The sequence below is a fragment of the Catenovulum sp. 2E275 genome (assembly GCF_025515275.1).
Classification (GTDB): Bacteria; Pseudomonadota; Gammaproteobacteria; order Enterobacterales; family Alteromonadaceae; genus Catenovulum.
In genome coordinates this window covers 1-51,896 of record NZ_JAOPFU010000032.1, presented here as the reverse complement: position 1 = coordinate 51,896, position 51,896 = coordinate 1, and the positions used below count along the sequence as shown (strand labels likewise).

48 protein-coding genes, 3 tRNA genes and 1 pseudogene are annotated in these 51,896 nt (G+C 38.8%); 35 read left to right on the top strand and 17 right to left on the bottom strand.

Translation table 11 applies throughout. The features are described 5' to 3' along the window. Positions 1-253 precede the first annotated feature (253 nt). Complete coding sequence (locus N7931_RS14100; RefSeq protein ID WP_262794927.1) at positions 254-460, bottom strand: hypothetical protein; 207 nt, start codon at positions 458-460, stop codon at positions 254-256. A 176-nt stretch (positions 461-636) separates the two neighbouring features. Continuing rightward, positions 637-1,428 (bottom strand): tRNA cyclic N6-threonylcarbamoyladenosine(37) synthase TcdA, encoded by a 792-nt coding sequence (gene tcdA, locus N7931_RS14095; protein ID WP_262794926.1) that lies wholly within the window; start codon positions 1,426-1,428, stop codon positions 637-639. 143 nt (positions 1,429-1,571) lie between these two features. Here tcdA and N7931_RS14090 point away from each other — a divergent pair, with 143 nt between their 5' ends. The 5 genes from N7931_RS14090 to greA all read left to right on the top strand — a co-directional run bounded on the left by N7931_RS14090 (position 1,572) and on the right by greA (position 8,305). Continuing rightward, positions 1,572-2,174 (top strand): flavin reductase family protein, encoded by a 603-nt coding sequence (locus N7931_RS14090; RefSeq protein WP_262794925.1) that lies wholly within the window; start codon positions 1,572-1,574, stop codon positions 2,172-2,174. Positions 2,175-2,269: 95 nt separating this feature from the next. Continuing rightward, positions 2,270-3,073, top strand: coding sequence for a 4-hydroxy-tetrahydrodipicolinate reductase (gene dapB, locus N7931_RS14085; protein ID WP_262794923.1), 804 nt, complete (start codon positions 2,270-2,272; stop codon positions 3,071-3,073). 388 nt (positions 3,074-3,461) lie between these two features. Continuing rightward, the gene (gene carA, locus N7931_RS14080) at positions 3,462-4,586 is read left to right on the top strand and encodes a glutamine-hydrolyzing carbamoyl-phosphate synthase small subunit (RefSeq protein ID WP_262794922.1); all 1,125 of its coding nucleotides are present in this window, start codon (positions 3,462-3,464) and stop codon (positions 4,584-4,586) included. Positions 4,587-4,610: 24 nt separating this feature from the next. Further along, positions 4,611-7,832, top strand: a complete 3,222-nt coding sequence (carB, locus tag N7931_RS14075; protein ID WP_262794921.1) for a carbamoyl-phosphate synthase large subunit — start codon at positions 4,611-4,613, stop codon at positions 7,830-7,832. Then, positions 7,829-8,305 carry a transcription elongation factor GreA gene (greA, locus tag N7931_RS14070; protein ID WP_262794920.1) on the top strand — a complete coding sequence of 159 codons (477 nt, stop codon included), beginning with the start codon at positions 7,829-7,831 and terminating at the stop codon, positions 8,303-8,305. The genes carB and greA overlap by 4 nt, the downstream gene beginning before the upstream one ends. Before the next feature lie 80 nt (positions 8,306-8,385). On the opposite strand, the gene yhbY is transcribed toward greA, so the two are convergent. Continuing rightward, the gene (gene yhbY, locus N7931_RS14065; protein WP_262794918.1) at positions 8,386-8,682 is read right to left on the bottom strand and encodes a ribosome assembly RNA-binding protein YhbY; all 297 of its coding nucleotides are present in this window, start codon (positions 8,680-8,682) and stop codon (positions 8,386-8,388) included. 85 nt (positions 8,683-8,767) lie between these two features. Between yhbY and rlmE the strand changes: the two genes are divergently transcribed. The 15 genes from rlmE to pnp all read left to right on the top strand — a co-directional run bounded on the left by rlmE (position 8,768) and on the right by pnp (position 24,257). Beyond that, a complete protein-coding gene (gene rlmE, locus N7931_RS14060) occupies positions 8,768-9,397 on the top strand; it encodes a 23S rRNA (uridine(2552)-2'-O)-methyltransferase RlmE (RefSeq protein WP_262794932.1) in 630 nt (209 codons plus the stop codon). A 20-nt stretch (positions 9,398-9,417) separates the two neighbouring features. Next, complete coding sequence (gene ftsH, locus N7931_RS14055) at positions 9,418-11,358, top strand: ATP-dependent zinc metalloprotease FtsH (protein WP_316250584.1); 1,941 nt, start codon at positions 9,418-9,420, stop codon at positions 11,356-11,358. Between the two features lie 80 nt (positions 11,359-11,438). Beyond that, positions 11,439-12,266: a dihydropteroate synthase gene (gene folP, locus N7931_RS14050; protein ID WP_262794916.1), complete on the top strand. Its 828-nt coding sequence runs from the start codon at positions 11,439-11,441 to the stop codon at positions 12,264-12,266. After that, the gene (gene glmM / locus N7931_RS14045) at positions 12,266-13,606 is read left to right on the top strand and encodes a phosphoglucosamine mutase (protein ID WP_262794931.1); all 1,341 of its coding nucleotides are present in this window, start codon (positions 12,266-12,268) and stop codon (positions 13,604-13,606) included. The genes folP and glmM overlap by 1 nt, the downstream gene beginning before the upstream one ends. Before the next feature lie 67 nt (positions 13,607-13,673). Then, positions 13,674-14,435 carry a triose-phosphate isomerase gene (gene tpiA, locus N7931_RS14040; RefSeq protein ID WP_262794914.1) on the top strand — a complete coding sequence of 254 codons (762 nt, stop codon included), beginning with the start codon at positions 13,674-13,676 and terminating at the stop codon, positions 14,433-14,435. 9 nt (positions 14,436-14,444) lie between these two features. Beyond that, a complete protein-coding gene (gene secG / locus N7931_RS14035; protein ID WP_262794912.1) occupies positions 14,445-14,789 on the top strand; it encodes a preprotein translocase subunit SecG in 345 nt (114 codons plus the stop codon). A gap of 28 nt (positions 14,790-14,817) precedes the next feature. Then, positions 14,818-14,903, top strand: a tRNA-Leu gene (locus tag N7931_RS14030). 161 nt (positions 14,904-15,064) lie between these two features. After that, positions 15,065-15,141, top strand: a tRNA-Met gene (locus N7931_RS14025). Between the two features lie 272 nt (positions 15,142-15,413). Next, a complete protein-coding gene (rimP, locus tag N7931_RS14020) occupies positions 15,414-15,869 on the top strand; it encodes a ribosome maturation factor RimP (protein ID WP_262794911.1) in 456 nt (151 codons plus the stop codon). A 26-nt stretch (positions 15,870-15,895) separates the two neighbouring features. Beyond that, positions 15,896-17,404 (top strand): transcription termination factor NusA, encoded by a 1,509-nt coding sequence (gene nusA / locus N7931_RS14015; protein WP_262794910.1) that lies wholly within the window; start codon positions 15,896-15,898, stop codon positions 17,402-17,404. Positions 17,405-17,425: 21 nt separating this feature from the next. Continuing rightward, on the top strand, positions 17,426-20,167 hold the full coding sequence (gene infB / locus N7931_RS14010) for a translation initiation factor IF-2 (protein WP_262794909.1): 2,742 nt from the start codon (positions 17,426-17,428) through the stop codon (positions 20,165-20,167). Between the two features lie 87 nt (positions 20,168-20,254). Beyond that, positions 20,255-20,659: a 30S ribosome-binding factor RbfA gene (rbfA, locus tag N7931_RS14005; RefSeq protein ID WP_262794908.1), complete on the top strand. Its 405-nt coding sequence runs from the start codon at positions 20,255-20,257 to the stop codon at positions 20,657-20,659. Further along, on the top strand, positions 20,652-21,572 hold the full coding sequence (truB, locus tag N7931_RS14000) for a tRNA pseudouridine(55) synthase TruB (RefSeq protein WP_262794907.1): 921 nt from the start codon (positions 20,652-20,654) through the stop codon (positions 21,570-21,572). Before rbfA ends, truB begins: the two co-directional genes overlap by 8 nt. Before the next feature lie 137 nt (positions 21,573-21,709). After that, positions 21,710-21,979: a 30S ribosomal protein S15 gene (rpsO, locus tag N7931_RS13995; protein WP_262794905.1), complete on the top strand. Its 270-nt coding sequence runs from the start codon at positions 21,710-21,712 to the stop codon at positions 21,977-21,979. 157 nt (positions 21,980-22,136) lie between these two features. Beyond that, positions 22,137-24,257, top strand: coding sequence for a polyribonucleotide nucleotidyltransferase (gene pnp / locus N7931_RS13990; RefSeq protein ID WP_262794904.1), 2,121 nt, complete (start codon positions 22,137-22,139; stop codon positions 24,255-24,257). 299 nt (positions 24,258-24,556) lie between these two features. Here the strand turns inward: pnp and N7931_RS13985 are convergent, their stop codons facing one another. Genes N7931_RS13985 through pspF form a run of 6 tightly spaced genes read right to left on the bottom strand, consistent with a single transcriptional unit; the run spans position 24,557 to position 30,913 of the window. Next, the gene (locus tag N7931_RS13985) at positions 24,557-25,336 is read right to left on the bottom strand and encodes an ATP-binding cassette domain-containing protein (protein ID WP_262794903.1); all 780 of its coding nucleotides are present in this window, start codon (positions 25,334-25,336) and stop codon (positions 24,557-24,559) included. A gap of 4 nt (positions 25,337-25,340) precedes the next feature. Beyond that, positions 25,341-26,324, bottom strand: coding sequence for an oligopeptide/dipeptide ABC transporter ATP-binding protein (locus tag N7931_RS13980; RefSeq protein ID WP_262794901.1), 984 nt, complete (start codon positions 26,322-26,324; stop codon positions 25,341-25,343). Between the two features lie 10 nt (positions 26,325-26,334). Beyond that, a complete protein-coding gene (locus N7931_RS13975) occupies positions 26,335-27,225 on the bottom strand; it encodes an ABC transporter permease subunit (RefSeq protein ID WP_262794900.1) in 891 nt (296 codons plus the stop codon). Further along, a complete protein-coding gene (locus N7931_RS13970; RefSeq protein WP_262794899.1) occupies positions 27,212-28,243 on the bottom strand; it encodes an ABC transporter permease subunit in 1,032 nt (343 codons plus the stop codon). Before N7931_RS13970 ends, N7931_RS13975 begins: the two co-directional genes overlap by 14 nt. Beyond that, the gene (locus tag N7931_RS13965; protein WP_262794897.1) at positions 28,243-29,877 is read right to left on the bottom strand and encodes an ABC transporter substrate-binding protein; all 1,635 of its coding nucleotides are present in this window, start codon (positions 29,875-29,877) and stop codon (positions 28,243-28,245) included. Before N7931_RS13965 ends, N7931_RS13970 begins: the two co-directional genes overlap by 1 nt. Beyond that, positions 29,870-30,913 (bottom strand): phage shock protein operon transcriptional activator, encoded by a 1,044-nt coding sequence (gene pspF / locus N7931_RS13960; protein WP_262794896.1) that lies wholly within the window; start codon positions 30,911-30,913, stop codon positions 29,870-29,872. Before pspF ends, N7931_RS13965 begins: the two co-directional genes overlap by 8 nt. 172 nt (positions 30,914-31,085) lie before the next feature. Between pspF and pspA the strand changes: the two genes are divergently transcribed. The 7 genes from pspA (at position 31,086) to N7931_RS13925 (ending at position 35,254) form a co-directional block, all read left to right on the top strand. Next, on the top strand, positions 31,086-31,760 hold the full coding sequence (gene pspA / locus N7931_RS13955; RefSeq protein WP_262794894.1) for a phage shock protein PspA: 675 nt from the start codon (positions 31,086-31,088) through the stop codon (positions 31,758-31,760). A 10-nt stretch (positions 31,761-31,770) separates the two neighbouring features. Continuing rightward, positions 31,771-32,010: an envelope stress response membrane protein PspB gene (gene pspB, locus N7931_RS13950; protein WP_262794893.1), complete on the top strand. Its 240-nt coding sequence runs from the start codon at positions 31,771-31,773 to the stop codon at positions 32,008-32,010. Then, a complete protein-coding gene (gene pspC, locus N7931_RS13945) occupies positions 32,003-32,425 on the top strand; it encodes an envelope stress response membrane protein PspC (protein ID WP_262794892.1) in 423 nt (140 codons plus the stop codon). Before pspB ends, pspC begins: the two co-directional genes overlap by 8 nt. 281 nt (positions 32,426-32,706) lie before the next feature. Continuing rightward, the gene (locus tag N7931_RS13940) at positions 32,707-33,048 is read left to right on the top strand and encodes a 4a-hydroxytetrahydrobiopterin dehydratase (RefSeq protein WP_262794930.1); all 342 of its coding nucleotides are present in this window, start codon (positions 32,707-32,709) and stop codon (positions 33,046-33,048) included. Between the two features lie 112 nt (positions 33,049-33,160). Next, positions 33,161-34,225 (top strand): quinolinate synthase NadA, encoded by a 1,065-nt coding sequence (gene nadA, locus N7931_RS13935; RefSeq protein ID WP_262794891.1) that lies wholly within the window; start codon positions 33,161-33,163, stop codon positions 34,223-34,225. Between the two features lie 169 nt (positions 34,226-34,394). Continuing rightward, positions 34,395-34,485, top strand: a tRNA-Ser gene (locus N7931_RS13930). A 253-nt stretch (positions 34,486-34,738) separates the two neighbouring features. Beyond that, a complete protein-coding gene (locus N7931_RS13925; protein ID WP_262794890.1) occupies positions 34,739-35,254 on the top strand; it encodes a YgjV family protein in 516 nt (171 codons plus the stop codon). Positions 35,255-35,336: 82 nt separating this feature from the next. On the opposite strand, the gene smpB is transcribed toward N7931_RS13925, so the two are convergent. Then, entirely contained in the window at positions 35,337-35,822 is a 486-nt protein-coding gene (gene smpB / locus N7931_RS13920; RefSeq protein WP_262794889.1) for an SsrA-binding protein SmpB, read from the bottom strand. Between the two features lie 260 nt (positions 35,823-36,082). Between smpB and N7931_RS13915 the strand changes: the two genes are divergently transcribed. The 3 genes from N7931_RS13915 (at position 36,083) to N7931_RS13905 (ending at position 38,533) form a co-directional block, all read left to right on the top strand. Then, positions 36,083-36,514 carry a type II toxin-antitoxin system RatA family toxin gene (locus N7931_RS13915; RefSeq protein WP_262794887.1) on the top strand — a complete coding sequence of 144 codons (432 nt, stop codon included), beginning with the start codon at positions 36,083-36,085 and terminating at the stop codon, positions 36,512-36,514. Positions 36,515-36,575: 61 nt separating this feature from the next. Continuing rightward, a complete protein-coding gene (locus N7931_RS13910) occupies positions 36,576-36,902 on the top strand; it encodes an RnfH family protein (RefSeq protein ID WP_262794929.1) in 327 nt (108 codons plus the stop codon). 65 nt (positions 36,903-36,967) lie between these two features. Then, positions 36,968-38,533 (top strand): SulP family inorganic anion transporter, encoded by a 1,566-nt coding sequence (locus N7931_RS13905; RefSeq protein WP_262794886.1) that lies wholly within the window; start codon positions 36,968-36,970, stop codon positions 38,531-38,533. 116 nt (positions 38,534-38,649) lie between these two features. Here the strand turns inward: N7931_RS13905 and N7931_RS13900 are convergent, their stop codons facing one another. After that, entirely contained in the window at positions 38,650-38,982 is a 333-nt protein-coding gene (locus N7931_RS13900; RefSeq protein WP_262794884.1) for an outer membrane protein assembly factor BamE, read from the bottom strand. A gap of 128 nt (positions 38,983-39,110) precedes the next feature. Further along, positions 39,111-39,614 (bottom strand): primosomal replication protein, encoded by a 504-nt coding sequence (locus N7931_RS13895; RefSeq protein ID WP_262794883.1) that lies wholly within the window; start codon positions 39,612-39,614, stop codon positions 39,111-39,113. A gap of 718 nt (positions 39,615-40,332) precedes the next feature. Between N7931_RS13895 and N7931_RS19620 the strand changes: the two are divergent. Further along, positions 40,333-41,187 (top strand): annotated as a pseudogene (locus N7931_RS19620) (TyrR/PhhR family helix-turn-helix DNA-binding protein); the annotation flags it as partial. Here the strand turns inward: N7931_RS19620 and rrtA are convergent. Continuing rightward, the gene (rrtA, locus tag N7931_RS13885; RefSeq protein ID WP_262794880.1) at positions 41,180-41,800 is read right to left on the bottom strand and encodes a rhombosortase; all 621 of its coding nucleotides are present in this window, start codon (positions 41,798-41,800) and stop codon (positions 41,180-41,182) included. The pseudogene N7931_RS19620 and the gene rrtA sit on opposite strands and share 8 nt — an antisense overlap. An 81-nt stretch (positions 41,801-41,881) precedes the next feature. Between rrtA and ggt the strand changes: the two genes are divergently transcribed. After that, positions 41,882-43,633, top strand: a complete 1,752-nt coding sequence (gene ggt, locus N7931_RS13880) for a gamma-glutamyltransferase (RefSeq protein WP_262794879.1) — start codon at positions 41,882-41,884, stop codon at positions 43,631-43,633. On the opposite strand, the gene N7931_RS13875 is transcribed toward ggt, so the two are convergent. The 4 genes from N7931_RS13875 to N7931_RS13860 form a co-directional block, all read right to left on the bottom strand. Next, positions 43,627-44,544 (bottom strand): hypothetical protein, encoded by a 918-nt coding sequence (locus N7931_RS13875; RefSeq protein ID WP_262794878.1) that lies wholly within the window; start codon positions 44,542-44,544, stop codon positions 43,627-43,629. The genes ggt and N7931_RS13875 overlap by 7 nt on opposite strands. A 14-nt stretch (positions 44,545-44,558) precedes the next feature. Beyond that, positions 44,559-45,005, bottom strand: coding sequence for a hypothetical protein (locus N7931_RS13870; protein ID WP_262794877.1), 447 nt, complete (start codon positions 45,003-45,005; stop codon positions 44,559-44,561). 246 nt (positions 45,006-45,251) lie between these two features. Then, positions 45,252-46,217, bottom strand: coding sequence for a cysteine synthase A (gene cysK / locus N7931_RS13865; RefSeq protein ID WP_262794876.1), 966 nt, complete (start codon positions 46,215-46,217; stop codon positions 45,252-45,254). Between the two features lie 263 nt (positions 46,218-46,480). Then, a complete protein-coding gene (locus tag N7931_RS13860) occupies positions 46,481-46,798 on the bottom strand; it encodes an isoamylase early set domain-containing protein (protein ID WP_262794875.1) in 318 nt (105 codons plus the stop codon). A gap of 452 nt (positions 46,799-47,250) precedes the next feature. On the opposite strand from N7931_RS13860, the gene N7931_RS13855 reads away from it, so the two are divergent. The 3 genes from N7931_RS13855 to N7931_RS13845 all read left to right on the top strand — a co-directional run. After that, entirely contained in the window at positions 47,251-48,426 is a 1,176-nt protein-coding gene (locus N7931_RS13855; RefSeq protein WP_262794874.1) for an efflux RND transporter periplasmic adaptor subunit, read from the top strand. Beyond that, positions 48,423-51,524 (top strand): efflux RND transporter permease subunit, encoded by a 3,102-nt coding sequence (locus N7931_RS13850; RefSeq protein WP_262794873.1) that lies wholly within the window; start codon positions 48,423-48,425, stop codon positions 51,522-51,524. The genes N7931_RS13855 and N7931_RS13850 overlap by 4 nt, the downstream gene beginning before the upstream one ends. A gap of 278 nt (positions 51,525-51,802) precedes the next feature. After that, positions 51,803-51,896: sugar phosphate nucleotidyltransferase (locus tag N7931_RS13845; RefSeq protein WP_262794928.1), on the top strand; the 94-nt coding region annotated here is incomplete at its 3' end.

Genomic DNA, 51,896 nt, shown 5'->3' with positions numbered 1-51,896 from the left:
TCAAACCAATATGATGCAGTAGTGGAAGCGCTGTGAAGCTCCCGAAGGGCCGGGCTAAAAATGCCTGATACTGCGCCAAATTGTTTTGATGTAGAGTGACTATACCTACAACAATTTGTCTTGTCTCATGCATTTTTTTCTCCGGCTGAAATCAAGCATCTTGAAAATAGCACGGGTATACATGAGATTAGACGATTTGGAAGTGGTTAAACTTAACCGCAAAGTATTTGGCTTTGCGGCTATAAGCTAAAAATTATTTTTGGCTCATTTTTTCTTTAATGCATTGTTTAACCCATTTTCTGAGTTCTGCTTTGTCGATGTTTTCTGCCTCTGCGGCTTCTTTACATTCTTGCATAAGCGCTTTGCGCTCTTCTTTAGGCATTTTTTCTTTATCGCCGGCATAAGCTTGAGAGCAGCTAAAGGCGATTAATAGGGTTGAGCAAATCAGTTTTGATTTCATTGAATCTGTCCTTTTAAAAGAGTGATTATCCATACCCGTGTATCTTGAACACAGGTATAAACTCAACTTGGGCTATTCGCTTGGGTTGCTTGATTAATTTAGTCTGCAATTGAATTGGCGGATAGCGGATTTACAGTTAATTTACACGCTGACAGAATCTTTACTTTTGTTTTAATTTAACTTTTAGCGGGTTGGCTGAGTTTGTTAATCACAACGGATGCGGCAAAAAAACCAAAACTGCCAGTAACAACTGTTGAGGCGCCAAAACCGGTTGCACAATCTAATCGGGCTGGGCCATCTGTTTCTGGTTTTTGCAGGCATACGCCGCCATTATCGGTTGGATATTTTAATTGCTCGGTGGAATAAATCGCATCTACCCCAAATTTTCGTTTTGGATTTTTAGAAAAATTATAATCCCGGCGTAGTTGGTTACGCACTTTAGCAAGCAGTGGATCTTGAATTGTTTTAGCCAAATCACCAATTTTAATCTGGCTTGGGTCAAGCTGGCCGCCCGCACCACCAATGGTTATAATTTTAACTTTATTACGTTTACACCATGCAATCATGGCCGATTTAGCTTTTACATTGTCGGTTGCATCCACTACAAAATCTAAACCGGTAGAAAATAGCTCGCGGACATTATCTGGCGTTACAAAATCTTCAATTTGATTAATTGTACATTGAGGATTAATTGCTTTGACTCGGTTTGCCATTGCTTCTACTTTCGACTGGCCGTATTGGCCAGTAATCGCATGCAGTTGGCGGTTGGTATTTGAGACACAAATATCGTCCAAATCAAATAACGAAAGTTGACCAACCGCAGTGCGGGCTAAAGCTTCCACTACCCAAGTGCCAACACCGCCTAAACCAACCACAGCAACATGAGCCTGACTCAATTGTTTAACGCCTTGATGACCATATAAACGCTGGCTGCCGTTAAAACGGTTTTCAAAAGAATCTGATCGCATGCTACTTCCTGAAAATCAATAAAACAAAATAAGTAAAAGCGGCATTATACCTTAGCTGTATCAACACTGAAACATGCATCTTGAAGTAGCATGGGGATAGCTTTAAACTCATTTTTATTCAAAATAATTCAAACGGAATGTTTATGTTAATTAATTTTTCAGAGATAAGCCCGACTCAAGCTTATTTTTTGATGACCCAAACGATTTTGCCTAGACCAATTGCATGGGTATTATCTGAAAACCAAAACGAATCTTTTAATTTAGCGCCTTACTCGTTTTTTAATGCAATTGGTTCTGAGCCGCCTTTGCTGATGTATAGCGCTGGAAAACGTCGGGATGGTAGTCACAAAGATTCACTAACTAATGTGCTGCGAACTCAAAAATGTGTGATCCATATAGCCAGTGCAGAACAGATTAATCAGGTTCATCAAACCGGTACAGATTTACCGCCGGGGCATTCAGAAATAGATGAATATAATATTAAGCTAACCGAATTTACCGGCTTTACTTTACCTCGTTTAGCTCATGCACCTGTCGCGTTTGGTTGTGAACTTTATAAAGTGGACGAAATTGGTGACAAACCTATGTCGTTAGTTTTTGCCGAAATTAAACAAGCTTATATTCGTGATGATGCAGTGAGCCAAGATGGCGCTAGATTAAAAATCGACAGTCAGAAAATTAACCCGCTGGCTCGTTTAGGCGGAATGGAATATTCAGCAATTTCAGATGTATTAAAGCCGGAATAACCTTATCCTAAAAAGAATAAATTTAGATTAAACATTTAAATTCGCAGCGCATACGTCTAAAATGCGCGCAATTTAAGAAAACAGGTTTTGATAAAATGACAAAAATTGGCATTTTTGGCAGTAACGGCCGAATGGGGCGTGCATTAATTGAAGCATGCAAATTAAATGACGAAGTTGAGTTAAGTCAGGCAATTGTGCGTGAGAGTTCGGCATTTTTAGGGATGGATGTGGGTGAAATTGCGGGTATTGGCAAACTAGAGCTCACCACAACCAGCTTAACTGCACAAACTGAATTAGCCGATGTTTATATCGACTTTACTTTACCAGATGCCAGTATTGAAAATATTAAATGGTGTGTAGCCAATAAAAAACCAGTGGTGATTGGGACAACTGGTTTTAATAAAGAACAATTGGCACAAATTGATGAAGCAGGTAAACAGATTCCGGTGGTGTTTGCTGCAAATATGAGTGTTGGGGTAAATTTATTATTTAAACTGCTCGAAACCGCAGCAAAAGTAATGGGTGACTATACTGATATTGAAATTTGGGAAGCGCACCACAGATATAAAAAAGATGCACCATCTGGTACAGCTTTAGCTTTGGGCCAAGTAATTGCTGACACTTTAAAGCGCGATTTAGATGAATGTGCGATTTATGGCCGTGAAGGAAATACTGGTGAGCGCGATCCAAATACCATAGGCTTTGCTACTATTAGAGCGGGTGATATAGTGGGTGAGCATACTGCTATGTTTGCTGATATTGGTGAACGTATCGAGATTACACACAAAGCGTCTAGTCGTTTAACTTTTGCTAAAGGTGCGGTTAGAGCCGCACACTGGCTTGCCGGTAAACCTGTTGCAAAATATGATATGCAGGATGTTTTGGGTCTTAAAGATTAATTTTTAATTAGATCACTTTTTAATCGCATCAAAATTAATCCCGAAGTGCTTTATATCACTCCGGGATTTTTTTTAACTGATAGGTTAGATATTTAATTGATTGTTTTTTATGGTTAATTATTGGTTTTAAAAACGAGTTTAAGAGAAATATAGCTGTTAGATAAATTTTAATGAAAAGTGTCTGTTTTGTCTGTTTTGTCTGTTTTATTAAAATTTAGCTGATAAGGCATTATTTCACTAAGTTTTGTAATTTTTAATAGCCAATTAAAGTTAAATCATCTAGAATAGACAAGATTTACATACGCGATTTTAAAATCGCATTCGCAGAATTCTGAAAACGGGCAGCTGTTTAAAATAGCACCCGTTTTTTAATGTTCAGGAGGTCGTTTTGGCTGAAACCGCCTTGTTAGTACTTGAAGATGGTACTGTATTCAAGGGCACTTCAATTGGTGCTGAGGGGATGTCAGTTGGTGAAGTAGTATTTAACACTTCAATGACTGGTTATCAGGAAATTTTGACTGATCCATCGTATGCGGAGCAAATTGTTACTCTAACATACCCGCATATTGGAAACACAGGTACAAACCCAGAAGACGAAGAGTCTGCTCATATTTGGGCAAAAGGGTTAGTTATTCGTGATTTACCACTACTTGCGTCAAACTTTCGTAATCAACAAAGTTTATCTGACTACTTAAAACAACGTAACATTGTTGCAATTGCTGACATTGATACGCGTAAATTAACGCGTGTTTTACGTGAAAAAGGTGCTCAGAACGGTTGTTTAATTACTGGTGATGATGCAGAAAAAGCATTAGCGCAAGCAAAAGCTTTCCCTGGATTAAAAGGCATGGATTTAGCCAAAGAAGTAACGACAAAAGAATCTTATCAATGGAATCAGACAACTTGGGCTTTAAGCCAAGAAGCTTACGCTGAGCCAACTGATAAGCCTTTTAAAGTGGTTGCTTATGACTTTGGTGTAAAACGTAATATTTTACGTATGTTAGTTGAGCGCGGTTGTGATTTAACTGTAGTACCAGCTAAAACGCCTGCAAGCGAAGTGCTTGCAATGAACCCTGATGGGATCTTCTTATCAAATGGCCCTGGTGATCCTGAGCCGTGTGATTATGCAATTGCTGCAATCAAAGAAATTTTAGAAACTGATATTCCGGTATTTGGTATTTGTTTAGGCCATCAGTTATTAGCGTTAGCCAGTGGTGCTAAAACGGTAAAAATGAAATTTGGTCACCACGGTGCAAACCATCCGGTTCAGGACTTAGATTCAAAAGTGGTTATGATTACCAGCCAAAACCACGGTTTTGCGGTTGATGAAGCTACTTTACCTGCTAATTTAAAAGCAACTCATAAGTCTTTATTCGATGGATCACTGCAAGGTATTCACCGTACAGATAAGCCTGCATTTAGTTTCCAAGGTCACCCTGAAGCAAGCCCGGGTCCACATGAAGCCGCAGATTTATTTGATCATTTTATCGAGCTGATTAAGCAAGCTAAATAAACGAGCCAAACAGAGATACTAGAGATGCCAAAACGTACTGATATAAAAAGCATTTTGATTCTAGGCGCTGGACCAATTGTAATTGGTCAGGCCTGTGAATTTGACTATTCAGGCACTCAGGCCTGTAAAGCATTACGCGAAGAAGGTTATCGAGTTATTTTAGTTAACTCTAACCCTGCAACTATTATGACTGACCCTGAAATGGCTGATGCAACTTACATTGAGCCAATTCACTGGGAAGTGGTTGCTAAAATTATTGAAGAAGAGCGCCCAGATGCAGTATTGCCAACTATGGGTGGTCAAACTGCATTAAACTGTGCATTAGATTTAGATAAACACGGTGTGTTAGCTAAATTTGGTTGTGAGTTAATTGGTGCAACTGCTGATGCGATTGATAAAGCAGAAAACCGTGAGCGTTTTGACAAAGCGATGAAAAACATCGGCCTTGAGTGTCCACGTGCAGAAACTGCGCACTCAATGGATGAAGCGCTTGATGTATTATCGCGTATTGGATTTCCTTGTATTATTCGTCCGTCATTCACTATGGGTGGTTCAGGCGGCGGTATTGCTTACAATATCGAAGAATTTGAAGAAATCTGTACCCGTGGTTTAGATTTATCGCCAACCAGCGAATTATTGATTGATGAATCATTAATTGGTTGGAAAGAGTATGAAATGGAAGTGGTTCGCGACAAAAACGATAACTGTATTATTGTTTGTTCGATTGAAAACTTCGACCCTATGGGGGTTCATACTGGTGACTCAATTACCGTTGCACCTGCGCAAACTTTAACTGATAAAGAATATCAAATTATGCGTATTGCCTCTATGGCTGTATTGCGTGAGATTGGTGTTGAAACGGGTGGTTCTAACGTTCAGTTTGGTATTAATCCAGATAATGGCCGTATGGTTATTATTGAAATGAATCCACGTGTATCGCGTTCATCTGCGTTAGCGTCTAAAGCAACGGGTTTCCCAATTGCTAAAATCGCAGCTAAATTAGCTGTAGGTTATACCTTAGATGAATTAGCAAACGACATTACCAATGGTTTAACCCCTGCGTCATTTGAACCTTCAATTGACTATGTTGTCACTAAGATCCCAAGATTTAACTTCGAAAAATTTGCCGGTGCAAACGACAGATTAACCACTCAGATGAAATCTGTTGGTGAAGTAATGGCGATTGGTCGTAATCAGCAAGAGTCAATGCAAAAAGCATTGCGTGGTTTAGAAATCGGGGTATCCGGTTTTGACCCTATTATTGATTTAGATGATTCAGAAGCTCAGGCTAAAATTCGTCACGAATTAAAAGAGCCGGGTGCCGATCGTATTTGGTACATTGCGGATGCGTTCCGTTCTGGTTGGTCACTAGATGAAATCTTTGCAATTACTAAAATTGATCCTTGGTTTTTGGTTCAAATCGAAGACATTATCAAATCAGAAAAACAAATTTCTGAAAAAGGATTAGCCGGTTTAACTAAAGAGTTTTTAGTAGCTTTAAAACGCAAAGGTTTTGCTGATAAGCGTATCGCTGATCTAATCGGTGTTGCTGAAGGCGAGGTTCGCAAAAAGCGTCAACAACTGGATATTTTCCCGGTTTACAAACGAGTTGATACTTGTGCGGCTGAATTTGCAACCACTACTGCTTATATGTACTCAACGTATGATGAAGAGTGTGAAGCAAACGTTAGCAACAGAGACAAAATTATTGTATTAGGTGGTGGTCCAAACCGTATCGGCCAAGGTATCGAGTTTGATTATTGCTGTGTTCATGCGTCTATGGCATTACGTGAAGACGGTTATGAAACTATCATGGTTAACTGTAACCCAGAGACAGTTTCAACTGACTATGATACATCTGACCGTTTATATTTTGAGCCAGTCACGCTTGAAGATGTATTAGAAATTGTTCGTATTGAAAAGCCAAAAGGTGTGATTGTTCAATACGGTGGTCAAACTCCGCTTAAATTAGCGCGTGCGTTAGAAGCGGCTGGTGTACCTGTAATTGGTACTTCACCGGATGCAATTGACCGTGCAGAAGACCGTGAGCGTTTCCAACAAGCGGTTGATCGTTTAGGGTTAAAACAGCCTGAAAACGCAACAGTTAAAAATATCGAAGAAGCGTTAACTAAAGCAAAAGATATTGGCTTCCCGTTAGTGGTTCGCCCATCTTATGTTTTAGGTGGTCGTGCAATGGAAATTGTTTACGATGTAAGTGACTTAAAGCGTTATTTAAACGATGCAGTACAAGTATCAAATGATTCACCTGTATTGTTAGATCGTTTCTTAGATGGTGCAATTGAAGTTGATATCGACGCAATTTGTGATGGTGAGCAGGTTGTTATCGGCGGTATTATGGAGCATATCGAGCAAGCGGGTGTTCACTCTGGTGACTCAGCCTGTTCATTACCTCCGTACTCTTTAACTGAAGAGATCAAAGACAGATTACGCGATCAGGTTAAAAAATTAGCGTTTGAATTAAACGTAGTGGGCTTAATGAATACCCAATTTGCGATTAAAGATAACGAAATTTATTTAATTGAAGTAAACCCGCGTGCTGCACGTACTGTTCCTTTTGTTTCTAAAGCGACCAGTGTGCCATTAGCTAAAGTAGCTGCGCGTGTTATGGTTGGTCAGTCTTTGGCACAACAAGGTGTAACAAAAGAAATTATTCCACCTTATTACTCAGTTAAAGAAGTGGTTATTCCATTTAATAAATTCCCGGGCGTTGATCCTATTTTAGGTCCTGAAATGCGTTCAACCGGTGAAGTTATGGGTGTAGGCGATACGTTTGCAGAAGCGTTTGCTAAATCTTGTTTAGGTGCTGGTGAAACCGTTCCTAAAACAGGTAGAGTGTTAATTTCGGTACGTGAAGGCGATAAGCCGCGTGTTGCTGAGTTAGCAAAAACACTGACAAAAATGGGTTACTCAATTGATGCGACTAAAGGCACAGCTACTTTATTAGAAGCGGCTGGCATTGAAGTTAGAGTTGTTAATAAAGTATCAGAAGGCCGTCCGCATATTGTTGACCGTATTAAAAACGGTGAGTATGACTATATTGTCAACACAACAGAAGGTCGTCAGGCTATTACTGATTCTGTACCAATTCGTCGTGGTGCTTTACGCTACAAAGTTAAGTACACAACTACTTTAAATGCTGCTTTTGCAACTTGTATGGCACACTCTGCTGATGATAGAAACACAGTTAACTCTGTTCAGTCATTACATAAGCGAGTTGTTTTATGAGCCAAATCCCAATGACAGTTCAGGGCGCGGAAGCGCTCAGAGCTGAGTTAAAAGAGCTTAAATCAGTTAAACGCCCAGCTATTATTGCTGCGATTGCTGATGCTCGTGAACATGGTGATTTAAAAGAAAATGCAGAGTATCATGCAGCTCGTGAGCAGCAAGGTTTTTGTGAAGGTCGCATTCAGGAAATTGAAGCTAAGTTATCTAATGCTCAAATTATTGATGTAACCAAAATGCCTAAATCGGGTCGTATTATTTTTGGTACAACCGTAACTATTGAAAATGTTGATACAGGTGATGTATCAACTTACAGAATAGTGGGTGATGATGAAGCCGATATTAAGAAGAATTTAATATCTGTAAACTCACCAATTGCAAGAGCAATGATAGGCAAAGAAGTTGACGAAGCTTTTACGCTGAAAACACCAAGTTCAGAAGTGGAATACGATGTAATTAAGGTTGAGTATATTTAACCTGTGTTACCGCTAAATAGAAAAAGCCGACGTAGTCGGCTTTTTGTTTATTTAAGCTTTGATTTAAGCTAAAAATAACATTATTTTTTAGGTAGTTGAATTTTTGGTTCATCACTTGGTCTGTATAAAACCAGTGTATGACCAATAGTTTGAACCTGAAAAGCTTGAGTTTCACGGACAATTGCGTCTATGATCGCTTTTTTAAGGTCTCTTTCGTCAGTAGGAATTTTGACCTTGATTAATTCATGATGGCTTAATGCAGAGTCAATTTCGGCTATAACACCTTCGGTTAATCCGTTGCCACCTAGTTGGACAACCGGTTTGAGCGAATGGGCTAAGCCTTTAAGGAATTGTTTTTGTTTGGTAGATATGTTCATTATTTCACTTTTTTAATATGATGAAGCTTGAATTTATTCTATTTTAACGCCATCTACGTCTTATTACTAATTAAACCAAGTTAGAATTGTGCAGAAAAAGAAATCAGCCAGCAGTCAGCGTTGGTTAAAAGAACATTTTGATGACCCTTATGTGTTAAAAGCACAGAAGATGGGCTTGCGTTCGCGTGCGGTTTTTAAAATAGAAGAAATCGATCAAAAAGATAAATTATTACGTCCCGGTATGACAGTGGTTGATTTAGGGGCAGCGCCCGGCGGTTGGTCACAATATGCGGTAGAAAAAGTCGGTTCAGACGGTGATGTGGTTGCTTGTGATATATTAGAGATGGATCCCATTGCCGGTGTTGATTTTTTGCAAGGTGATTTTAGAGAAGAAGCTGTATTAAATGCTTTATTAGATCGTATTGGCGGTAAAACCGTGGATGTATTATTATCGGACATGGCGCCAAATATGAGTGGTAATGATACCGTTGATCAAACAAGATCTATGTACTTGGTTGAGCTTGCATTTGATATGTGTCATCAAGTTTTGAAGAAAAATGGAAAGTTTGTTGTTAAGATTTTCCAAGGCGCTGGCTTTGATCAGTATCTAAACGAAGTGCGTAATGCATTTAGCCAGGTTAAAATTCGTAAACCAGATTCATCAAGAGACCGCTCTCGTGAGGTCTATATTGTTGCTTCTGGTTACAAACATTAAGTTGATAAGAGGTTAGTGTCTTGAGTGATATGGCAAAGAACTTAATTTTATGGATCGTCATTGCAGTTGTTTTGATGGCGGTATTTAATAGTTTTTCTCCGGGTGGCGGCAGCGAACGCAAACTTGAATATAGTGAATTTGTAAAACAAGTTGATCAGGGGATGGTCAGCGAAGTTAAAATTGATCCATCAACTGGCACTATAGTCGGGACAAAACGTTCAGGCGAAAAATTTGAAACAATTTTTCCGATGCGTGATGAAAAAATTCTGGATGAATTATTAGCTAACAATGTAAAAGTAGAAGGAACTAAACCGGAAGAGCCTAGCCTGCTTGGCACTATCTTTATTTCATGGTTCCCGATGATTTTATTAATCGCGGTGTGGATTTTCTTTATGCGCCAGATGCAAGGCGGTGGTGGTAAAGGTGCTATGTCATTTGGTAAAAGCAAAGCGCGTTTAATGAGCGAAGATCAAATCAAAACAACTTTTGCTGATGTAGCTGGTTGTGATGAAGCCAAAGAAGATGTTGCTGAGTTAGTCGATTATTTACGTGACCCAAGTAAATTCCAAAAATTAGGCGGTAAAATTCCTAAAGGCGTATTAATGGTTGGTCCTCCGGGGACAGGTAAAACTTTATTAGCAAAAGCGATTGCTGGTGAAGCTAAAGTACCTTTCTTTACTATCTCAGGTTCAGACTTTGTTGAAATGTTTGTGGGTGTGGGCGCGTCACGTGTGCGTGATATGTTTGACCAAGCTAAAAAATCAGCACCTTGTATTATCTTCATTGATGAAATTGACGCTGTAGGCCGTCAGCGTGGTGCCGGTTTAGGTGGTGGGCATGATGAGCGTGAGCAAACACTTAACCAAATGTTAGTTGAAATGGATGGTTTTGAAGGCAATGAAGGTATTATTGTTATTGCTGCAACTAACCGCCCAGATGTATTAGACCCTGCTTTATTACGTCCAGGTCGTTTCGACCGGCAAGTTGTTGTTGGTTTACCGGATGTACGTGGTCGAGAACAAATTTTAAAAGTGCACATGCGTAAAGTGCCTTTAGGTGATGATGTTGAAGCTTCTGTTATTGCGCGTGGTACGCCGGGATTCTCTGGTGCTGATTTAGCTAACTTAGTTAACGAAGCTGCATTATTTGCTGCACGTAATAATAAACGTTTAGTCTCTATGGAAGAGTTTGATAGAGCTAAAGATAAAATTATGATGGGTGCGGAACGTAAGTCTATGGTGATGAGTGAAGCTGAAAAAGAAATGACAGCTTATCACGAAGCCGGACACGCGATTGTTGGCCGTTTAGTGCCGGAACATGATCCTGTTTATAAAGTGTCTATTATTCCTCGTGGTCGTGCATTAGGTGTTACTATGTATTTACCTGAACAAGACAGAGTAAGCCATAGTAAACAGCATTTAGAAAGCATGATCTCAAGCTTATATGGTGGTCGTTTAGCGGAAGCGATTATTTATGGGCATGATAAAGTAACAACGGGTGCTTCTAACGATATTGAACGCGCGACTGAAATTGCACGTAAGATGGTGACACAATGGGGTTTATCTGAAAAATTAGGTCCTATTTTATATGCAGAAGAAGAAGGCGAAGTATTTTTAGGTCGCAGTTCAGCTAAATCTTCAAGCATGTCAGATGATACGGCTAAATTAATTGATGCTGAGGTTAAAGGCTTGCTTGACAGAAATTATCAGCGTGCTGAAAAAATGTTGAATGATAACATTGATATTTTACATGCGATGAAAGATGCCTTGATGAAATATGAAACCATTGATGCAAAACAAATTGATGATTTAATGGCCAGAACTGAAGTGCGTGAACCACAAGACTGGGGTAAAGACAATAAACCACCAACAACAGGTTCTAACGGTTCGTCAGGACAAACGGTGAGTGAAGGTAAATCGACGCCTTCCAATACAGTTGCTGATGAGCCAAGCGCTAAATAATACAAACCTAAAGCCCCAAACTTGGGGCTTTATTCTTACTGTTAGCTAATCATAAAATCAGTTTCTGAATACCCTTTTATATGAAAATTAAAACTTTAATTGAACAATCAAACCGACCTTTGGTTATGGGGATTGTGAATTTAACACCGGATAGTTTTAGTGATGGTGGCAAGTTTAATCAATTAGACGCAGCGTTAAAGCAAGTCGAAAAAATGCAAGATGCTGGTGTGGATATCCTTGATTTAGGGGGAGAGTCAACCAGACCTGGCGCAACTTATGTTGAAGTTGAAGAAGAAAGACGTAGAGTTATTCCTGCTATTCAAGCAATCCAGTCTCGGTTTGATATTCCTATTTCTGTTGATACCTATAAGCCCGAAATTATGCAGGATGCGATAGAATTAGGCGTTGAGTTAATTAACGATATTCGTGCATTAGAAATGCCGGGTGCATTAGAGGTGCTAGCAAAATCGGATACGGAAGTTTGTTTAATGCACATGCAGGGAAACCCTGTAAGTATGCAAGTGTCGCCTTCGTATGATGATGTAATTCATGAAGTTTATAATTATTTGCTAAATAGAATTCAAGCATGTGAAAGTGCCGGCATTGGGAAAAATAGAATTATTTTGGATCCAGGCTTTGGCTTTGGAAAAACGGTTGAGCATAATTATCAGTTGCTTGCTAAATTTGAGTTGTTTAAATCGCTTGATTGTCCGTTATTAGCCGGTTTATCAAGAAAATCAATGTTAGGTGCTGTCGTTAATAAAGAGCCTGCTCAGCGAGTGTCTGCGAGTGTCGCAGGTGCTGTTATCTCTGCGCTAAATGGGGCAAATATAATTAGAGTACATGATGTTGCAGAAACAATCGATGCATTAAAAGTGGTTGAAGCAACACTTAAAGGAGAAAAATAATTGTGAGTAAACAATATTTTGGTACAGATGGTATTCGTGGTGAAGTTGGTAAAGGCTGTATTACCCCTGAGTTTGTTTTAAAACTAGGTTGGGCAGTTGGCAAAGTATTATCCAGCCAAGGGAATCATAAAGTTTTAATTGGTAAAGATACAAGAATTTCAGGTTATATGTTGGAGTCGGCATTAGAGTCTGGTCTTTCCGCTGCTGGTGTCAATATTGGTTTGTTAGGGCCAATGCCAACCCCAGCAATAGCTTACTTAACCCGAACTTTTAGAGCGGATGCTGGTATTGTCATTAGTGCTTCTCATAATCCGTTTCAGGATAATGGTATTAAATTCTTTTCAAAACACGGCACTAAGTTAGATGACGAATTAGAACTCGCGATTGAAGCTGAAATTAATAAACCAATGACCACGGTTGAGTCGGGCTTATTAGGTAAAGCCAAACGCATAGAAGATGCTGCCGGCCGTTACATTGAATTTTGTAAAAGCCGTTACCCGTCAGATATGTCTCTGAAAGGATTAAAAATAGTAGTCGATTGTGCTAATGGGGCTACTTATCATATTGCACCTAATGTATTGCGTGAATTAGGGGCGAATGTTATTGAAATGGGTTGTTCGCCGGATGGTTTAAATATTAATAAAGACTGTGGTGCGACTGACTTGACTGCCTTGCAAAATAAGGTAATCACAGAAAAGGCTGATTTAGGGTTTGCCTTGGATGGCGATGGTGACCGATTAATGATGGTTGACCATAAAGGTAATGTTGTTGATGGGGATCAACTCGTTTTTATTATTGCTAGAGATGCACTGCGCCGCGGAGAAATGCACGGCGGGGTTGTGGGAACTGTGATGAGTAATTTAGGGATGGAAATCGCAGTTAAGCGTTTAGGTATTCCATTTGCCCGTAGTGCAGTTGGTGACAGATATGTACTCGAAATTTTAAAACAAAATGGCTGGTTAATCGGCGGCGAAAGCTCTGGTCATATTTTAAATTTACAATACACCACTACCGGCGATGGCATTATCTCTGGCCTGCAAGTTTTACGAGCAATGCAAAATTCTCAAATGTCGTTATATGAACTGGCTCAGGGGATGGAAAAATTCCCGCAAAAACTGATTAATGTTCGTTATCAGGCTGGGCAAGAGCCTTTAGAAAATGACAAAGTAAAACAATCGGTTGCAGATGTTGAAGCCAAACTGGGTGATACTGGTCGAGTATTAATGCGAAAATCGGGTACTGAACCTTTAATCCGAGTGATGGTTGAAGGTCAAAACTTAGCCGATGTTGAACTTTTGGCTCAGGAAATTGCGGATACAGTAAAACAAGCTGTTAATTAAGTATTTTTTGCTTGTAACAAAGGGCGATGATGGATACAATCACGCCCGCTTGTAAACGGAGTAGTTAATGACAAAAAGAATGCCCGTTGTAGCCGCTAATTGGAAAATGAACGGAAGCCGTGAATTAGTCAATCAAGTTTTGCTACAAATCAAACAATCTGGTGTTTGTCAGGACATCGAAGTTGTAATTAGTCCGCCCGCAACGCTCTATAGTTATTTTGATGAGCAAAAGAAAATTCATGAATTAGATCATGTTTTTCTAGCTGCTCAAAATATCAATGAGTTAGATAATGGAGCCTTAACTGGCGAAATATCAGTTGGTTTAGCCAAAGAAAGTGGTTGCCAGTGGGTTATTTGTGGTCACTCAGAGCGTCGTTCTTTATTTAAAGAAACGTCAAAAGTGACAGCCAAAAAATTTATGAAAGCGTTAAATGCTGGTTTAAAACCTATCTTATGTGTAGGTGAAACAACAGAAGAAAAAGAAACCGGTAAAACCTTTAGTCGTTTAACTGCACAAATTGAAGCAGTTATGCATTTAGGTGGTAAACAAGCTTTTAAAGATTGTTTAATTGCTTACGAACCTATTTGGGCTGTAGGGACAGGTCAGGCTGCATCACCTGAGTTAGCGCAAGAAATTCATAGATTTATCAGAGGCATGATAGCTTCTATTTGCCCTGAAACGGCAAAAACAGTCAGAATTTTATATGGTGGCAGCATTAAACCTGAAAATGCTGCGGCTTTATTTAGCCAGCCGGATATAGATGGCGGCTTAATCGGTGGTGCTGGTTTAGTACCTGAACAGTTTATAAAAATATGTCAATTGGCATAGGTGATTTAAATGTTTGAAGTATTAATTGTTGTTTATATTATTGTCGCAGTCGCTTTGATTGGTTTTATTTTAATCCAACAGGGTAAAGGTGCTGATATGGGCGCTTCATTTGGCTCTGGTGGTTCTGGAACTGTATTTGGTTCATCAGGTGCGGGCAACTTTTTAACTAAAACAACAACTGTATTAGCAACTTTGTTTTTTGTTTTATGTTTGGTATTAGGTGGTATCACCGCAAAACAAAAACACGAAGGTGAAAGCTGGAATGATTTAGAAGCACCGGCTGCTGAAACGCTTGCCCCTGCCGCCGAAGATGTACCTGCTGCTGATCAAACACCAACAGACGTACCTCAATAATATAGCGTTCATAATTTCCTAATTATTGGCCGTGGTGGTGGAATTGGTAGACACGCCATCTTGAGGGGGTGGTGAGCATAGCTCGTGCGGGTTCAAGTCCCGCCCACGGCACCAAACTCAAAGATATTAATCTAAAAAATGTCTTTTCTTTGTCAGTATAAAGTTTGAATTTATTGCGAGTGAGCTTTATAATACTGGCCAGATTTTTTGGGTGATTTTAAAATCACTTGATCTTAGACAGCGATTCAGCTGTATAAATATAGATAATGTATTAACGCGGGATGGAGCAGCTTGGTAGCTCGTCGGGCTCATAACCCGAAGGTCGTTGGTTCAAATCCAGCTCCCGCAACCAATTAGTGCTTTGAGATTAAAGGCAATTAAGGGCAGCTCGTTGGGCTTAGCTCTTAATAAGTGCGAAGGTTGTTGTGTTTGTTTTCAAATCCAACTCCTGCAACCAATTTTCAGGATGATAATTGGTAAGTGTTAGTTTGTAATTAACACTTAAATTGTGAGGTTTAATCATTTAAGATCAAACCTTGCAATATCAACCGGTTTTATTATTTGAGAAGCCCCGGTCGCAAGTCGGGGCTTTTTATTTTGTATTTTAAAAAATTCGAGGTTAGCTTGGCGAAACAAGAATTTCAGCTTGAATCTATTATTGCAAAGGCTGTTGAAGTAACAGGCTTTGAGCTTTGGGGCGTTGAATTTGTTCGCGCTGGTAAGCATTCTATTTTGCGTGTTTTTATTGAACATGAAAGTGGAATTACTGTTGATAATTGTGCAGAAGTAAGTCGGCAGGTCAGTGCAGTTTTAGACGTTGAAGATCCTATCTCAAGTGAATATACCTTAGAGGTATCCTCGCCAGGTTTAGATCGTTTATTGTTTAAAATTGAGCACTTTGCTGCATTTGCAAATCATCAGGTTGATTTAAAAACCAAAATGCCAATTAATGGTAGACGTAAGTTTAAAGGGTTATTGAAAGAGACAGAAGGCGATTCTGTAGTGATTGAAGTGGATCGTGAAGAGTATGTCATTCCAATAAAAAACATAGACAAAGCACAAGTGGTTCCCCAATTTTAATGGGATCTAATTAACGAGGCTGGATAATGAATAAAGAGATCTTGTTAGTAGCGGAAGCTGTATCAAACGAAAAAGCGGTTCCTCGTGAGAAAATTTTTCAGGCGTTGGAATCTGCAATTGCAATGGCAACTAAGAAAAAATACGAAGGCGATATTGATGTTCGTATCAGTATTGATCGTAAAACAGGTGACTTTGTTACCTTCCGCCGTTGGAAAATTGTTGCTGAAGATGGTACAGGCTTAGAAAATCCATTTTCAGAAATTGGTTTGGAAGCTGCGCAATTTGAAGACCCTAATCTTCAATTAGGTGACTATGTTGAAGACGAAATTGAATCAATTCAATTTGACCGTATTACAACACAAACAGCAAAACAAGTTATCGTACAAAAAGTACGTGAAGCTGAGCGTGCACAGATTATTGAAGAATACGAAGAACGAGTTGGTGAACTTTTAACTGGTGTAGTTAAAAAATCAAGTCGTGATGCGGTTATTTTAGATTTAGGTGGTAATGCAGAAGCGATTATTCGTCGTGAAGAATTGTTACCTCGTGAAACTTTCCGTCCGGGTGACAGAGTTCGTGGTTTATTGTATGAGATTCGCCCAGAAGCGCGTGGTCCACAATTAATCATGAGCCGTACTAAGCCTGATATGTTGATTGAATTATTCCGTATTGAAGTGCCTGAAATTGGTGAAGAAATGTTGGAAATTAAATCAGCAGCTCGCGATCCGGGTTCAAGAGCTAAAATCGCGGTTAAGTCAAATGATAAACGAATTGACCCAGTTGGTGCGTGTGTTGGTATGCGTGGCTCTCGGGTTCAAGCGGTATCAGGTGAGTTAGACGGCGAGCGTGTAGATATTGTTTTATTTGATGATAATCCAGCGCAATATGTCATTAATGCAATGGCTCCGGCGGATGTTGCATCAATCATTGTCGATGAAGACAAGCGTACAATGGATATTGCTGTTGAAGCAGATAATCTTGCGCAAGCAATTGGCCGAAGTGGCCAAAACGTTCGATTAGCTAGCCAGTTAACCGGTTGGGAATTGAATGTAATGACAGTTGAAGATATGGCTAATAAACATCAGGCTGAAACTGATAAAGTAATGATGTTATTTACTGAAAAATTAGACATAGATGAAGATTTTGCAACTGTTTTAGTTGAAGAAGGATTCTCTACCCTTGAAGAAATCGCTTATGTTCCGGTAAACGAATTATTGGAAGTGGAAGGATTCGACGAGGACATAGTTGAAGAATTACGCGAAAGAGCAAAAGCTGCGTTAACAACACTAGCGTTAGCAAATGAAGAGTCGCTGGAAAATAATGAACCGGCCGATGACTTATTAAATTTAGAAGGCTTAGATCGCCATCTGGCTTTTGTTTTAGCGAATAAAGGTATTTGCACATTAGAAGATCTTGCTGAGCAAGGTATTGACGACTTATCTGATATTGACGAATTAGATGAAGAAAGTGCAGGTAAATTAATTATGAAAGCCCGCAACATTTGTTGGTTTGGCGGCGAAAACGAAGCTGAGTAATAGCGGCGGAGGTATAACTGAATGTCAGAAGTATCAATTGATAAACTTGCCACAGACGTAGGTACATCAGTCGAAAAGTTAGTTCAGCAATTTGCAGAGGCTGGGATTACTAAAACCCCGGGTAGCCAAGTAAATGAACAAGAAAAGCAAACTTTGCTTGAGCATTTAAATAAGCAACATGGTGGTCAGTCTAACTTGTCTCAACCAAGTAAGATGACTTTACAGCGCAAAACCAAAAGCACATTAAGTGTGGCTGGTAACCATGGTAAAGCTAAATCTGTTCAAGTTGAAGTTCGTAAAAAACGTACTTATGTAAAAGCAAGTGAATTAGAGCAGCAAAAGCAAGCGGAAGAAGAGCGCTTAGCTCAAGAGCAAGCTCAGCGTGATGCTGAGGCTCAAGCTAAAAAAGAAGCTGAAGCTAAAGCACAACGTGAAGCGCAAGAACAGGCTAAGAAAGAAGCCGAAGCTCAACGCGAAGCTGAAGAAAAAGCTCAGCAAGCAGCACAAGCAAAACCAAGTGCTGATGCAGCTAAGCCGGCTGCGGATAAAGAAATTAAAACACCATCTAGTAAAGTTGCACAAACAAAAATTGCAACAGATGTTGCTCAACCTGTTCGTAAAAAGCATGTTGAAACCGAAGAAGAAATTGCTTTAAGAAAGAAAAAAGAAGCAGAAGAACAACGTAAAGCTGAAGAAGAAGCAGCTCGAATTGCCGAAGAAGCAAAACGCCTGGCAGAAGAAAATGCTGAACGTTGGGCTGCTGAAGATGAGCGCCGCCGTGCAGCTGAACGTGAAGATGTTCATGTTCACTCTTCACGTTTTGCTCAAGAAGCTGAAGCTGAAAAAGATAGACAAGAAGAAAAATCTTCTCGTCGTCGTAAGAAAAAAGCATCTAAAAAAGATGAAGAAGCAGAAGCAATGGCAAGCAGCCGTGCACCTAAAGGTAAGCGTAAAAAGGTATTTACACCTAAAAATATGCAGCACAGCTTCCAAAAGCCAGTTGCACCAACAGAGCGTGAAGTGAAAATTGGTGAAACTATCAGCGTTGCCGATTTAGCAGCAAAAATGGCGGTTAAAGGCGTTGAAGTTGTTAAAGCTATGATGAAAATGGGCGCTATGGTGACCATTAACCAAGTGATTGATCAAGAAACCGCTTTATTAGTTGTTGAAGAGATGGGTCACAAAGGTGTTGCGGTTAGTGAAAACGCGATGGAAGAAGATTTATTAGCAAACCGTGGTGAGCAGACAGAAGTTAAGCGTCGTCCACCAGTGGTTACGGTTATGGGTCACGTTGACCACGGTAAAACTTCTTTACTTGATTATATTCGTCGAGCAAAAGTCGCATCTGGTGAGGCTGGCGGTATTACTCAGCATATTGGTGCATACCATGTTGAAACCGATCAAGGCATGTTATCGTTTTTAGATACACCGGGTCACGCCGCGTTTACATCAATGCGTGCGCGTGGTGCTAAGGCAACCGATATTGTTATTCTGGTTGTTGCTGCGGATGATGGCGTAATGCCACAAACAATCGAAGCTATTCAGCATGCTAAAGCAGCTGCTGTGCCTTTAGTTGTTGCAGTAAACAAAATAGATAAAGAAGAAACTGACTTAGAGCGCGTTAAAACTGAGCTATCTCAACACGATATTATTTCGGAAGAGTGGGGCGGTGACACTCAGTTCTGTTATGTTTCAGCTAAAACTGGTCAAGGTATCGATGAGCTATTAGAAGCTGTTTTACTACAATCTGAAATTTTAGATTTAGATACAGTACACGATGGTTTAGCATCGGGTGTTGTTATCGAATCTCGCCTTGATAAAGGTCGTGGTCCGGTTGCTAGTATTTTAGTTCAGTCTGGTAAGTTGAAAAAAGGCGACATCATTCTTTGTGGTTTAGAATACGGCCGTATTCGTGCTATGAAAGATGAAAACGGTAATGATATTACTGAAGCTGGTCCGTCAATTCCGGTTGAAATCTTAGGTTTATCGGGTGTACCACAAGCGGGTGATGAAGCAACTGCGGTACGTGATGAGAAAAAAGCACGTGAAGTTTCATTAAAACGTCAGGGTAAATTCCGTGAAGTTAAATTAGCTCGCCAGCAAAAATCTAAGTTAGAGAATATGTTCTCTAATATGACTGAGGGCGATGTTAAAGAATTAAATGTGGTACTTAAATCAGATGTTCAAGGTTCACTTGAAGCGATTTCTGATTCATTAACTAAACTATCTACTGATGAAGTTAGAGTTAAAATCATCGGTTCTGGTGTGGGTGGTATCACTGAAACTGATGCAACTTTAGCGGCTGCTTCACAAGCAATTATTTTAGGCTTTAACGTACGTGCCGATGCAACGGCTCGCCGTTTAATTGAAGCTGAGAATATTGAATTAAGATACTACAGCGTTATCTACGACTTAATTGATGAAGTTAAGAAAGCAATGAGTGGTATGCTTGACCCTGAGTTTAAACAAGAAATCATTGGCTTGGCTGAGGTTCGTGATGTGTTTAAATCACCTAAAATTGGCGCAATTGCTGGTTGTATGGTTACAGAGGGTGTTATTAAGCGTAATAACCCAATTCGTGTACTACGTGATAACATTGTTATTTACGAAGGTGAGCTTGAATCATTACGTCGCTTTAAAGATGATGTAAACGAAGTTCGTAACGGTACTGAATGTGGTATCGGGGTTAAAAACTACAATGATGTACGCGTTGGCGACATGATTGAAGTATTTGAAACTGTCGAAATTAAACGTCAGTTATAATCCTTTTAAAGCTGATTGACTAAAAGGGCCGAAAGGCCCTTTTTTGTATATCTAAAGTATAAAAGCAAATTTTTAGGTGAATATTAAATGGCCAGAGATTTTTCCCGTGCAGAGCGGGTTGCTCAGCAAATTCAAAAAGATGTTGCCCAAATCTTACAGCGAGATTTAAAAGATCCGCGTATCGGCATGGTGACAGTTTCCGCTGTTGAAGTGTCCAAAGATTTAGCTTACGCAAAAATTTTTATTTCTGCATTATTGCAGGAAGATGAAAAAGCTCAGGCAGCAGTTAAACAATTAAATGAAAGTGCACCTTTTGTACGCTCGGTACTTGCTAAATCGATGCGGATGCGAGTTGTGCCTAGCATTAAGTTTTATTTAGATACCAGTGTAAACGAAGGTTTGCGCATGTCTAAATTGGTAGATGATGCCATTGCGTCAGATAATCGCAAAGCCAAATCTGGTTCAACTGATGAGGATGATTCAGTTGAATAAAAGAGTAAAATTCAGACCATTAAATGGGATAATTTTATTAGATAAAGGCAAAGATATATCCAGTAACCGCGCTTTGCAGAATATGCGGTTTTTATATCAAGCCGAAAAAGCTGGGCATACAGGTGCGTTAGATCCACTTGCAACTGGGTTATTACCGATTTGTTTTGGTGAAGCAACTAAATTTAGCCAGTTTTTATTGGATGCTGATAAAACCTATCAGGTAACTGCAAAATTAGGTGAAAGAACCACAACCTCTGATGCTGAAGGTGAAATTGTTGAAACTCGTGATGTAACAGTAACTGCTGAGCAAGTTATTGCCGAGGCTTTAAAATTTAAAGGGGTTTCTGATCAACAGCCGTCAATTTATTCTGCTTTAAAATACGAAGGTAAACCTTTGTATTATTATGCCCGTAAAGGCATTGACGTACCGCGCCCAATTCGCCAGATTACCGTTTACGAATTATCGGTTGATGCCATTGAGTTTCCTTATGTCACAATGACAATCGCTTGTTCAAAAGGGACTTATATTCGCACAATTGTCGATGATTTAGGCGAAAACTTAGGCTGTGGCGCGCATGTAACAGAATTAAGGCGAACTCAAATTTCAGGCTTTGATAGTGCTCACATGAAAACTCAAGCTGAGTTCGAACAGTTAAGTGCAGAACAAAGAGATGACTTAATTGAAAGTTGTGATGCTGGTATTTTACATATTCCGTTATTAACCCTGCCACCCGATTTAACTGATAGGTTAAGACAAGGGCAGAGATTTGTATTACCAGAGCAAGATTCTGGTTTATATCGGGTTTATGCTGAGCAAGAAAATATATTTTTAGGCATTGTTGAAATAGATGATAAAAAAGTGGTTAGGGCAAAACGTTTATTAAACACTGCCAAATCACTTAACGAGTTGTAATTGTTTAGAACAATGCTTGTAATTTAGGCGCAATCCGGTAAAATGCGCGCCTCACGATTTAAGCTGACTATTAGCTTAAATATTCTAGGTTTGCTGGATTAGTGATCGGCAAACCCTAATTTTTGTTGGAGTACATTATGTCACTAACTACTGCTGAAAAAGCTGCAATCGTTGCTGATTATGCAACTGCAGAAGGCGATACTGGTTCACCTGAAGTTCAAGTTGCTTTATTAACGCATCGTATTAACAAATTACAAGGTCACTTTTCTGATCACAAGAAAGATCACCACTCACGTCGTGGTTTAATCCGTATGGTTAACTCTCGTCGTAGTTTGTTAGACTACTTAAAGCGTAAAGACGTTGAGCGTTACAGCGCATTAATCCAACGTTTAGGTTTACGTCGTTAATTTGGCGTTTATCGAAAAAATTTGAAAAAAAAGGGCCTTTTGGCCCTTTTTTTTTTATTTATCTGCACAACATCTGTACTTATTTGCTAAATTGTTCCGTATAATTAGGCACGAAATTAAAGACAAAAAGCAAAAGTAAGCGTAAAGGAAATTTATAGTGACTCCAATAACTAAATCTTTCCAATTTGGTCAACATGAGATCACGTTGGAAACCGGCGTAGTAGCAAGACAAGCAACAGCAGCTGTAATGGCTAGTATGGACGACACAACAGTATTAGTCAGTGTTGTCGCCAAAAAAGAATCAGAGCCAGGACGTGACTTTTTCCCACTGACAGTAAACTACCAAGAAAAAACGTATGCAGCGGGTAAAATCCCGGGTGGTTTCTTTAAGCGTGAAGGTCGCCCAAGCGAAGGTGAAACTTTAGTTGCACGTTTAATTGACCGTCCTGTACGTCCATTATTCCCTAAAGATTTTACTAACGAAGTTCAAATTATTGTGACTGTAATGTCAGCAAATCCAGAAATTAACGCTGATATTATTTCTATGATTGGTGTATCTGCTGCTTTATCAATTGCTGGTATTCCATTCCAAGGCCCAATTGGTGCAGCGCGTGTTGGTTATAAAAATGGCCAATATATGCTTAACCCATTAACCAGCGAATTAGCAGGTTCAGATTTAGACTTAGTGGTTGCCGGTACTGAAAACGCAGTATTAATGGTTGAATCAGAAGCTGCTATTTTATCTGAAGACACTATGTTAGGTGCTGTGGTTTATGGTCATGAGCAAATGCAAGTTGTTGTTGATAGCATTAAACAATTTGCCGCTGAAGTGAACACACCTGCTATGCCTTGGGCACCAGAGCCAATCGACTCTGTATTAGTTGAAAAAGTAACTGCATTATCACAAGAAGGTTTTGTTGCTGCTTACCAAATCGCAGACAAAATTGAGCGTAAAGACGCAGCAAGCGCAGTAAAAGAAAAAGCACTAACCGCTTTAGTTGAAGAAAACCCTGAAATTGATACTAACCTAGTGAGTGAAATTTTAAGCTCGGTTGAGAAAAAAGTTGTTCGTGGTCGTATTATTGCCGGTGAGCCTCGTATTGATGGCCGTGATCCAACTATGGTTCGTGCCCTAGATGTACGCACTGGTGTATTACCAAGAACTCACGGTTCGGCATTATTCACGCGTGGTGAAACTCAAGCTTTAGTGGTTGCCACTTTAGGTACTGAGCGTGATGCACAAAACATTGAAGATTTAACTGGCGATAAAAAAGATAGCTTCTTATTCCATTACAATTTCCCTCCGTACAGCGTTGGTGAAACTGGTATGGTTGGTTCGCCTAAGCGCCGTGAAATTGGTCATGGTCGTTTAGCAAAACGTGGTGTTGCAGCTGTTATGCCAAGCGCGGCAGAATTCCCGTATACAGTTCGTGTTGTTTCTGAAATTACAGAATCTAACGGTTCAAGCTCAATGGCTTCTGTGTGTGGCTCATCACTTGCGTTAATGGATGCTGGTGTGCCAATTAAAGCATCTGTTGCTGGTATCGCAATGGGCTTAGTAAAAGAAGGCGACGACTTTGTTGTACTTTCTGACATTTTAGGTGATGAAGATCATTTAGGTGATATGGACTTTAAAGTAGCAGGTTCTACCGAAGGTATTACTGCACTTCAAATGGACATTAAAATTGAAGGTATCACTAAAGAAATTATGCAAATTGCATTAAACCAAGCGAAAGCTGCGCGTTTACACATTCTAAAAGTAATGGATGATGCAATTGGTGGACACAGAGAAGAAGTATCTGAATTCGCACCACGCATTTATACTATCAAGATCAATCAAGATAAAATCCGTGATGTTATCGGTAAAGGTGGCGCAACCATTCGTCAGTTAACCGAAGAAACTGGCACAACGATTGAAATTGAAGAAGATGGTACAGTTAAAATTGCAGCAACAGGTAAAGAAAAAGCCGATGCAGCAATTGAGCGTATTAAAGCTATTACCGCAGAAGTTGAAGTGGGTGCTATTTACAACGGTAAAGTGATGCGTATCGTTGATTTTGGTGCGTTTGTTGAAATTTTACCGGGTAAAGAAGGTCTGGTTCATATTTCACAAATCTCTGAAGAGCGCGTAAATGCGGTAACTGATTATTTATCTGAAGGCCAGCAAGTTAAGGTTAAAGTATTAGAAATTGACCGTCAGGGTCGAGTTCGTTTAACGATGAAAGGGCTTGAAGAAAAGCCAGCTGAACAAGCTGAGCCAGCAAAAGACGCTGAATAATCTGATTATTTAAATAATCACTTAATCCTAAAAAGCCGCTTAGTTTACTCAGCGGCTTTTTTGTTTTTAACTCAAAAGTTAAAATTTGGTATTACCTACTTGTGGCCTACTGTGGTAATCAAATTAGATTGTTGGATTCATTTCGTTCAACCGATGCTACGCAGTTTGTATTTTTTGAAAATAGATTAGGTTATTTATTCTATTGAAGGTCGTCAAATCTGGAAAAATAGACAATATTTCCGACTAAAGCAGAGTTTACAGAATCTATATATAATTCACTCATTTCGCTCAAATTAAGCTTAATTTTTTCTAAGCATTTGCTGAGAATAGAGTAGCTTTTGAGTTAAACCATGACGTGGGGCTTTTAAAATTTCTAATGTTTTTCCTTGTTCGACTACTTTGCCGTCCTGCATTACAAATATTTGATCGCTAATATGTTTTACGATATTTAAGTTATGCGATACAAAAATATAAGCAATACCAAAAGTTTGCTGTAGCTCTAATAATAAATTAACCATTTGTGAACGGGTGGATGGGTCCATTGCGGCAAAAGGTTTATCTGCAACAATAATCTTAGGATCTAAAATGAGTGCTCTAGCCAGCGCCACACGTTGTTTTTGGCCACTCGATAGCATGTGTGGGTAGTGCCACATATAATCGGATAATAAGCCCACTCTGGCTAATGTCTTTTTAATTTTGTCTTCACGCTCAAGTGCGGTTAAATTTGTATTGAGTTTAAGCGGCTCTTCCAAAATTTGACCAATTGAGACACTTGGGTTTAATGAAGTGGCTGGATCTTGGAATATCATCCGAATATTTTTACACCGCTCTTTATGCTCTGTGGTAAAAATGGCTTTGCCATCGAGTAATATTTCGCCGGTTGATGGTTTTTCTGCGCCAGCTAATAGTTTTGCCAATGTCGATTTACCTGAGCCGGTTTCACCAACTATCGCTAGAGTTTGGTATTTATCTAAAGAAAAGCTGATTTTTTCTAAAGCAGTAATGTGTTTACTTTTCCATGGCAGCACTTTTCGTTTATAAGTTTTAGATAAATCATTCACTTCTAGTAAGACTGACATCGCTTTATTCCAGATTAATTGGGTGGTGGCAGCTAAAAACATGCCCTTTAAGTTTGACACTTTTGGGCGTGTACACACATTCTTTTTGAGCGCGTGGGCATCTGGGGCCTAACCGGCAGCCAATTGGTAAATGTTGTAACGGCGGGGTTGAGCCGGGTAAGGTTTCTAACCGCGATTTAGGCCGGGTGTCGGTATTAAACTTGGGAATGCTTTTAAATAAATTTTGAGTGTAAGGGTGGTAAGGCCGTTTTAACAGCTCTTTGACTGCGCCAGACTCAACACTTTGCCCGCTGTAAAGTAATGTCATTTCTTCAGCATAATTAATCACAGATTCCAGATCGTGCGTGATTAATAAAACCGACATATTTTTTTGGGTATTTAATTTTTGCAGCAAACGCATAATTTGGATTTTGGTGGTACTTTCCATTGCATCTGTCGGCTCATCGGCAATTAATAATTTAGGACTGCGGATAATTGCCATTGCAATCATTACTTTTTGGCATAGGCCTTCTGACAACTCATGCGGGTAACTGTCGTAACATTGCTGATAATGTTTTATCCCAACTCGAATTAACAAATTTTTGGCAATTTGCAGACGCTCCTGTCGGCGGCTGAAAATACTGCCTTGAAATTCAGATTTAGGGATGACTTCGTTAATTTGCTCGCCTATCGTAACCGTTGGATCTAAACTTCGGCTTGGCTCCTGAAAGATCATCGCCATATCGCGGTTGATAATCTGGCGGCGTTTGTCGGTGCTCAATTTTAATAAGTCTTCACCTTGCCAGAACATACGGTCAGCTTGTACTGTCCATTTATCGGATAAAGTACCAATTAATGCTTTAGCAAATAGCGACTTGCCTGAGCCTGTTTCACCCACTAAGCCATGAATAGAGCCATCACGCATAGATAAGCTCATTTTATCAATTGCATTAATTGTTAAATTTGTACTGTTGAGTTTTACGGTTAAATTGCGAACATCAAGTAACATATTTCACTCCTTATTCGCTGCGTTGTTTTAACGCATTACGTAAGCCGTGGCCGACAGTATTAACCGATAATAAACATAAAAACATAGTGATACCGGGTAAAATAGCAAGCCAAGAGGCGCGGTAAATTAAATCTATACTATCGGCCAGCATGGCGCCCCATTCAGGTGAACCATGCTGTGCACCTAACCCTAAAAAGCCTAATGCGGCAATATCTAACATAGCCGCAGATACCGCCAAACTATATTGCAAAATAATGGACTCAATAATATTTGGAAAAATCGAGTTTTTAAGAATATGGAACTCACTTGCACCATCTAACCGGGCGGCAATGATATATTCTTTTTTTAATTCATCCCGAATCACTATTTGAGTACGGTGTACAAATTGAGGAATTAGCACCAGCATTACCGCCCAAACCGTGTTATCTAACCCCGGGCCTAAAATGGCGACAATCACCACGGCTAATAATAATGATGGAATAGATAAAATCGCATCTAACAGGTGATTAAAAATACTAGAGCGAACCCCTTTACTCATCCCAGCCAACGCGCCTAAGCTAACGCCTATAATCATAGCGCCAAATGCAACTAACAGGCTAATCCCAAAGGTTAAACTGGTGCCATGAATTAAGCGGGAAAAGACATCTCGCCCGAGATCATCTGTTCCTAATAAAAAGTGAACATTACCGGCAGTCTGCCACGATGGTGGCAATAATACATAGTTAGTATCTTGATAATAAGGTGAATAAGGACTGATAAAAGGGCCAATTAACGCCACAAATATAAAAAACACAACAATACAAAAACAAACCCAAGAGACATGGTTTTGTTTAAACTTGAGCCAAGCTTGTTTGTACGGGCCTGGATATTCAATTTCGTTGTAAATATCACTTTGTGGCATTAAATTCTTTTCTCATCAGAGGGTTAACTAGCATGTGTGCAATTTCAAGTAAAACATTAATACTGATCATCATAGATGCAACAATAAATAAAGCGGCTTGGATAGCTGGAAAATCGCGCTGATAAATGGCTTCAATAATCCAGTGACCGATGCCCGGCCATGAAAAAATGACCTCAGTAATCATAGTGCTGGTTACCAAGGTATTAAATAACAAGCCAAATTGCGGAATGATAGGTAATAGTGCATTGCGAAAAACATGGCGGCTAATCAATTGCCAGCTACTTAATCCTTTAGTTTGGGCAGCTTTTATATAAGGTAAGCCCATTACATGAATGACCGAGCTTCGCATCATACCAATTACCAAAGTAACAGGTAAAACGGCTAAAGTTATGGTAGGTAAAATTAAATGGTGTAGGGCATCAAGATACACATAGCCTTTATTTGGTAACTCAGATAAACCTATATCCAATAATAAAAAGCCGGTAATAGTTGGCACTTCATACAATAAATTTAAACGGCCAGACATCGGTAACCAGCCCGTATTTAAGGTGAAGATTAAAATAAATAGTAACCCCACCCAAAAAATTGGAATCGAATTAAATACCGTGGCAATTGAAAAAATAACGCGGTCAATTAAGGTATTATTTTTTATTCCGGCCCATAGCCCTAAAGGTAAACTAATGACTAAAGTAACCACTAAAGCATAAAAACTAAGTTCGATGGAAGCTGGCAATACTCGGAAAAAATCATCCACTATTGGTTTTTGAGAGCCAAAAGAGACGCCAAAATCACCGTGAAAAATGCGAGTTAAATAAACCAAATATTGCTCAAAATACGATTTATCCAGCGCTAGTTGCTGACTAATTGTTTGATATTCTGAATAGGTTAAACTTGGGTGTCCTGAAAAATTAATGACAGGATCGCCCGGAAACAAATGGCCTAACGAAAAAGAAATAATGCTGATTACAAACAAAGTGGTTATTAACAAGTTAAGGCGGCGAATTAAATAAATAAACATTAGAGTTTCTCCGTTTCTCTGAACGAAATCGCCGAAAATGCTGAAAAGTTAACTTTAAACACGTTATCTTGTTTGGCTAAAAAACTCATAGAGTGGGCAATTGGAACAATTGGAACTTGTTGATTTAAAATGCTTTGAGCCTGAAAATATAAGTCTTTACGGGTTTCTCTGTTTTCACTTAACTGAGCTTTAATCAATAAGGTATCAAACTCAGGATTACACCAGCCAGCACGGTTATTACCTAAAATAGCCGAGGTACAACTTAAAATTGGGCGCAGGTAGTTATCTGGATCCGGAATATCAGCACTCCAGCCAATTAAGACTGAATCATGTTCTTTAGCCGCTAGCTTTTTGCGTAACGTTGTCCACTCATAATCTACAATATTCACTCTAATCCCGACAGCCGCTAAATTGGCTTTGATTAATTCAGCCATTTTGAGTGAATTAGGATTATAAGCACGCTCGATATGAGGTGCCCAAATTTCCATTTCAAATCCTGCTTTTATTCCGGCGGCTTCAAGCTCTTTTTTAGCTAGCTCTGGGTTGTAATCATAGAGGGTTAAATTGGGGTTAAATCCCCATGAACTTGGCGGGATCACCGATTTTGCCGGAAAAGCCATACCATAATAAACGGTTTTTAAAATGGTTTGTAAATCAATTGCTCTGGTTAATGCGCGGCGCACTTCTGGTTTGTCAAACGGCGGCTTTAAGGTATTAAACGCCCAAAATGCAATGTTTTCTGCATTGCGGCTTTGCAGCGTTATACCTGCTTTATCCTGCAAAATTTCCATTTCACTGGCAATAGGATAAGCAATTACGTCACACTCACCAGTAACCAGTTTAGCCAGTCGGGTTGAGCTTTTGGGGGTTATATCAAAAATAAGCTGATCCAGTTTGCTTTTACCATCCCAATAATTAGGGTGAGCTTTAAAGCGAATATATTCATCAGGAATATATTGAGCAAAATAAAACGGCCCAGTACCAACCGGTAATACATCAATTTGTTCTTTTTTATCGACTAAATTAAGGTAATGGCCATACTCAGCAGATAAAATCACCATATAATCAGTGGTTAATTGAGTAATAAAAGAGCTGCTTGGCTGAACCAATTTAATTTGAACATGATAGGGTGATAGCGCGGTTATATCGTCAATTAGCAAATTAAGCTGCTGAGTTTGTACAAAAGGGTAATCTGGTGCTACATCATGAAAAGGGTGTGATTTTAATCGCCAGCGGTTAAAGCTAAAAATTACATCATCGGCATTAAAACTGCGGGTTGGTTTAAAATAGCTAGTGTGATGAAAAGCAACGTCTTGGCGTAAAAACAAATCAACGGTTAAGCCATCGTCACTGGTTTGCCAACTGGTTGCTAGCCCAGGCTCAAATTCTTGTGTAGTTGAGTTGTAATTGATGAGCCGGTCATAAACTTGTCTGGCACTGGCATCAAGCGTAATCGACGAGGTTGTAGTTTGCGGATTAAAGTTTTCAGGATTACCCTCAGAGCAATACACTAAACCATCCTGTAAACGCGGATCGGGTTTGGGTTTGCTTGCCAGTCCGGCTAAATCACACCCTGTTAAATAAAATAAACTAACGCTAATGAGCCAACAATGTTTTATATCCAGCTTAATCATGCTTAAGCGAGTCCAGTAATTTATACTTCTTTAAGTAACCACGTAATTGATGATAACTGACATTTAATAACTGAGCAGCTTGCTTTTGGTTAAATTTGCTTTGTTTTAATGCTGCTTTAATCATGTCAATTTCATGCTTTGCTGATAATTGAGCAAAGTCGATAGGCCAATTGTACGCTTGATTAAAAGAATTTAAATCATTAATTTGAGTTGGTGTTGATTTTTCAGTGATTTGGCTGGGTTTTACAGGTCTAAATGGCGAATCAAAAGGGTCAAATATAACGTTATCTAGCGCTTCGGCTAAATCTGTTTGGCGATACAAACTGCGTTCAATTACATTTTTTAGCTCACGTACATTACCCGGCCATTGATAACTTAATAAGGTTTCTTTGGCTTCATCAGTAAATCCGGCAAAATATTCAAGGTTTAACTCTGTCGCCATGCGAATCGCAAAATGTTCGGCGAGTAATAAAATATCTTCTTGCCTGTATCTTAATGGTGGAATGGTTACTACATCAAACGCCAGTCGGTCTAATAAATCGGCTCTAAAGCGCTTTTGCTCAACTAATTGTGGCAAATCTTCATTAGTGGCGGCAATTAAACGTACATCAGAGTTAAGTGTTTTTTGCCCGCCAACCGTTTCGTATTCGCCGTATTCAACCACTCTTAATAATTTTTCTTGTACCAGATTAGACGTATTGGCGAGTTCATCTAAAAATAAGCTGCCATTTTCAGCCCGTGCAAACCGGCCAATATGCTTTTTACTCGCTCCGCTAAATGAGCCGATTTCGTGACCAAATAATTCACTTTCCAGCAAGTTATCGTTAATTGCAGCACAATTCAATTTAATTAAAGGGGCATGCCATCTGCTGGATAAATAATGTAACCGCTCTGCAACCAACTCCTTACCGGTTCCTCTTTCACCTATCACTAGCACAGGTTTATTTAAAGGTGCTAATAAAGAAATTTGCTCCAGCATATTTGCAAAATAACTGGATTGTCCGATTAATTGAGTTGGTTTGGTTAAATTAGCCATAAAGTGATTTTTTAAACCAATAAATAGTTTTATTTATTATGTTTGTTATCGTTTAAAAAAGCGAATTTTATTTTTTATATTTAAAATCAATAAGTTGAAGATTTGGCATAAATATCGCTATCTATTGACATTAGTTATATAGGATAAAGTTTAATTTTTAATGAGGTGACTTATGGGCATTTTTTCACGTTTTAACGACATTATTAACTCTAATATCAATGCACTGTTAGATAAAGCGGAAGACCCGGCAAAAATGGTGCGATTAATTATTCAGGAAATGGAAGATACTTTGGTTGAAGTGCGCTCAAACTCAGCTAAAACCTTAGCCGAGCGTAAAGATTTAACCCGTCAACTGGAGCGAATCGCCGAGCAGGAGCAAGACTGGCAGCAAAAAGCTGAACTGGCTTTAAATAAAAACCGTGAAGATTTAGCACGTGGTGCGTTAATTGAAAAAAATCGTTTAGCCGAAGTTGCGCAATCAATTAAAAATGAACTGGCTAACCTAGATGTTCAATTAGATAAGTTACAGTCTGAAATCACTCAGTTACAAAATAAATTAACTGATGCAAAAGCTCGCCAGCAAACTTTATTATTAAAACAAAATACGGTTTCATCTCGTTTATCGGTAAAGCGTCAGTTAGACAATAATAAAGTGGTTGATACATTAAATAAGTTTGATGCTTATGAGCGAAAAATTGATGAGTTGGAATCTCAGGTTGAAAGCTACGATATGCAGCATAAAAACTTAAAAAATGAGTTTGATGAGTTAATTGCTCAAGACGAAATTGACGCTGAAATTGCCAGAATGAAAGCAAAATTAAACGCAACTAACAATAAAGCTGAATAGGAGATAAACAATGACTGCCATTGTTGCACTCATTATTACCCCGCTCATTTTGTTTATGGTGTTTGTTGCGCCGATTTGGTTGATTTTAAGCTACCGCAGCAAACGTCAGGTTAAACAAGGGTTAACCGATGACGAAAGGTCGCAAATGATGCAGCTTGCCGACAAAGCTGAACAAATGTCGCAGCGCATCAAATCGTTAGAAAAAATTCTGGATGCAGAATCACCAAGCTGGAGAGAAAAACATGACTAACTCTAATCAGACCAATAAAAGGCTAAAGCGCGATACCGCTAATGCGCGTATCGCTGGGGTATGTGCCGGTGTTGCCCGTCATTTTTCGCTGGAAACTTGGGTGGTACGGATTATCGTTTTTGGCTCATTATTTTTTGCTGGTGGATTAACTTTATTTGTGTATTTAGCCGCTTGGTTAATTTTAGAAAGGGATGATAAAACATCCGCTTATCAGCAAGATATTAATTCAACTTATAGTGGTGAAACCTATCATTTCGACATAAAAGAAAATACGTGGCGGGCAGGGCAGCCGCCAAAACAAGCGCTACAAACGATTGCTCATGCTTATCAAACCTTGGAGCAGCGTATCCAACAAATGGAGAAGCATGTTACCTCAGAACGTTTTAAAGTTGAGCGTGAAATTAATAAGCTATAATAACCTCAGCTCGGATTAATGAATATATTTCAAACGGCCTTTTTTCACGGGGACTACGTTAAATTCACTTGCAATACGACCCCATGGATGGGGGAGGTAGAGCGACGTCGGAACTAAAGCCGAGGCTAGCTATTGACGTGTGAATTTGCCTTGTCCGCGCAAAAAAATTCTCGTTAGAAATAGAGTAGCGTTATAAAGCTAAATAATTCAATTGGTTAAAATACACCTTAACCCGAGTTGAGGTTAAATAACCCAAATCGCAGATTAGCTTATGGAGGTTTATTATGTCGCTTAGTCAACAAAGCTGCGAGGCGTGTCGTAAAGATGCGCCTTTAGCCAGCAAGACCGAAAAACAGCAATGGTTAAATCAACTCGATAACTGGCAGATTGTGACAGTGAATGGCATTGAACAATTGCATAAAACCTATCAATTTAAAAATTTTGTCGAAGCATTAGCCTTTACCAATCATATTGGCACGCTGGCCGAAGCAAATGCGCATCATCCGGCTATTACTACCGAATGGGGAAAAGTTAGTGTTTGCTGGTGGACACATAAAATTAAAGGATTACATAAAAACGATTTTATTTGCGCAGCCCAAACCGACGAGCTTTCGCTAAATTAAATTTTTTTAATTTAGATTTGTTATCAAGCTATGCTTTGAAACTGTACTTTAAAGCCGGTTATTGCGTATAATTCGCCCCACAAACTTGCTTAACTGATATATAGTGAAACAAATGGCGCAATTGCAAACTCATGCTGAGTACGAATTTAACTTTCCGGCTAAACCGGCTCCGTTAACCTCTGAGCAAAAAGCTCAGTATAAAGCACGAATTAAAAAACTGCTTGAAGAGAAAGATGCGGTTTTAGTCGCACATTATTACACTGATCCAGAAATTCAAGCGTTAGCTGAAGAAACTGGCGGCTGTGTATCTGATTCATTAGAGATGGCACGTTTTGGTCGTGACCACCCGGCTAAAACTCTAATTGTTGCCGGTGTTAAGTTTATGGGTGAAACCGCTAAAATTTTAAGCCCGGAAAAACGGGTTTACATGCCAACGCTAGAAGCAACTTGCTCGCTCGATCTCGGTTGCCCTGAAAAAGAATTTACCGAGTTTTGTGATGCTCACCCGGATCATACTGTTGTGGTTTATGCTAATACATCGGCAGCGGTAAAAGCGCGTGCCGATTGGGTCGTTACCTCCTCTATCGCACTTGAAATTGTTGAGCATTTAGACAGCGAAGGTCACAAAATTATTTGGGGACCTGATAAGCATTTAGGTGCTTATATTGAAAAGCAAACCGGCGCAGAAATGCTTAAATGGAATGGTGCCTGTATTGTTCATGATGAATTTAAGGCTAAACATTTACACGATTTAAAATCCATGTACCCGCAAGCGGCAGTGTTGGTGCACCCTGAATCACCCCAGTCGGTTATTGAGTTAGCAGATGCGGTTGGTTCAACCAGCCAGCTAATTAAAGCCAGTCAGGAAATGGAAAACGAGATGTTTATCGTGGCGACTGACAAAGGTATTTTTTATAAAATGCAGCAATTAGCGCCAGAAAAAACCTTTATTGAAGCGCCAACTGGCGGTAATGGCGCAACTTGTAAAAGCTGTGCGCATTGTCCGTGGATGGCAATGAATGGTTTGGTTGCAATTGAAAATGCATTAATTGCAGATGATTTATCTGAGCATGAAATTTTTGTTGATGATGCTCTGCGTGAAAAAGCTTTAATTCCATTAGATAGAATGCTTAACTTTGCCGCTGAGTTAAAAATGAAAGTTAAAGGTAATGCTTAACTTTACAGCCAAAGTGAAATAAATAAACTATTTTAAAGGCGCTTTCTATAGCGCCTTTTTTATGTTTAAAAAAACAGCAGTTGAATTGTCTTTTGCTAATTTGTTTGCTTTTAGTCTTGCTAAATGGGTTTGATTTACCTATTATTCGGCCGCTTAACAATTCTATTCCGGTGAGATGGCTGAGCGGCTGAAGGCGCACGCCTGGAAAGTGTGTATACGTTAATAGCGTATCGAGGGTTCGAACCCCTCTCTCACCGCCATTTACTTCTTCGTTTCTGCTTTGATCATTTTATTTTCAACTGGCTTTCAAATTATTTCATTTTACTGATCTATTTTAAAATAATTAACAAATAAACCCTTTAAAAACAACACCTTAAATATTAACCTCGTTACTTGCCTGTGTTATAATTAACCACATCAAACATTGTGTTTAAATCAATAAGCCATCGACATTCGTTAATCCGGCTTATCTCACTTTTTTAATTTTATTTGTGATTCTGTGGTATTTGTTTCATGACTACTTTAATGATTGCTCAAGCAGTTGGTTTGTTTAGTGTGGTATTAGCACTGACCAGTTTTTTTCAAAAAAATGATTTACGTTTAAAGTCGGTAATGCTGCTTTTTAATTTAAATCATGCGCTGCATTTCTTTTTATTAGGGGCGAGTACATCTGCTATTTGCTGTTTGTTTTCAGCTGCGCGTACGGCTACTTCAATCAAAATACAATCTAAATGGGTTGCCTTTGGTTTTATGTCGGTGACTGCAGTTATGGGCTATTTAATGGCAACTCAGTGGACAGATTTAATTGCGATTTTAGGCGCTTGCTGTGGTACTTATGCTTTATTTTGTTTAACCGGTGTGAAAATGCGCTTATGTTTATTGGCGGGATCTTGCTTGTGGTTAACCAATAATATTATTGTGGGCTCAATTGGTGGCGTTATGCTGGAGTCGGCGGTGATTGTGATGAATTTAACAACAATTTACCGTTTATACCGTGAAACTGGCAGCATTAAACTGGCATTAGCTTAATGAGTCGCTTGCGGTAAAGTTTGCCGCAAGCTTTGTATTTTTTATTTGGTATTGGGTTTAACAATACACCAATTCAAGCCGTTTAACGCAAACTGGTTTTCATCATTCGCTCTTTTTGGCGAGCCCAGTCTTTATCTTTTATATCGTCACGTTTATCGTGCGACTTTTTACCTTTTGCCAGATGGATTTCTAATTTTACCCAGCAGCGTTTCCAGTACATTCTGGAAGCAACAATTGAAAAACCTTCACGATCACGCGCGCCAATCAATTTATCAATTTCTCGTCGGCTTAATAATAATTTGCGTGGCCTTACCGGATCGGCAATAACGTGGGTTGATGCTGAATTGAGCGGGGTAATCCGGCTGCCAACTAAATATGCTTCATTATTTTGAATAATGACATAACATTCAGAGATATTAACTTTGCCTTCACGGATGCTTTTTACTTCCCAGCCTTGAAGCTCCATACCGGCTTCAAATTTATCTTCTAAAAAAAATTCGTGTCGTGCTTTTTTATTTTGGGCAATCAAGTTGCTGTTGTTGCCACTGCTTTTTTTTGATTTTGCCATATAACTATTTGTTAACCTTAAATTTACTGCCGCAAGCTTGTCATTTGTACGGGTTAAACAAATGGATGCTTGGAATACGAGCCATGATTTATTTTATCAGGCAGATTCGTTGTAATTTTACACTCTAAAGGGCGATTATACTGAGTTAGTCTGGCAGCTGCCAGTTTTGTCTTGGTTAATTCTAATTTGTGTGTGCAAAAACTGCGTTATAACGCATTTTATGCTAGTATTCCGCCCTCGTTTAGTTCAGGGAGTTATCCATGCCAAAAGTTCATCGGCATGCTTTGGTGATGTACAGTGCCAAGCAAATGTATGATTTGGTTAATGATGTTGCTGCATATCCGCAATTTGTGCCGGATTGTATGGCAGTGGATGTGATCAGTAAAACATCAACAGAATTAAAAGCGTCTGTTCAGATTGGCAAGGCGAGTATTGGCAAGTGGTTTACCACTCACAATAAAATGCAAGACGGGCAAAGTGTTGAAATTAATTTAATTGATGGCCCGTTTAAAAAATTGGTTGGTTTGTGGCAATTTATCCCGTTGGATGATGAAGCCTGCAAAGTGGTATTAGATTTAGATTTTGAGTTTTCGTCCAAAATAATTGAAGTTGCATTTGGCTCTATTTTTAATCATATGGCAAATAATATGGTTAAAGCTTTTACTCAAAGAGCTAAAGAGGTTTACGCCTAAATTTAGGCTTAACTGGTTTGAGATACAAAGTCCAGATCCGGAATAAATTGATAAGAAAATGATGAACGATAATTTATTAAAAATTGAAGTCACTTATGCTCTGCCACAAGAACAAAGCTTGTTGACAGTGCATGTTGCTCAAGGTACTGATATTCAAACTTGTATCGAGCAATCCGGAATTTTACAAAAACATTCAGATATTGATTTATCGGTGAATAAAGTTGGGATATGGAGCCGTACCCGTAAATTAACCGATGAAGTAAATGATGGTGATAGAATTGAAATTTACCGGCCTTTAATTGCTGATCCTAAAGATGTGCGACGTCGTCGGGCAGAAAAAGCTAAAGAAGAAGGGCGGGCAAATAAAGTCACAGGTGGTAAAGCCTAAGTTTCATATTTCATTTATACATATTAAAGAATCACACTTACAATAAATATACACAAGAGCGTTAAATGTTTAGTTTAATTAATAATGAAAAATACAATGTCAAAAACGACGTATTGTCTGGTATCACAGTTGCTTTAGCTTTGGTACCAGAAGCCGTTGCTTTTGCATTTGTTGCAGGCGTTGAACCTATGATTGGTTTATATGCTGCATTTATGATGGGATTATTAACCTCGGTTTTTGGTGGTCGCCCTGGCATGATTTCAGGCGCAACCGGTGCAACTGCGGTTGTAATGGTATCTTTGGTTGCTTTGTATGGCGTGCAATATTTATTTGCAGCCGTTATTTTGGCTGGGGTCTTACAAATTTTAGCCGGCATATTTAAGTTGGGTAAATTCATTCGGATGGTGCCGCATCCAGTTATGCTGGGGTTTGTTAATGGTTTAGCCATTGTTATTTTTCTGGCGCAAATGGGACAGTTTAAGTTTTTAGATGATATTGGTCAGTGGCAATGGTTACAAGGTGAAAGCTTGTGGATTATGCTGGGTTTAGTGGCATTAACTATGGCGATTACTCACTTTTTACCCAAAATTACCACAGCTGTGCCGTCTGGATTAGTTGCAATTATTACGGTTACTTTAATTGTGATTGGGCTGGATTTAGAAGCCAGAACCGTTATTGATTTTGTTCGTGATATGTTACCGCCGGAAGAAGCAGCTACCGCATCATTAAAAGGTGAATTACCTAGTTTTGCAATTCCTATGGTGCCGCTTACGCTTGAAACGCTTTATATTATTTTTCCTACTGCACTGATTATTGCCTCGGTTGGTTTAATTGAATCTTTATTAACCTTATCTTTAATTGATGAAATTACAGGGACTCGTGGTCGAGGAAACCGCGAGTGTATTGGTCAGGGTATTGCGAATACGACCAATGGCTTTTTTGGTGGTATGGGTGGCTGTGCAATGATTGGCCAAAGTATGATCAATATTAACTCTGGCGGTCGTGGCCGTTTATCTGGAATTACCGCAGCATTAGTTTTATTAGGGTTTATTTTATTTGCTTCAGGTCTGATTGAAATGATCCCGTTAGCCGCTTTAGTCGGTATTATGTTTATGGTGGTGCTTGGCACATTTGAATGGTCATCGTTTAGAATTATGCCAAAAATCCCGGTTGCAGATGCTTTTATTATTGTATTAGTTTCGGGCATTACCGTTGCTTTTGATTTAGCAATCGCGGTCATTATCGGGGTGATTGTTTCTGCTTTAGTATTTGCATGGAAACATGCAAAACATATTCAGGCCGATACTTATATTGATGCTCAAGGTTACAAGGTATATGACTTACGCGGGCCGTTGTTTTTTGCATCGGTTGCCAATTTTAAAGGTTTATTCTCACCAGAAACCGATCCCGAGCATGTGGTTATTGAGTTTAAACGTTCGCGAGTAAGCGATCACTCCGGTATTGAAGCGCTGGACGGTTTAGCTGAAAAATATGAAGCTCAAGGTAAAAAATTACATTTACGTCATTTAAGTCCAGAATGTCGCCAGTTACTTAAACGGGCAGGGAGTTTATGTGAAGTGAATATTCTTGAAGACCCTGACTATCATGTAGCTTCTGATGAGTTGGGTTAAGCCTGCTCATCAAATATATGGCAGAAGTTATCAATAAATAATAAAAAGCCGCATTTAAATTTATCTTAAATGCGGCTTTTTTAATTTAGCTTCTAATTTGATGTTAGCGTATTGTTTTATAAATCCAGTGATTTTTCAAAGTCTTCTGGTTTATCTATGGTGCCTTGCATATCTTTAAGCTGATTATTTTCAAATTGTAGCGTTAACTCAATGCGTCTGTCTGGGCGACCATCGCCATATTCAACATTATATAAGTAATACCAAGTGCTTTGATTAAATGCGTCTTCAATAATCGGTTTGCCTAGTACATAAGCAACCTGTTCTTTGGTCATATTTTGTCTGAGTTTATCAACGTCTTTTTTTTCTATGTAGTTGCCTTGGCGGACATCAATTTTATAAGCGCAGCTAGCTAATGCTAAAGCCAGTGCTAAAGTTATCATCGATTTCATTTAATGCTCTTTTATATTGTTACTTAATACCTGAATCATAAGCAGGCATAGTTTGTTGTGTCGCAGTATATCTTGATTTACGAACAGACAAAAGGTTCAGATGGTTTTAAGATTATTTATCATACCGCTTAAATAAAACGATTTGTGCCATAACCTTTTTGTTCTATTTTACTGATTTTCTCTTCCAGTTGAAGAATGGCTGAAAGGCAACGTTCACGACGTTTAAAAATAGAATGTTCGGCGGGTAAGTTTGGGTTGAGTCTAATTTGGTCATCAAATTGCGCCAGATATTGACGATATTGAGCCAAAGTTTGGTGCATTTTGCCTACTCGGCTTTTGTATTCAGTTGCTGCATTTATATCAATCAACTTTTGGTTAAGCGCCAGTTTAGCCAATAATTCTAATTGGTCATTTAAGCGATCAGCTAATCTTTCATCATTCTGGGTGGTTTTGTTAAATGCTAAATCAATTAAGCGTTTGGTTTCTTCCAAATAATCGTCTAACGTTTCGGCCTGACAAATAAAACTGGTATGAGATTGTAAAATGCTGACCAGTTTTTCCTGATCCGGATTTTGTTTGAGCCTTTCTGTGAGTTTGCTCAAGGTTTGCTCAACTTGTTGCTGTAACGTCATTTTATTCTCTTAATCAATCACATTTTGCGCGTAGCGCATTTTATTCTGTTAGGCTAAGCTTTAGTTAATTATAAATCTAGTTTTTATTTAAGGTGCAAATTCGATGAGGCTTGAAATCAGTTGTGAAAATCGGCTTGGCATCACTCAAGACATACTTGAGATTTTGGTGCGACATCAAATTGATTTACAAGGTATAGAAGTTCATGCTGAAAAAATTTATTTGCATTTTCCTAGCATTGAATTTGCCGAATTTCAGCACTTAATGCCAGAGATACGATTAATTAATGGCGTAAAAGATGTTAAAACAATTAATTTTATGCCTTTTGAGCGTCAGCATTATGAATATCAAGCCGCTTTAAAAAGTGAACTGGAAGCGATTATCTCTGTAGATGAAAAAGGTAAAGTCTTAAACCTTAACCGCGCTGCTATGAGTTTATTAAATAATCAGAGTAAAAAAGATTATGGCCTGATTACGCAGTGGATTAAAGGCATTAACATTCAAAGATGGTTAGATACTAAAAGTAAAGAGCAATTATTGCAAGTTGGCGAAATTGAGCAGCAAACTGTGCAGGTTGAGTTGCATCCTTTATGGTTACCGTCAGAGCAAAATAATATGGTTTTTACCGGTGCTTTAATTAGAATTAAACCCAGCCATGCTCATTATCCGTTAGCGAATCAACAGGCTTTTATTTTAAATCAAACTGTGGCTCATGCATCGGGCAGTAAAAAATTAGTGCGCGATTTAAAAAAACTGGCTCGCACAGAGCTTACGGTTGTTTTTGAAGGCGAAGCCGGTACGGGTAAACATTATTTTGCCAGCTTATGCCATTATTTAAGTGCACACTCGACTAAAGTTGTGCATACCATTGATTGTATTGGGTTATCCGCCGATGAACTGAAATTACAGTTAGCGCAAATAGAGCAGGATAAAATAGTTGGCTCTGTAATATTTCGCCATATAGATAAACTGCTAGCTGACTCTCAAGCTCAGTTATTAACTTGCTTAAAACAAACTCAGCTAACTTGCCGGATATTGGCAACGACCCAAAAAAGTTTAATGTATTTAGTAAATGAAGGGGTATTTGACGAAAACCTATATCAGGCGATTAATCAATTGTGCTTGCATGTTCCGCCGTTAAGAGAGCGAGAAGCTGATCTAGCACAGTTAACCGAGTTATTGGCTCGTAAGGCCTGCAATAAATTTGAACGCCCGCATGTGCAAATTGATAAAGCCGTATTAACGCAGTTAGCCAACCAGCAGTGGATGGGCAACCTGAGTCAGTTAGAAAGTGTAATTAATCAGGCTTTATTGACCAATAATCAGGATAAATTAACGGTTGATGATTTTGAGTTGCCGCAAGCACAAGAGCAAGCTTACAATTTATCCACGGATTTATCCGGTAGTTTAGATGATGCAGTAAAACGTTTTGAAAATGCGCTGTTGCGTCAGTTATATCCGCATTATCCAAGTACCCGTCAATTAGCCCAAAAGTTAGGATTAAGCCATACTGCCATTGCGAATAAACTAAGAGATTACGGCATTAATAAACATACAGTGAAAGTCATTAAGTGATTTTTTTGCATTGGTTAAATTGGCCGATATAAAAATAAATAGCTCCAAATATGGCTCCGGCTAAGTGTGCTTGAGTCGCCACTGCTACCCCAATTAATGCTTCGGTTGATTCACTGGCACCAAAACTTTGTTCGTAAAATACTTTTGCAGCTAAAGCGAGCAATAACAAATATCCGGTTTTATCTTTTGCCTGAATGTCTTTTAATGCACCCCAACAAACCAGCGTATGTAAAATGCCTGAAAAGCCATAATAAATATCAATGTCTGAAAAGAAAAATAACCAAGCAGAGATAAATAAACAGCTTAACAATACTAATTGAATTAATTTAACCGGCTGATAAAAATGACCGTGCAATGCCCAAAGGGCTAAAAATCCTGCGCTATTTAAGATAAAGTGCAGAAAATTACTATGCACTAAATGACCGCTAATAATGCGCCAGCTTTGATTTAACTGAAAATGAGTCAGATGCAGAGAAAAAATATCAACTTGGTTTTGTAGTGTTTGAAAAATAAAAAAGATTAAAATAAAACCGAGTATTAAAGGCAGTTTTCGCCAAGCTAAATCTGACAATAAAGGTAGTGGCATATAAAGGTTAAGAATGATTAAAAACACAGTATAGCGTTATTAAAACTTAAGGCTCAATATTTTTATATACCAACTGACGCTGTTTTATTTTTTAGGAAGAAAGTGATTATGTTTAAGCTAACTCGTTTTTGTATTTTATTTGTCTCTTTGGTGAGTTTATTTTCCCAGCCTATCAGTGCTGAGTCGTTTACACAGCGAGAAGCCAGAGACCCTGAAGCGGCTACAGGTTTTCAGGCTCATGCTTTAGTAACCGCTAAACAGGCGATGGTTAGCTCGGCTAATCCTTATGCTACAAAAGTGGGGTTATCGGTTTTAAAACAAGGTGGAACAGCAATGGATGCTGCGGTGGCTATTCAAGCTGTTTTAACTTTAGTTGAGCCTCAGTCTTCCGGCATTGGCGGAGGTGCTTTTATTTTATATTGGGATCAAAAAGCTCAAAAGTTATTCACGTTGGATGGGCGGGAAGCTGCACCGTCTGCGGCAAATGAGCATTTATTTTTTGAAAATGGTAAACCAATTAGCTGGCATCAAGCGGTTGTTGGCGGTCGCTCTGTTGGGGTGCCCGGAGTGCTAGCGGCACTTGAGTTAGGGCAACAAAAATGGGGTAAATTAAGTTGGCAAAGTTTATTTGAACAAGCCATTGAGTTAAGCGAGCAAGGTTTTATTGTATCGCCCAGATTAGCTAAATTGGTTGAATTAAATATTAACCCCGGACTGGCAAAATTAGAGCCTGCTAAAAGTTATTTTTACCCAGCTAATCAACCGCTTAAAGCCGGTGATTTAAAACGAAACCCGGCATTGGCTGAGCAGTTTAAACAAATTGCAAAACAAGGTAGCCAATATTTTTATCAGGGCGATTTAGCTCAAAAAATAGTTAAAGCGGTTCAAACCAGTGACATTGCTCCGGGTCAGCTTTCGCAGAGTGATCTAAAAAATTATCAGCCTAAATTAAGAGCGCCTTTGTGCGGTGATTATCATGACTATCAGGTTTGTGGTTTTGGTCCGCCGAGTTCTGGCGGTTTTACCGTGCTACAAATTTTACAATTGCTGGAGCCGTTTAAGTTAGCCCAATATCCTGCTAACTCGGCAACTGCGTTACATTTATTTAGTCAGGCATCTAAACTTGCGTTTGCTGATCGAAATAGGTATTTGGCTGATTCAGACTTTACCTCTGTGCCTTTAAATCAGTTATTAAAGCCAGATTATTTGAATAAAAGAAGCGAATTAATTCAACTAAATACAGATTTGGGCGTAGCTAAAGCAGGTGAAATTAGGCAAACAAAAATAGATGAGGGGGCAAGTTTAACTCAACCCAATACTTCACACATTAGCATTGTTGATAAGTGGGGCAATGCTGTGTCGATGACAACCAGTATTGAAATGGCGTTTGGCTCAACTGTCATGGTTGAGGGGTTTTTATTAAATAATCAGCTAACTGATTTTTCATTTTCGCCAAAACAAAATGGGCAGTTAGTGGTTAATCGAGTTGAGCCGAATAAGCGCCCCCGCAGTTCAATGTCGCCTACTATGGTATTTAAAAACGGCCAGTTAGTTGGGGTATTAGGTTCGCCGGGTGGGTCACGAATTATTAATTATGTTGCACAAACCTTGATTGCTAAGCTGGATTGGCAGTTAACGATTCAGGCTGCAATTGATTTACCCAAAATAACTAACTTAAATGGGGAAACCTCATTAGAAGCTGGAACAAATATAGCTGAGTATCAAACTCAATTTGAAAAGTTAGGGCATAAAGTCAATATTCGTGAATTAAACAGCGGTTTGCATGCTATTTGGAAAACTCAGCAAGGCTGGCAAGGCGCAGCCGATCCAAGGCGTGAAGGTATTGCATTAGGCTATTGAGGAGGGGGTGAATAGTTAGCTTGCTCTATTTGTTTAAGCTCTTGCATACTGATATTGTATTTTTGATAGTCTGACGGCAGCGCTTTTATATAAGGGTTTTCAAGCTCAATAATATGGCGCTGGCTTAAACGGCTGGCTTTGACACTACTGGCATAATGTTGAAGCCAGAGTCGTTGAAAGCTGCCATTTTCCATTGCCAGTAATAATCCTTTTTTAACTCTTTCTGCATTTAGTTTATTGTCTTTGCTAGTGAAAAAAAACCTGGGTAATGGGTAATGTAGCGCTATATGTTTATCATAGGTCAGTTCTGGGTAAATAGACTTAAAAATATTAAACTCATTTAACCACTCATTAACACCTCTAAATAGTAATTCTACCCTTTGATTTGCAACCATATCGAACATTTTGTCGTAGCTTGATATTGAGAAAACAGATAATCCATTAGTGCTTAAAATATTTGAATCGAGCCAACCAATTCCTTGAACAACGGTCTTGGTTCTAAAGTCTTGTATACTCGAAGCATATTTTAAAATATCAGGGGTTTTGGATGAAATAAAAGAAATTCTATAACCCACGATGCCTCGTTCTAAGGGGATTGGTATAGCCAATAATGAGTTTGCAAGTTCATCGTTATAAGACAGTTTAAAAAAGAAATTTTTAAACTCACCTTTTATTGCGAGGTTTTCTGATTGTTTTAAGTCAATATTAGGTGTACTGGGTGAGAGTTCAAATTCACCATACTCACTTTCGGTAAGTTTTAAAGCAAGTGCAAGCAATTCTTTAGCATACACATGGCGAGTATCATTTATTCCGTTGGGGGCTAAATAAGTAAAATTCTCTTTAGCAAATACTGTTAAGTCCCAAGTCAATAGTATAAAAAAGATAGTTATTTTTTTTACAAACACGCCCATGTGATTTAGCCTTTTTAGCGATAAACATCTGCTTTTAATTTATCTACTCGCCACTTTCCTTGTTGCTTTACCATAACAATTTTTTTTAAGTCACGGAATCTTTCACCATTATACAAGCCATCAAACATTAAAGTTACATAAGCTTTATCGGCATTTGTATCAGTAAAGGATAAACCTGTGATATTAGTATCTTCTTCTATTTCAACTTTATCATAGCGGCGATTGAATAAAACTTTTTGAACTCTTTCTACAGTGTAATAGCTTTTTAATATTCTGCTATATTGTGGGGTGGTTAATTTTACAGCAGCATTTAAATCCTGTTGGTTGTAAATCGCATCAAAAAACTCAATAGCGACTTCACCTGGTTGTTGTACAGTTAGCTTATTGTTATCACATGCTTGCAGTAAAGCTAGTATAGCAGTAATAAATGCAATTTTAATTGATAAGTTTACATTTAACATAATTAATAGTCTTTATAAATCAATGATTTAATTTTTTGTTAGCCGTTTTTAATAGGGCTATGCAGAGTCTAACACGTTTTGGCTGAATAGGAGTTAGAATATAAAAAATTAATTTGAGTTGCTGATAAAAATTGTTGGCGTATAACTATCTGTTATTGTTAAGGAAAGTTATGAAGAGATTTTTTTGGGAGGGAGATAAGAGCGCAGAGGAAGGTAGCAGATAAGGTCTGCTACCATTAATTATAATTATTGAACTAGCTCAGCTTCGCTGAATACTTCAGCAAATAATGGGCTACTTAAATAGCGCTCAGCAGAGCTAGGTAAAATCACAACAATATTTTTATCTTTGTTTTCTGGTTTTTCTGCTAATCGATTAGCTGCAACCACTGCCGCACCAGAAGAAATACCAGCTAAAATGCCTTCTTCTTTCATTAAGCGGTGAGCCATTGCCATAGCATCTTCGTTCGATACAGCTTCAACACCATCAATAATTGATAAATCAAGGTTGCCCGGAATAAAACCAGCACCAATACCCTGAATTTTGTGTGGACCCGGAGTAAGCTCCTGGCCAGCTAATGCTTGAGCAATAACTGGAGAATCAGTTGGCTCAACAGCAATCGATTGAATCGCTTTACCTTTTTGCTGTTTGATATAACGAGATACACCTGTAATTGTGCCGCCTGTACCAACACCAGCAACAAAAATGTCAACTTGACCGTCTGTATCTTCCCAAATTTCAGGGCCTGTAGTTTGCTCATGAATTTCAGGGTTAGCTGGGTTTTCAAATTGTTGAAGTAATACGTATTTTTCAGGGTTAGCATCACGAATTTCTTCAGCTTTTGCTACCGCACCTTTCATGCCTTTAGGGCCTTCGGTTAATACTATGTTGGCACCTAGTGCTTTTAATAGTTTACGACGCTCTAAACTCATAGTTGCAGGCATAGTTAATGTTAATTTGTAGCCACGAGATGCCGCCACAAACGCAAGCGCAATACCAGTATTACCACTGGTTGGCTCTACAATTTCTTTACCCGGCGCTAAAATGCCTTTTTTCTCGGCATCCCAAATCATGTTTGCACCAATACGGCATTTAACACTAAAGCTAGGATTACGTGATTCCACTTTTGCAAAAACATTACCTGATGTAACACGGTTGAGTTTGACTAGTGGAGTTTTGCCAATTGAAAGTGAATTATCGTCAAAAATGTTCATATTCATTCCTTATTATTATAAGAAGGTATAAGTGAATCATTATTAGCTTATACGCTTATAAGTTAAACAGAAGTGCTTTTTTGTTATAACTAATAGCTATTTGCTTCAAACCAAATAACATGAATCAAACAGCTTAATAAAAGCATATATGGGGATGGAATGGCGTTAGTCAATAAGGATATTATTTTATTATAAAATTAATAACAATGAGGATAAACTTTATTTAGTTTATCCTCATTGAGTCAATGGCTGATCTTAGTTAGTTAAGCACCGCTGCAGTTAACTACCGAATTATCCGTACCGCCGACAGGTGAAGGAAGGTAATTATCTGCGTCCCAATCATTCTCCCAAGTCTCACCATTTAATAGATATTTAAATTGATAAGCTTCACCAGATGTTAAGTCGAGATTTAATGTAAAATCTCCGTTTTTTAGTTTTTTCATTGGGTGGGATACATGATCCCATTTATTAAAATCCCCAACCAAATAAACTTCATCCGCCTGCTGAGCTTGCTCTGCAGTTAGACGAAAAGTGACTTTACAGACAGGTTTAGATTTAAGGTATTGCTTTTTCAGGCTCATACTTTATCCCTTAAGTTGAAAGTTGATAAACAAATTTTAAACGATAGCTGTGATATTTTAATTTAAGTTTTCTTAAAACTTACCCTGTATGTTCAGGCTAGGTTAGTTATTAAACTCAAATAGTTTTAATTCAAAACAATACAAATAATGTACCAAAGCTAAATTTTTATGACGAAACATTTAAAAATAATTTTTTAAAGTAATTAATAATTATTTCCATATTTTTTCATTACTTCTAATAGTTAAGGCTAGTATAACAATTTAAACGTATTTTAGTAGATATGGAGCCTTGATTGTTATTTAGTTCGGGAAATATTATTGCAACTATTAATTGCACCTAGATAAATATAGCTTAAAATCCTTTTTGTATTATTTAGCTTGACTATTTTTAGTGATTGTACAGTGGATATTTAAGTTAAATACAAACTAATAAAAAGATGGATTTAGGTAAAATGACTAAAAAAAGGCTTAAATTTTTATTGCCAGTTGTAATTCTTGTACTGGCTTTTATCGTATTTTTTATGCTGGTTGGTTTAAAACAACCAGTTGAACAAAAACCACTGGAAACTAAAGCGCCTCTGGTAGATGTGATTTCAGTTAACTCTCAAAACTGGCAATTTAAGGTTCGCTCTCAAGGGCTGGTTACGCCGTTATATCAAACCCAATTAACCTCTCAAGTTTCTGGCAAAGTGGTTGAATTAGCCAGTGGGTTTATTGAAGGTGGATTTTTTAAAAAAGGGGAAGTGTTGGTTAAGCTTGAAGCCTCAGATTATCAAACTCAGGTTAAGTCGGCAGAAGCGGCACTAGCAAAAGCAGAAGCCGCATTAAAAGAAGAAAAAGCACGCGGCGAAGTAGCTAAACATGAATGGGAACAGTTAGCTGATCAAGCAACTGATTTAGCGCTGCGCATTCCTCAATTAGAAACTGAAAAAGCGAATGTTGAATCAGCTAAAGCCCAGCTTGAACAAGCTAAACGTAATTTAGAGCGTACATTAATTAAAGCCCCTTATGATGGTATGGTTGTTAGTCGCAATGCGCAGTTAGGGCAATTTTTGGCTTCTGGTACATCGGTTGGGTTAGTTTATGCCACTCAGGTAGCAGAAATTCGTTTACCGGTTAGTTTGGAAGATAGTGAGTATTTAGATTTACGCCAAAACTCGGTGCAAACTGCACCAGCAGAGGTCAGGTTAACCAGCCGAATCGCTAATAAAACTTATCAATGGTCAGCCAGTTTAGCGCGTAGCGAAGGGGTTATTGATAATAGCAGCCGGATGATCTATGTAGTTGCTCAGGTGCAAGACCCTTACAATTTATCTAATACCCATCAATCACCTTTGCATTTTGGGCAATTTGTTGAAGCACAGGTTTTTGGTAAACAGGCTGGCGATGTTGTGCAGGTGCAGCGTAATTTATTAACGGTTGATCAGCAACTTATTGTTTTAAACGACGATATGAGCATTAGCTTGGTTAACCCTGAGATTATTCGCCGTGAACAGGATTATATTTATATTACCAGCGGCATTAAAAATGGAGACAAGCTGGTGGTGTCTGCGTTGAGTAATCCGGTTGAGGGAATGAAGGTAAGAACTGAGTCAAAAAATACCGCTCAGAGTGAGGCGTTAAAATGACTACGGCTCAAACTCAACAAGGGATTATTGCTTGGTTTACGCGTAATCCGGTTGCCGCTAATTTAATGATGCTACTGATTATTTTGGCTGGTATTTACTCCATTTTTACCATTAGAAAACAGTCATTTCCAACCATTACCTTAGATACCATTTCTATTCAAATTCCTTATTTGGGTGCCGCACCAGAAGAAGTTGAAGAAGGTGTTGTTTTAAAGGTTGAAGAAGCGGTTAAAAGATTAGAGGGCATTAAAAAAATTACCTCGAACGCTAATGAAGGGGTTGCTTCTGTCACAATTGAAGTGATGGATGGGTATGATGTACTTGAGCTAATGAATGAAGTGAAAGTTCAGGTCGATGCGATCCCGAGTTTGCCGGAAAATACCGAAAAGCCGGTGGTATACCGAGTGAAACCCGAAGAGGCGGTACTTTGGGTGCAGGTTTATGGCGATATGTCTGAACGCACCATGAAAGAGTATGCCAAGTCTATTCGAGATGAAATTGTATTATTGCCCGGAGTCAGTGCGGCCGAAGTGATTGGCGCTCGTGGTTATGAAATATCAATTGAAGTGCCGGAAAATGTATTACGAGAGCATGAAATTAGCTTGCAGTATGTTGCCGAAAAAATCAGAAGTAGCTCAATTAATTTACCGGGTGGTTCAATCAAAACCGAAAGTGGTGATATTTTACTGAGAACAACTGGTCAAGCTTATTATGCTGATGAATTTTACGATTTAGTATTAAAAACAAATCCAGATGGTAGCCGTTTATTACTTGGTGATATCGCTAATATTCGGGACGGATTTGTTGAGTACGATAGATACTCTCATTTTAATCAGCTTGATAGCGTTGGGATTCAAGTTAAATCCGTCGGTGAGCAAAACGATTTACATATCGCTCAAACGGTTAAGCAGTTTATCGAAAATAAACAAAAAGATTTACCATCTGTCGTGAAATTAAAAATGTGGGGTGATAGCTCTTATTACCTGCAAGGACGACTTGATTTAATGCTCAATAATATGGTGATGGGTGCCTTATTAGTATTTGTGATTTTGTCTTTGTTTTTGCGTTTCAGATTAGCTATTTGGGTTATTGTTGGCTTATTTGTTAGCTTTTTAGGGGCGCTCGCGCTGATGCCGCTGACTGGTGTAAGCATTAACATGATTAGCTTATTTGCTTTTATTTTAGTGCTGGGAATTGTGGTGGATGATGCGATTATTATCGGCGAAAGTGTCCATGCTACTACCACCGCGCATGGTAGTTCAGTTGAAACGGTTATTCGCGGTGCCCAAAAAGTGGCGATGCCTGCCACTTTTGGGGTATTAACAACCATAGTTGCATTTGTGCCTATGTTAATGGTGTCAGGACCGTCATCACCTATTTGGGCATCAATCGGTGTGGTTGTTATGTTATGTTTGGTTTTTTCACTGATTGAATCGAAATGGATTTTACCGTCTCATTTAGTTGGGATAAAAGTAACAGAAAAAACCGAAAGCATGTGGCTTCCTAGGTTTAGAAGTAAAGTTGACGCTAAATTAAATGGTTTTATTCATAATAAATACAAACCGTTTTTACAGCTTTGTTTAAGTTACAGATACACCACAATGGCCAGTTTTATTGCAGTATTAATTTTGGTGATTGGCTTAATTGGCTCTGGTTTAGTTCGGTTTGTCTTTTTTCCTAATTTACCAAGTGATTATGTTCAAGTTTCATTAACGATGGAAGACGGAACACCCGCGGAGCAAACAAATCGGGTATTAAGTAAATTAGAAAGTGCGTTATATCAGGTTGATCAGGATTTAACGGATGAAACTGGCTTTGCACTTTTAGGCAACTCGGTTGCGTTTAACTCAGGACAAACCGCAGGCATGATTTGGGCTGAATTATCTAAAGATGAAAACCGCCCGATTAATGGTTTTGAAGCGGCTAACCGTTGGCGTGATGCGTTTGGTGAAATGCCGGGAGTGCGCTCCGTGAGTTTTTCTGGTTCAATTCAAGGTGGCGCGGGTGCTGATTTAGCCTTTTTATTTAGAAGCGATAATTTAGCGCAAATTGATGCTGCTTCCAGCGAGTTAAAAGAAATATTAAAAGGCTATCAGGGCGTTTATGATGTAGACGACTCTTTTAGCGGTGGTAAAGACGAAATTAAATTAAAAATTAAACCGGAAGCCGAAGCTCAGGGATTAACTTTAATTGATTTAGCGCAGCAGGTTCGCTTGGCCTTTTATGGTGCAGAAGCGCAGCGTATTCAGCGCAATGAAGAAGAAATTAAAGTAATGGTGCGTTACCCAATTAACGAGCGTCAGTCGATTGATAACTTAGAAAAAATGTGGATAAGAACACCAGACGGTGCTCAAGTGCCTTTTTCTTCTGTTGCTGAATATGAAATTGGCGAAGGTTATGCAACCATTCAACGCATTGATTACGAGCGTTCAATTAGTGTCACAGCAAAAGCAGATAAAGCGGTGGCTGAGCCGGGTAAAATTGCTGGTGAGATAATTACCGATGTGATCCCCAATATATTGGCAAAATATCCGCAAGTTTCTTTTGAATTAACCGGCGCATCAAAAGAAGAACAGGATGCTATGTTGAGTCTCGCCATTGGCTTTTTATTTGCCTTGGTTGTGATTTACGCGTTAATGGCAATTCCACTTAAATCCTATTCTCAGCCGATTATTATTATGTCTGTCATTCCATTTGGGATTGTCGGTGCAGTTATTGGCCATGTGATTTTTGGTCTGGCAATGAGTATTTTATCTATGTTCGGGATTATCGCGTTGGCAGGGGTTGTGGTGAATGACTCTTTAATTATGGTCGATTTTGTCAATCGCGCTCGGGAAAGAGGTTTAGCAATTAAAGATGCGGTTGTTCAGGCTGGAACAGAGCGTTTTAGGGCGATTATGCTCACCTCGTTAACGACCTTTTTTGGTTTAGTTCCTATTGTGCTGGAAACCAGTTTGCAGGCTCAAATTGTGATCCCAATGGCGATATCGCTGGCATTTGGTATTTTATTCTCAACTGTTATTACTTTAATTTTAGTGCCATCACTGTATTTATTACTGTCAGATCTTGGCAAAATTAAAGCACGAATTTTCAGTTAATCTAAATTAGACATGCCGCTTGAATTATCAAGCGGCATGTCTTTTGCTTTAAATTTTATACATAATCACACTACTTGTTTCAGATCTTCTTACCGGATGTAACCTTAATGCAATTTAAAAATATTAAATTATTCACCAGTTTAGATATTTAAAATTTGACTTGGACAACAATAAACAACATTGGAATGTGTAATTTCAGGTAAATTGCTTACCTGAAAAATAATTTGATGGTAGCATTTCACCGTTGAAACTAAAAATAACGACAAGGAACCCTACCTATGTTTATACCTGTAATTATGGCCGGCGGCTCAGGTTCGCGTTTATGGCCATTATCACGTTCGGCATACCCAAAGCAGTACTTAGCACTTACCA

What these genes read in the sequence shown, in the direction of transcription:
- N7931_RS14100 (WP_262794927.1), bottom strand. Translation starts at nt 460, where the DNA reads ATGAAATCAAAACTGATTTGCTCAACCCTATTAATCGCCTTTAGCTGC.
- tcdA (WP_262794926.1), bottom strand. Translation starts at nt 1,428, where the DNA reads ATGCGATCAGATTCTTTTGAAAACCGTTTTAACGGCAGCCAGCGTTTA.
- N7931_RS14090 (WP_262794925.1), top strand. Translation starts at nt 1,572, where the DNA reads ATGTTAATTAATTTTTCAGAGATAAGCCCGACTCAAGCTTATTTTTTG.
- dapB (WP_262794923.1), top strand. Translation starts at nt 2,270, where the DNA reads ATGACAAAAATTGGCATTTTTGGCAGTAACGGCCGAATGGGGCGTGCA.
- carB (WP_262794921.1), top strand. Translation starts at nt 4,611, where the DNA reads ATGCCAAAACGTACTGATATAAAAAGCATTTTGATTCTAGGCGCTGGA.
- greA (WP_262794920.1), top strand. Translation starts at nt 7,829, where the DNA reads ATGAGCCAAATCCCAATGACAGTTCAGGGCGCGGAAGCGCTCAGAGCT.
- yhbY (WP_262794918.1), bottom strand. Translation starts at nt 8,682, where the DNA reads ATGAACATATCTACCAAACAAAAACAATTCCTTAAAGGCTTAGCCCAT.
- folP (WP_262794916.1), top strand. Translation starts at nt 11,439, where the DNA reads ATGAAAATTAAAACTTTAATTGAACAATCAAACCGACCTTTGGTTATG.
- tpiA (WP_262794914.1), top strand. Translation starts at nt 13,674, where the DNA reads ATGACAAAAAGAATGCCCGTTGTAGCCGCTAATTGGAAAATGAACGGA.
- secG (WP_262794912.1), top strand. Translation starts at nt 14,445, where the DNA reads ATGTTTGAAGTATTAATTGTTGTTTATATTATTGTCGCAGTCGCTTTG.
- nusA (WP_262794910.1), top strand. Translation starts at nt 15,896, where the DNA reads ATGAATAAAGAGATCTTGTTAGTAGCGGAAGCTGTATCAAACGAAAAA.
- infB (WP_262794909.1), top strand. Translation starts at nt 17,426, where the DNA reads ATGTCAGAAGTATCAATTGATAAACTTGCCACAGACGTAGGTACATCA.
- rbfA (WP_262794908.1), top strand. Translation starts at nt 20,255, where the DNA reads ATGGCCAGAGATTTTTCCCGTGCAGAGCGGGTTGCTCAGCAAATTCAA.
- rpsO (WP_262794905.1), top strand. Translation starts at nt 21,710, where the DNA reads ATGTCACTAACTACTGCTGAAAAAGCTGCAATCGTTGCTGATTATGCA.
- N7931_RS13985 (WP_262794903.1), bottom strand. Translation starts at nt 25,336, where the DNA reads ATGTCAGTCTTACTAGAAGTGAATGATTTATCTAAAACTTATAAACGA.
- N7931_RS13980 (WP_262794901.1), bottom strand. Translation starts at nt 26,324, where the DNA reads ATGTTACTTGATGTTCGCAATTTAACCGTAAAACTCAACAGTACAAAT.
- N7931_RS13975 (WP_262794900.1), bottom strand. Translation starts at nt 27,225, where the DNA reads ATGCCACAAAGTGATATTTACAACGAAATTGAATATCCAGGCCCGTAC.
- N7931_RS13970 (WP_262794899.1), bottom strand. Translation starts at nt 28,243, where the DNA reads ATGTTTATTTATTTAATTCGCCGCCTTAACTTGTTAATAACCACTTTG.
- N7931_RS13965 (WP_262794897.1), bottom strand. Translation starts at nt 29,877, where the DNA reads ATGATTAAGCTGGATATAAAACATTGTTGGCTCATTAGCGTTAGTTTA.
- pspF (WP_262794896.1), bottom strand. Translation starts at nt 30,913, where the DNA reads ATGGCTAATTTAACCAAACCAACTCAATTAATCGGACAATCCAGTTAT.
- pspA (WP_262794894.1), top strand. Translation starts at nt 31,086, where the DNA reads ATGGGCATTTTTTCACGTTTTAACGACATTATTAACTCTAATATCAAT.
- pspB (WP_262794893.1), top strand. Translation starts at nt 31,771, where the DNA reads ATGACTGCCATTGTTGCACTCATTATTACCCCGCTCATTTTGTTTATG.
- pspC (WP_262794892.1), top strand. Translation starts at nt 32,003, where the DNA reads ATGACTAACTCTAATCAGACCAATAAAAGGCTAAAGCGCGATACCGCT.
- nadA (WP_262794891.1), top strand. Translation starts at nt 33,161, where the DNA reads ATGGCGCAATTGCAAACTCATGCTGAGTACGAATTTAACTTTCCGGCT.
- N7931_RS13925 (WP_262794890.1), top strand. Translation starts at nt 34,739, where the DNA reads ATGACTACTTTAATGATTGCTCAAGCAGTTGGTTTGTTTAGTGTGGTA.
- smpB (WP_262794889.1), bottom strand. Translation starts at nt 35,822, where the DNA reads ATGGCAAAATCAAAAAAAAGCAGTGGCAACAACAGCAACTTGATTGCC.
- N7931_RS13915 (WP_262794887.1), top strand. Translation starts at nt 36,083, where the DNA reads ATGCCAAAAGTTCATCGGCATGCTTTGGTGATGTACAGTGCCAAGCAA.
- N7931_RS13910 (WP_262794929.1), top strand. Translation starts at nt 36,576, where the DNA reads ATGAACGATAATTTATTAAAAATTGAAGTCACTTATGCTCTGCCACAA.
- N7931_RS13905 (WP_262794886.1), top strand. Translation starts at nt 36,968, where the DNA reads ATGTTTAGTTTAATTAATAATGAAAAATACAATGTCAAAAACGACGTA.
- N7931_RS13900 (WP_262794884.1), bottom strand. Translation starts at nt 38,982, where the DNA reads ATGAAATCGATGATAACTTTAGCACTGGCTTTAGCATTAGCTAGCTGC.
- N7931_RS13895 (WP_262794883.1), bottom strand. Translation starts at nt 39,614, where the DNA reads ATGACGTTACAGCAACAAGTTGAGCAAACCTTGAGCAAACTCACAGAA.
- ggt (WP_262794879.1), top strand. Translation starts at nt 41,882, where the DNA reads ATGTTTAAGCTAACTCGTTTTTGTATTTTATTTGTCTCTTTGGTGAGT.
- N7931_RS13875 (WP_262794878.1), bottom strand. Translation starts at nt 44,544, where the DNA reads ATGGGCGTGTTTGTAAAAAAAATAACTATCTTTTTTATACTATTGACT.
- N7931_RS13870 (WP_262794877.1), bottom strand. Translation starts at nt 45,005, where the DNA reads ATGTTAAATGTAAACTTATCAATTAAAATTGCATTTATTACTGCTATA.
- cysK (WP_262794876.1), bottom strand. Translation starts at nt 46,217, where the DNA reads ATGAACATTTTTGACGATAATTCACTTTCAATTGGCAAAACTCCACTA.
- N7931_RS13860 (WP_262794875.1), bottom strand. Translation starts at nt 46,798, where the DNA reads ATGAGCCTGAAAAAGCAATACCTTAAATCTAAACCTGTCTGTAAAGTC.
- N7931_RS13855 (WP_262794874.1), top strand. Translation starts at nt 47,251, where the DNA reads ATGACTAAAAAAAGGCTTAAATTTTTATTGCCAGTTGTAATTCTTGTA.
- N7931_RS13850 (WP_262794873.1), top strand. Translation starts at nt 48,423, where the DNA reads ATGACTACGGCTCAAACTCAACAAGGGATTATTGCTTGGTTTACGCGT.